This is a genomic window from Cupriavidus alkaliphilus (genome assembly GCF_900094595.1).
Lineage (GTDB): Bacteria > Pseudomonadota > Gammaproteobacteria > Burkholderiales > Burkholderiaceae > Cupriavidus > Cupriavidus alkaliphilus.
The window spans coordinates 1-56452 of record NZ_FMAD01000009.1 but is presented as its reverse complement, the minus strand read 5'-3'; the positions used below and the strand labels follow the sequence as shown (position 1 = coordinate 56452).

Annotated in this window: 48 protein-coding genes (1 of these 48 cut by a window edge); 22 read left to right on the top strand and 26 right to left on the bottom strand. The window is 69.2% G+C overall.

The genetic code is table 11. The features are described 5' to 3' along the window. The 3 genes from GA0116996_RS19015 to GA0116996_RS19005 form a co-directional block, all read left to right on the top strand. On the top strand, positions 1-67 hold the final stretch of the coding sequence (locus GA0116996_RS19015) for a bestrophin family protein (RefSeq protein WP_092314747.1). The gene continues 941 nt to the left of window position 1, outside the view; the window shows 67 of its 1008 coding nt (coding positions 942-1008); its start codon lies beyond the left edge, outside the window; the stop codon is at positions 65-67. 301 nt (positions 68-368) lie between these two features. Beyond that, positions 369-719: a hydroxyquinol 1,2-dioxygenase gene (locus GA0116996_RS19010; RefSeq protein ID WP_092314745.1), complete on the top strand. Its 351-nt coding sequence runs from the start codon at positions 369-371 to the stop codon at positions 717-719. A gap of 63 nt (positions 720-782) precedes the next feature. Then, positions 783-1202, top strand: a complete 420-nt coding sequence (locus tag GA0116996_RS19005; protein ID WP_092314743.1) for an organic hydroperoxide resistance protein — start codon at positions 783-785, stop codon at positions 1200-1202. Between the two features lie 90 nt (positions 1203-1292). Here the strand turns inward: GA0116996_RS19005 and GA0116996_RS19000 are convergent, their stop codons facing one another. Further along, the gene (locus GA0116996_RS19000; protein WP_092314741.1) at positions 1293-2003 is read right to left on the bottom strand and encodes an SDR family NAD(P)-dependent oxidoreductase; all 711 of its coding nucleotides are present in this window, start codon (positions 2001-2003) and stop codon (positions 1293-1295) included. A 230-nt stretch (positions 2004-2233) separates the two neighbouring features. On the opposite strand from GA0116996_RS19000, the gene GA0116996_RS18995 reads away from it, so the two are divergent. Next, positions 2234-3145, top strand: coding sequence for a LysR family transcriptional regulator (locus GA0116996_RS18995; RefSeq protein WP_092314739.1), 912 nt, complete (start codon positions 2234-2236; stop codon positions 3143-3145). Positions 3146-3154: 9 nt separating this feature from the next. Here GA0116996_RS18995 and GA0116996_RS18990 read toward each other — a convergent pair whose 3' ends face one another. The 3 genes from GA0116996_RS18990 to GA0116996_RS18980 all read right to left on the bottom strand — a co-directional run bounded on the left by GA0116996_RS18990 (position 3155) and on the right by GA0116996_RS18980 (position 5934). After that, positions 3155-3619 (bottom strand): RidA family protein, encoded by a 465-nt coding sequence (locus tag GA0116996_RS18990; protein WP_092314737.1) that lies wholly within the window; start codon positions 3617-3619, stop codon positions 3155-3157. A gap of 228 nt (positions 3620-3847) precedes the next feature. Beyond that, complete coding sequence (locus GA0116996_RS18985) at positions 3848-4597, bottom strand: creatininase family protein (protein WP_092314735.1); 750 nt, start codon at positions 4595-4597, stop codon at positions 3848-3850. 50 nt (positions 4598-4647) lie between these two features. Then, positions 4648-5934, bottom strand: a complete 1287-nt coding sequence (locus tag GA0116996_RS18980; RefSeq protein ID WP_092314733.1) for an MFS transporter — start codon at positions 5932-5934, stop codon at positions 4648-4650. Between the two features lie 235 nt (positions 5935-6169). Between GA0116996_RS18980 and GA0116996_RS18975 the strand changes: the two genes are divergently transcribed. Beyond that, on the top strand, positions 6170-7087 hold the full coding sequence (locus GA0116996_RS18975) for a LysR family transcriptional regulator (RefSeq protein WP_092314731.1): 918 nt from the start codon (positions 6170-6172) through the stop codon (positions 7085-7087). Between the two features lie 182 nt (positions 7088-7269). On the opposite strand, the gene GA0116996_RS18970 is transcribed toward GA0116996_RS18975, so the two are convergent. Beyond that, positions 7270-7968 carry a hydrolase gene (locus GA0116996_RS18970; protein WP_092314729.1) on the bottom strand — a complete coding sequence of 233 codons (699 nt, stop codon included), beginning with the start codon at positions 7966-7968 and terminating at the stop codon, positions 7270-7272. A gap of 340 nt (positions 7969-8308) precedes the next feature. Between GA0116996_RS18970 and GA0116996_RS18965 the strand changes: the two genes are divergently transcribed. From GA0116996_RS18965 to GA0116996_RS18955, 3 genes are read left to right on the top strand one after another with little or no spacing between them, the layout of a single operon-like run. Continuing rightward, entirely contained in the window at positions 8309-8605 is a 297-nt protein-coding gene (locus GA0116996_RS18965) for a DUF3649 domain-containing protein (protein ID WP_243419712.1), read from the top strand. Next, the gene (locus GA0116996_RS18960; protein ID WP_092314727.1) at positions 8605-10245 is read left to right on the top strand and encodes a PepSY-associated TM helix domain-containing protein; all 1641 of its coding nucleotides are present in this window, start codon (positions 8605-8607) and stop codon (positions 10243-10245) included. The genes GA0116996_RS18965 and GA0116996_RS18960 overlap by 1 nt, the downstream gene beginning before the upstream one ends. Beyond that, entirely contained in the window at positions 10242-10586 is a 345-nt protein-coding gene (locus GA0116996_RS18955; protein WP_092314725.1) for a DUF3325 domain-containing protein, read from the top strand. The genes GA0116996_RS18960 and GA0116996_RS18955 overlap by 4 nt, the downstream gene beginning before the upstream one ends. 49 nt (positions 10587-10635) lie before the next feature. Here GA0116996_RS18955 and GA0116996_RS18950 read toward each other — a convergent pair whose 3' ends face one another. The 4 genes from GA0116996_RS18950 to fusA form a co-directional block, all read right to left on the bottom strand. Further along, positions 10636-15039 (bottom strand): response regulator, encoded by a 4404-nt coding sequence (locus GA0116996_RS18950; protein WP_092314723.1) that lies wholly within the window; start codon positions 15037-15039, stop codon positions 10636-10638. Between the two features lie 163 nt (positions 15040-15202). Beyond that, entirely contained in the window at positions 15203-15628 is a 426-nt protein-coding gene (locus tag GA0116996_RS18945; RefSeq protein WP_062804057.1) for a PRC-barrel domain-containing protein, read from the bottom strand. 192 nt (positions 15629-15820) lie between these two features. Next, on the bottom strand, positions 15821-16954 hold the full coding sequence (locus GA0116996_RS18940) for a porin (RefSeq protein WP_092314721.1): 1134 nt from the start codon (positions 16952-16954) through the stop codon (positions 15821-15823). A gap of 564 nt (positions 16955-17518) precedes the next feature. After that, positions 17519-19627, bottom strand: a complete 2109-nt coding sequence (gene fusA / locus GA0116996_RS18935) for an elongation factor G (RefSeq protein ID WP_092314719.1) — start codon at positions 19625-19627, stop codon at positions 17519-17521. A gap of 293 nt (positions 19628-19920) precedes the next feature. Between fusA and GA0116996_RS18930 the strand changes: the two genes are divergently transcribed. Beyond that, positions 19921-20550 (top strand): response regulator transcription factor, encoded by a 630-nt coding sequence (locus GA0116996_RS18930; RefSeq protein WP_026164172.1) that lies wholly within the window; start codon positions 19921-19923, stop codon positions 20548-20550. A 76-nt stretch (positions 20551-20626) separates the two neighbouring features. Here GA0116996_RS18930 and GA0116996_RS18925 read toward each other — a convergent pair whose 3' ends face one another. Further along, complete coding sequence (locus tag GA0116996_RS18925) at positions 20627-21397, bottom strand: FadR/GntR family transcriptional regulator (RefSeq protein ID WP_092314717.1); 771 nt, start codon at positions 21395-21397, stop codon at positions 20627-20629. Positions 21398-21568: 171 nt separating this feature from the next. On the opposite strand from GA0116996_RS18925, the gene gudD reads away from it, so the two are divergent. From gudD to GA0116996_RS18910, 3 genes are all read left to right on the top strand, one after another. Beyond that, positions 21569-22924 (top strand): glucarate dehydratase, encoded by a 1356-nt coding sequence (gudD, locus tag GA0116996_RS18920; RefSeq protein ID WP_092314715.1) that lies wholly within the window; start codon positions 21569-21571, stop codon positions 22922-22924. 90 nt (positions 22925-23014) lie between these two features. After that, positions 23015-24037, top strand: a complete 1023-nt coding sequence (locus GA0116996_RS18915) for a Bug family tripartite tricarboxylate transporter substrate binding protein (protein WP_092314713.1) — start codon at positions 23015-23017, stop codon at positions 24035-24037. 99 nt (positions 24038-24136) lie between these two features. After that, on the top strand, positions 24137-25132 hold the full coding sequence (locus tag GA0116996_RS18910) for a Bug family tripartite tricarboxylate transporter substrate binding protein (protein WP_092314711.1): 996 nt from the start codon (positions 24137-24139) through the stop codon (positions 25130-25132). Between the two features lie 197 nt (positions 25133-25329). On the opposite strand, the gene GA0116996_RS18905 is transcribed toward GA0116996_RS18910, so the two are convergent. Then, positions 25330-26856, bottom strand: coding sequence for an aldehyde dehydrogenase (NADP(+)) (locus tag GA0116996_RS18905; protein WP_092314709.1), 1527 nt, complete (start codon positions 26854-26856; stop codon positions 25330-25332). A 114-nt stretch (positions 26857-26970) separates the two neighbouring features. Continuing rightward, positions 26971-27885: a 5-dehydro-4-deoxyglucarate dehydratase gene (gene kdgD / locus GA0116996_RS18900; protein WP_092314707.1), complete on the bottom strand. Its 915-nt coding sequence runs from the start codon at positions 27883-27885 to the stop codon at positions 26971-26973. A 391-nt stretch (positions 27886-28276) separates the two neighbouring features. Between kdgD and GA0116996_RS18895 the strand changes: the two genes are divergently transcribed. Beyond that, on the top strand, positions 28277-29257 hold the full coding sequence (locus tag GA0116996_RS18895) for a DedA family protein/thiosulfate sulfurtransferase GlpE (RefSeq protein WP_092315104.1): 981 nt from the start codon (positions 28277-28279) through the stop codon (positions 29255-29257). A 10-nt stretch (positions 29258-29267) separates the two neighbouring features. Here GA0116996_RS18895 and GA0116996_RS18890 read toward each other — a convergent pair whose 3' ends face one another. The 6 genes from GA0116996_RS18890 to GA0116996_RS18865 all read right to left on the bottom strand — a co-directional run bounded on the left by GA0116996_RS18890 (position 29268) and on the right by GA0116996_RS18865 (position 36130). Further along, complete coding sequence (locus GA0116996_RS18890) at positions 29268-30224, bottom strand: DUF1177 domain-containing protein (protein WP_092314705.1); 957 nt, start codon at positions 30222-30224, stop codon at positions 29268-29270. Positions 30225-30282: 58 nt separating this feature from the next. Continuing rightward, positions 30283-31443: a porin gene (locus GA0116996_RS18885; protein WP_092314703.1), complete on the bottom strand. Its 1161-nt coding sequence runs from the start codon at positions 31441-31443 to the stop codon at positions 30283-30285. Between the two features lie 276 nt (positions 31444-31719). Further along, the gene (pepE, locus tag GA0116996_RS18880) at positions 31720-32475 is read right to left on the bottom strand and encodes a dipeptidase PepE (protein WP_092314701.1); all 756 of its coding nucleotides are present in this window, start codon (positions 32473-32475) and stop codon (positions 31720-31722) included. A gap of 30 nt (positions 32476-32505) precedes the next feature. Beyond that, a complete protein-coding gene (locus GA0116996_RS18875; protein ID WP_092314699.1) occupies positions 32506-33690 on the bottom strand; it encodes an aminotransferase class V-fold PLP-dependent enzyme in 1185 nt (394 codons plus the stop codon). A 54-nt stretch (positions 33691-33744) separates the two neighbouring features. Then, complete coding sequence (locus GA0116996_RS18870) at positions 33745-35352, bottom strand: OPT/YSL family transporter (RefSeq protein ID WP_092314697.1); 1608 nt, start codon at positions 35350-35352, stop codon at positions 33745-33747. Between the two features lie 64 nt (positions 35353-35416). Further along, the gene (locus GA0116996_RS18865; protein WP_092314695.1) at positions 35417-36130 is read right to left on the bottom strand and encodes an IclR family transcriptional regulator; all 714 of its coding nucleotides are present in this window, start codon (positions 36128-36130) and stop codon (positions 35417-35419) included. Positions 36131-36320: 190 nt separating this feature from the next. On the opposite strand from GA0116996_RS18865, the gene GA0116996_RS18860 reads away from it, so the two are divergent. Then, a complete protein-coding gene (locus GA0116996_RS18860; protein WP_092314693.1) occupies positions 36321-39104 on the top strand; it encodes a hypothetical protein in 2784 nt (927 codons plus the stop codon). A gap of 18 nt (positions 39105-39122) precedes the next feature. Here the strand turns inward: GA0116996_RS18860 and GA0116996_RS18855 are convergent, their stop codons facing one another. Continuing rightward, positions 39123-39878, bottom strand: coding sequence for an IclR family transcriptional regulator (locus GA0116996_RS18855; RefSeq protein WP_092314691.1), 756 nt, complete (start codon positions 39876-39878; stop codon positions 39123-39125). Positions 39879-40097: 219 nt separating this feature from the next. On the opposite strand from GA0116996_RS18855, the gene GA0116996_RS18850 reads away from it, so the two are divergent. Both GA0116996_RS18850 and GA0116996_RS18845 read left to right on the top strand, forming a co-directional pair. Then, positions 40098-41138 carry an LLM class flavin-dependent oxidoreductase gene (locus tag GA0116996_RS18850; protein WP_092314689.1) on the top strand — a complete coding sequence of 347 codons (1041 nt, stop codon included), beginning with the start codon at positions 40098-40100 and terminating at the stop codon, positions 41136-41138. 224 nt (positions 41139-41362) lie between these two features. Then, entirely contained in the window at positions 41363-43375 is a 2013-nt protein-coding gene (locus GA0116996_RS18845; protein WP_092314687.1) for a sigma-54-dependent Fis family transcriptional regulator, read from the top strand. Here GA0116996_RS18845 and GA0116996_RS18840 read toward each other — a convergent pair. From GA0116996_RS18840 to GA0116996_RS18825, 4 genes are all read right to left on the bottom strand, one after another. Beyond that, on the bottom strand, positions 43344-44333 hold the full coding sequence (locus tag GA0116996_RS18840; RefSeq protein ID WP_092314685.1) for a LysR family transcriptional regulator: 990 nt from the start codon (positions 44331-44333) through the stop codon (positions 43344-43346). The genes GA0116996_RS18845 and GA0116996_RS18840 overlap by 32 nt on opposite strands. Positions 44334-44411: 78 nt before the next feature. Continuing rightward, complete coding sequence (locus tag GA0116996_RS18835; protein ID WP_092314683.1) at positions 44412-45383, bottom strand: amidohydrolase family protein; 972 nt, start codon at positions 45381-45383, stop codon at positions 44412-44414. Then, a complete protein-coding gene (locus GA0116996_RS18830) occupies positions 45380-46711 on the bottom strand; it encodes an MFS transporter (protein ID WP_092314681.1) in 1332 nt (443 codons plus the stop codon). Before GA0116996_RS18830 ends, GA0116996_RS18835 begins: the two co-directional genes overlap by 4 nt. Before the next feature lie 80 nt (positions 46712-46791). Continuing rightward, a complete protein-coding gene (locus tag GA0116996_RS18825; RefSeq protein WP_092314679.1) occupies positions 46792-47736 on the bottom strand; it encodes a YncE family protein in 945 nt (314 codons plus the stop codon). Positions 47737-48101: 365 nt separating this feature from the next. On the opposite strand from GA0116996_RS18825, the gene GA0116996_RS18820 reads away from it, so the two are divergent. From GA0116996_RS18820 to GA0116996_RS18795, 6 genes are all read left to right on the top strand, one after another. After that, complete coding sequence (locus GA0116996_RS18820) at positions 48102-49169, top strand: ATP-NAD kinase family protein (protein ID WP_092314677.1); 1068 nt, start codon at positions 48102-48104, stop codon at positions 49167-49169. A gap of 65 nt (positions 49170-49234) precedes the next feature. Next, positions 49235-50248 (top strand): thiamine pyrophosphate-dependent dehydrogenase E1 component subunit alpha, encoded by a 1014-nt coding sequence (locus GA0116996_RS18815; RefSeq protein ID WP_092314675.1) that lies wholly within the window; start codon positions 49235-49237, stop codon positions 50246-50248. Positions 50249-50283: 35 nt separating this feature from the next. Then, a complete protein-coding gene (locus GA0116996_RS18810) occupies positions 50284-51300 on the top strand; it encodes an alpha-ketoacid dehydrogenase subunit beta (RefSeq protein WP_092314673.1) in 1017 nt (338 codons plus the stop codon). Further along, positions 51300-52415 (top strand): acetoin dehydrogenase dihydrolipoyllysine-residue acetyltransferase subunit, encoded by a 1116-nt coding sequence (locus GA0116996_RS18805; protein WP_092314671.1) that lies wholly within the window; start codon positions 51300-51302, stop codon positions 52413-52415. Before GA0116996_RS18810 ends, GA0116996_RS18805 begins: the two co-directional genes overlap by 1 nt. Positions 52416-52495: 80 nt before the next feature. Then, positions 52496-52837: a carboxymuconolactone decarboxylase family protein gene (locus tag GA0116996_RS18800; protein WP_092314669.1), complete on the top strand. Its 342-nt coding sequence runs from the start codon at positions 52496-52498 to the stop codon at positions 52835-52837. Positions 52838-52884: 47 nt separating this feature from the next. Next, on the top strand, positions 52885-53652 hold the full coding sequence (locus GA0116996_RS18795; RefSeq protein ID WP_092314667.1) for a lipoyl protein ligase domain-containing protein: 768 nt from the start codon (positions 52885-52887) through the stop codon (positions 53650-53652). Here GA0116996_RS18795 and GA0116996_RS18790 read toward each other — a convergent pair. The 3 genes from GA0116996_RS18790 to GA0116996_RS18780 form a co-directional block, all read right to left on the bottom strand. Beyond that, the gene (locus GA0116996_RS18790; RefSeq protein WP_165835187.1) at positions 53649-54398 is read right to left on the bottom strand and encodes a DUF3047 domain-containing protein; all 750 of its coding nucleotides are present in this window, start codon (positions 54396-54398) and stop codon (positions 53649-53651) included. The genes GA0116996_RS18795 and GA0116996_RS18790 overlap by 4 nt on opposite strands. 227 nt (positions 54399-54625) lie before the next feature. After that, positions 54626-55447: a hypothetical protein gene (locus tag GA0116996_RS18785; protein ID WP_092314665.1), complete on the bottom strand. Its 822-nt coding sequence runs from the start codon at positions 55445-55447 to the stop codon at positions 54626-54628. A gap of 364 nt (positions 55448-55811) precedes the next feature. Beyond that, entirely contained in the window at positions 55812-56201 is a 390-nt protein-coding gene (locus GA0116996_RS18780; protein ID WP_092314663.1) for an OsmC family protein, read from the bottom strand. Positions 56202-56452 lie beyond the last annotated feature (251 nt).

Here is a 56452-nt window from a genome sequence, read left to right as displayed (position 1 = left end):
GATGGAGATGCTAGGCGAGACCGACCCCGTGCCGGAACCGGCGTCGGAACACGGCATTGTCCTTTAGCCCAGCGGGGCCGGCGAGGTCGTGCATGCCTTCGTGCGCAGCCTGCGCGAGGAGGCAGGACGCCTGGGCCTGGGCGAAGGGAACGGCGCAGCTACCGCATGGACGGTGCGCCACCCCCACCACTTTGTACCGCTTTGTATCTTGCCGCCGATACGACACGGCGGCTGACAAACGCGGCCCGCATCGGCTACATGGCCGATACACCGGTCGCCTTAAATACTTTCCGTGGCCGCGGCGTCGGATACCCCGAAAGCGAAAGCCGGCCCGCTCAATTCTCAACGTGAACTTAAGGAAACCGATCATGACTACCCAAATCGCCCGCCGCTTTGTCTTCGCCCTCGCCCTCGCTGCCGCCGCTGCCGGCGCCCAGGCCGCCAGCTTCTCCGCCGCAGGGGCACGCGACCCGTTCACCGATGGTGCCCGCAGCGCGGTGGACGCCCGCGACCCGTACAGTGAAGGCGCGCGCTCGGTCCAGGAGCCGCGCAGCCCGTACAGCGATGGCGCCCGCAGCGTCGATCCGTTCAGCGACGGTGCGCGCAGCGTCGACCCCTACACCGACGGCGCCCGTTCCGTGGCGGGGCTCGACCGCAGCGGCGTCTCGGCGGACCCGGCGCGCAGCATCGATCCGTATCTCGACGGCGCCTACGCCTAAGCCGTGCCGGCCGGTCCGCCGGCCCGCTTCATCACCACCAACTCCACCCAACAGGAACCAGACATGACCCGTATCGAGAAAGTGCTGTACACCGGCAAGGTCCATATCACCGCGGGCGGCCGCGACGGCGAGGCGCGCAGCGACGATGGCCGCCTCAACCTGCAGCTGTCTTCGCCCGGCTCGCGCGGCGCCGGCACCAACCCGGAGCAATTGCTGGCGGCAGGCTGGTCGGCGTGCTTTATCGGCGCGATCGGGCTGGCGGCCGGCAAGCGGCAGGTCAAGCTGCCGTCGGACCTGTCGGTCGATGCCGAGGTCGACCTGGGCATGGCCGGCGACGCCTATCTGCTGCAGGCCCGTCTCAATGTGAGCATTCCCGGCATCGAGCGCGAACTGGCGCAGGCACTGGTCGATACCGCGCACCAGACCTGCCCGTACTCCAAGGCGCTGCGCGGCAATATCCACGTCGAGACCAGGCTGGTCTGAAGCAAGGGGCTGCCTCATCGTGAGGCAGCCCCCATCCTGCAAGTCATGGCCGCGGCAGCCCAAGGGCTGCCGCGGTCGCATGCCGCGAGGTCAATGGCCGGCGCTCTGCCCGCCATCGACGTGCAGGATCTCGCCGGTCACGAACGGCGCGGAATCCAGATACAGCACGGCGTCGACGATATCGCGCATCTCGCCCATATGGCCCATCGGGTGCAGCGCGCCCAGGGCCGCGTGGGTCTCCGGCGCATGCATCGGCGACTTGATGATGCCGGGCGAGACCGCGTTGGCGCGGATGCCGGTGCGCGCGTATTCGATCGCCAGCGAGCGGGTGGCCGCGTTCAGGCCGCCCTTGGTCAGCGACGCCAGCACCGACGGCACCCCGCTGAGGGCATGGTCGACCAGGCTGGTGGTGATGCTGACCACGTGGCCACTGCGCTGTTTCTCCATCTGCGCGACCGCCAGCTGCGTGATATGGAAAAAGCCCGCCAGGTTGATGCCGGTGACCGCTGCGTAGTCTGCGTTGGTATAGCTGGTGAACGGCCTGGCGACGAAGATGCCGGCGTTGTTGACGAGCGTATCGATCCGCCCGAACCTGTCCACGCCCTCGGCGATGACGCGGCGCGCGGTGGCCGGGTCGGACAGGTCTCCGGCGACGGCCAGGAGGTCCTGGTCGTCGGACGGGCGGATGCTGCGCGCCGTGGCGACCACGCGATCGCCGCGTTCGCGGAAGGCCTTGACCAGTTCCGCGCCGATGCCCTGCGATGCGCCTGTGATGACGACGACTTTCTGTGCTGCACTCATGTTCTCACCTCGATGTAGGTTGGTCCGGCTAGCGTGCCGATCGGGCCCGCGGCGCCGATGGCTTCCAATCTAGGGGTTCGGGCCGGGCTTTCGAAGGCACCGGCCGGACAAACAGTTATGCGTGGCGCGTACTAATGCCCGGGCGCGTCAGTCGACTTCGGCGGGGCGCAAACCTATGATGGCGACTGCGCCGGATACCGGGCGAGGTCCGTTACCAGCAGGGGGAAGCAATGAAACGCCAATTCGATGACCTCCAGCTCGGCAGCATCGAACTGTTTTGCCTGGCCGCGGAACTGGGCAGCTTTACCGCGGCCGCGGTCGCCGCCGGCGTGACGCCGCCGGCGGTCAGCCGTACCGTGCAGAGGCTGGAAGAGCGGCTGGGCGTGCGGCTGTTCGTGCGCACCACGCGGCAGATCCGCCTGACCGACGAAGGCCGCCTGTATTTCGAGCAGAGCCGCGCCGCGCTGGCGCAGCTGGTCGATGCCGAGCGGCAGATCGGCGGCCAGCACGCGACGCCGGCCGGGCGGCTGCGCATCAGCCTGCCGACGCCGTATGCCCACTATCGCGTGTTGCCGGTGCTGCCGGCATTCCGGGCCCTGTACCCGGAGGTCCAGATCGATGTGCACATCAGCAATCGCAACGTGGATTTCGCCGATGACACCTATGACCTGTGCGTGCGCGGACGCGCGCCGGATGACTCGAACCTGATCGCGCGCAAGCTCGAGGACGCCGAGCTGGTGGTGGTGGCGTCGCCCGCGTACCTGCGGCAAGCCGGCACGCCGCAATCGCCGGAGGATCTGCTGCGGCATGAATGCATCCAGTTCGAGCGTCCCAGCAGCGGACGCAGGATTCCCTGGACCCTCCGGGTCGACGGTACGGAAACCGATATCGTGACGACCGGCTCGTACACGGCGTCGGAGGATATCCTTGGCGGCGCCACGCTGGTGCGCGCCGGCGCCGGCCTGTTCCAGACCTATCGCTTCGTGGTGGAACAGGACCTGCGCGACGGCACCCTGGTGGAGGTGCTGCGGGAATACGGCGGCAGCGCGCGCCCGTTCGTGCTGCTGTACCCGTCCGCGCGCCATGTCACGCGCCGGGTCCGGGTGTTCGTTGACTTCCTGCTCGAAAAATTCTCGGCGTAGCCGTTCGGCTCAGGCCGGCCGGACCTGGGCAATGACCACCAGGATCACGGCCGCGTTGCCCGGCTGCTGGAAGTGCGAAGAGATCGTGCGCGCGTGGCCGGCCTTGTCGCCCAGCACGTCGCGGAACAGGTCCGACGCCGCGTCGAGCACCGCCGGTTGTGCGAACCATCCGGGGGCGCTGGCAATGTGGCCGTCGACACGCACGAGGTGGTCGAGCCGCGCAAAGCCGCCCAGATGCGCGTCGATCTGCGCCAGCACGTTGAGCGCGGCCAGTTCGGCGGCTCGCCTGCCTTCGTCGACGCTCAGGTCCTTGCCGACCTGGCCCTCCCAGATCACCTTGCCGTCCTGCAGCGGCAGCTGCCCGGAAATGAACAGCAGGTCGCCGGCCTGGCTGACCGCGGTATAGCTGCCCAAGGGTTGAGGCGGTTGCGGCAGCGCCAGGCCGCGCGCCGCGAGTCGTTGCTGGACAGACATGGTGGCTCCCAATCGAAAGGTGGTGTCGCAAACGGCACGGCGAGTGTCGGACGTGAAGTCGGACGTGGCATCGGAGACGGCGGCAAGTGCATGTCGGCCCCGGCGGCCGTGCTCACGCTACAGACTCTATGGGCTCGCCTGCACGCGATAAAGCCATCGGCGGGAACAGGACTTGATACATGACGTAACCAGTCCCGGCCGCAGCCAGCCGTGCGCCTGGCCGCGACATCAGTCCGGCATGGGTTCGCGGCTGAACGCCTCCAGTTCCCGGACCAGGCTCTGCGCCGCCAGCCGGACCAGCGCAGCGCCCTTCTCGGGCGTTGCCAGTCCGGGATCCGAGCCGATGCGGCCGTCCGGATAGCGCGCGCGGAAGTCCAGCGCCTCGCGGATGGGACCGCTGGGGGCAATGCGCGGCGCATAGTCGGCATGTTTGCGCGCATCCGGAAAGGCCCACTGCGTGATCGCGATTTCCGAAGGCGTGGCGTGCGAGCCGTGGCCGGTCGGGAACTGGTCGCGCGCCAGTTCGCCCACGCCAGGCAAGTCCCACCAGTTGCACAGCTTCAGCGCAAAGCCGGCGCGGCGCCTGGCGAAGCTGGCTTCGGCGTAGAGCTCGGAGAAGGCCGCGTCGATCGAGGCGACGTTGCCGCCATGGCCGTTCAGGAACAGCAGTTTCTCGAAGCCGTGTCCCGCCAGCGAGCGTACCCAGTCCCCGATCGCGGCAATGAAGGTCGACGGGCGCAGCGAGATCGTGCCGGCGAATCCCAGGTGATGCTGCGCCATGCCGATATTGAAGGTCGGCGCCACCAGGATATCGGCCTGCTTCTCGGCCTCGCCGGCAATGATCTGCGGGCACAGCCAGTCGGTGCCGAGCAGACCGGTCGGCCCATGTTGTTCGTTCGAGCCGATGGGGATCACGATGGTACGGCTGCGGGCCAGGTATTGCTCGATCTCCGCCCAGGTTGAAAGATGAAGTTGCACGGGAGCTCCTTGGTGGGTGAGGGTTGGGATCACGGCGGCGCGATGCCGCATCAGCGGCGCGCGGGCAGCTTGTTGCACAGGATGATGATGGCCGCCAGCAGCGGCAGCGCGGCCATCATCAGCATGCCGAGATGGAGGTTGCCGGTCGCGGTCTTGGTCCAGCCGATGGTGGCCGGCCCCCAGAAGCCGCCCGACAGGCCGATGGTGTTGATCAGCGCAATGCCGCCCGCCGCCGCCGGGCCCTGGATGTATTCGGCCGGCATGGCCCAGAACACGGTGTAGGCCATCCACAGTCCCATGGTGGCGAGCGTCAGCAGCACCAGCGTCGCCACCAGGTTGCCGTCCGCCAGCACCGAGGCGGCCAGCAGCATGGCTGCGGCCAGTGCCGGCACCGCGCAGTGCAGGCGCCGCTCGCCCGAGCGGTCGGACTTGCGGCCCATGTAATACATGCCGAACGCCGCCGCCACATAGGGGATGGCCGCGTACCAGCCGAGCCGCACGGTATCGTCCACGCCCTGCGCCTTGATCATGGTCGGCAGCCAGAAACTGATGGCGTAGATGGCCGCGATGATGCAGAAGTAGGCCAGCGCCAGCACATAGACGCGCGGGTCGCGGGCCACGGCGCCGAAGCCATGCTTGTGCGCGGCAACCGGCGCCAGTTCGGCTTCCAGCAGGCGCCGTTCGGCGTCGCTGAGCCAGCCCGCCTGCGCCGGGCGGTCCGGCACCAGCGACAGCGCCAGCATGCCGAGAAGCACGCACGGCAGACCCTCGACAAGGAACATCCATTGCCAGCCCGCCAGTCCGCCATAGCCCGCCAGCGCGGTCATCAGCCACGCCGATGCCGGCCCGCCGACGATGCCGCCGATCGGTCCCGCCAGGAACACGATGGCGATGGCCCGCGCCATGCGTTGCGGCCCGTACCAGCACGAAAGGTAATAAATCATGCCGGGCGCGAAGCCGGCCTCGAAGACGCCGAGCAGGAAGCGCAGCGCGTAGAACGTCGGCACGTCCCGCACGAACACCATGCAGGCCGAGGTAAGCCCCCACAGCACCAGGATCCGGCTGAAAGTCTTGCGGGCCCCGACCCGCGGCAGCATCAGGTTGCTCGGCAGTTCGAACAGGACATAGCCCACGAAGAAGATGCCGGCGCCCACGCCGTAGGCCGCGTCGGAGAAGCCCAGGTCGCTTTGCATCTGCAGCTTGGCAAAGCCGACGTTGACCCGGTCCAGGTAGGCGAACAGGTAGCAGACCAGCAGGAAGGGCAACAGGCGCCAGTTGATCCGGCTGTAGAGGCTGGAAGCGCCCTCCATGGCGCCCGCGTCAGGAATGGCTAGCATGCTCGCTGTCTCCGGTGTGGTTGCGGCCCGGTGGGGCTCGGTGGGGCTTGATCGTGTCCCTCGTGGGCTGAATCCTGGCAGCCGCGGGCGGGCTCGCAAACAGCAACTCGGGCCACACTTCGTTCTGTTCCGGGCAACGCAGCGGTCCGGGTGGCCCACGCTGCCCGTGGCAAGCAAGGCGAGGCGCGTTCGGGTATCGTTACCGCTGCGGAAAACGGCGGAACAGGCGTTCGACATGCGAGAGATCAATCAGCAGCGGCTGCGATACTTCCGTGAAGTGCTGGCGCACGGCACCATCCGCGGCGCGGCGGACAGCCTGAACACCTCGCCCTCGGTGATCACGCGGCAGATCCGGTTGCTGGAGGAGGAACTCGGCGCGCTGCTGTTCGAGCGCGAGCCACGCGGGCTGCGGCCCACCGCCGCGGCGGCGCACCTGCTGGAATTCTGGCGCGGCTACCGCTCGCACCAGGAGAAGCTGGAGGACCAGCTGCACGCGCTGCAGGGGCTGCAGCAAGGCGAGGTCAGGCTGGTCCTGAGCGAGGGCTACGTGGACCTGCTCGTCAACGAGGTGCTGGCACGGTTTTGTGCGCGCTATCCGCGCCTGGATATCCGCATGGACATCCTGGCGGTCGATGGCGTGCTGGAGGAAGTGGCGGAAAGCCGCGCGCATATCGGCCTGGCCTACAACCCGCCGCCGCACCCGCGCATCGAGTACCGCGCGAGCGCGTCGCAGCCGGTGGTGCTGCTGGTCAGGCCCGACCACCCGCTGGCGCTGCGCGGCGGGGCGGCCAGCGTCGCCGACCTGCAGGCCTATCCGCTGGCCATGATGCCGGCATCGTTTGGCGTCGGCCATGCCTTGCGCATGGTCGAGTTCGCCGAGAACGTCTCGATCCGCGCGACCCTGGTCAGCAACTCACTGACCGCGCTGAAGCAGTTCGTCGCCTACGACCAGTACATGACGCTGATCGGGGAATTCGCCGCGTACCGCGAGATTGCGGCGGGCACGCTGGCGGTGGTGCCGCTGGAACATCCCTTGTTCCTGGGCACGCAGGCCCGGCTGCTGGTGAAGGCCGGGCGGCCCCTGCCCGCGGCAGCGCTCGAACTGCTCGACCATATCGGCCGGCATATGTCGATGTTCGCGCGCCAGCGCTAGCCGGGCCGCCGCGTCTTGCCGGCAGCCCGCACGCCGCTCAGGCAAGCGTCTGCGCGACCATGGCCGCGGCGGCCAGGCTCGAGGTGCCGATGGCCAGCCAGCATCCGAGCAGCAGTGCGCCATGGGCGAGGGGTCGGCTTGGGTTCATGGCGTGGTCTCCTGTCAGATGCTGGTGGCGTGGATCAGCGCTCGATTACCGGTGCGTGGACCGGGGCGATCGATTCGTGCGGCGTGGCGGTGCGTTGCGCGGCCTTGTGCACCATGGTGTAGGCGTAGTCGATGCCCATGCCGTAGGCGCCCGAGTGTTCCTTGGCGATGCCGGTGACGGCGTCATAGGTGTCGCGGTTCTTCCAGTCGCGCTGCCACTCCAGCAGGACCTGCTGCCACGTCACCGGCACCACGCCGGCCTGGATCATGCGCTGCATGGCGTAGTCGTGCGCTTCCTTGCTGGTCCCGCCCGAGGCGTCGGCGACCATGTAGATCTCGTAGTCGCCTTCCAGCATCGCGCTCAGCGCGAAGGTGGTGTTGCAGACTTCGGTCCACAGTCCGGCCACCACCACCTTCTTGCGGCCGGCGGCCTGCAGGGCATCGCGCACCTTCTGGTCGTCCCACGAATTCATCGACGTGCGCTCAAGGGTCTGCTTGCCCGGGAACACATCCAGCAACTCCGGGTAGGTATAGCCCGAGAACGAATCGCTCTCGACGGTGGTGATGGTGGTCGGCACGTCGAACACCCTGGCCGCCTTGGCCAGCCCGATCACGTTGTTCTTCATGGTCTGGCGGTCCATCGACTGGACCCCGAAGGCCATCTGCGGCTGGTGGTCGATGATGATCAGCTGGCTGTTGCGCGGGGTCAGGACTTCGAGCTTGGCGTTCGACATGATGTTCTCCTAAACGATTCAAAATTGTTGATTGTCTGTAGCGGCGCTGTTTGTTGTGTCGCGCTGCCATGTGCAGAACTATAGCGAAGGCCGTGATGCTATCGGTCGACATGCATTGTCAGTCTTGTTCAAAAAAATTGATAAAAGGATCGCCGCGCTTTCTGGTGGCCGGCCCGGGATTGCCTTGAGGTTGGAAATGCGAATTGTTATCATTTGTGGTCGTTCCCTGCCCGCCTCGCGCCATGCCCGCCGCCCTCGTTCCCGCCTGCCATCCTTGTTCTCTCAACCACGCCGATCGCGCTGGTAATGCCGCCGCGCGCGCGGTGCTGCGGGTGCCGGCGTGAGCAAGGCGCTGCAGGCGGGCGGGTGGCGCTATCGCGCGGGCGTGGGCGCGCGTGCGCTGGCGGCGATTGCCGGCGGCTATGCGCTGGCCGCGCTGGCCACCGCGGTGCTGGCGCTCTATCTGCCGATGGCGCGGCACGATGCCGTGACCACGGCGACGCTGCTGTCGTTCGCCATCTATGCCGGCGCGGCGGTCTGGGTGTTTGCGGTGCGTAGCGCCTGGCGCGCGTGGGCGGGCCTGGCGCTGCCGGCCGCGCTGCTGTCTGCCATGCTGGTGCTCGGGCGGGGGGCGTGATGCGCGCGGGATTCAGGCAGTCGATGGCGTGGCTCCACACCTGGAGCGGCCTGCTGGTGTGCTGGGTGTTGTTCCTGATGTTCTGCGGCGGCACCGCCAGTTACTACAAGGAAGAGATTTCGTTGTGGATGCGGCCGGAGCTGCATCGCACTGCGCCGGCTGATGCCGCGCAGGTACCGGCCGCGCAGATGGCACGGCAAGCGCTACGCTATCTCGAGCGCGAGGCGCCCGATGCCTCGCGCTGGATCATCACGCTGCCGGATGCGCGCCGCGACGCGGTCAATGTGCTGTGGACCTACAAGCCGGGGCAGGCGCCGCGCGATGCCGACGGCAAGCCGCGCCGCTTCGACACGCGCCTGCTCGACCCGGCCACCGGTGCGCCACTGCAGGCCGCGCGCGAGACCCGCGGCGGCGAATTCCTCTACCGCCTGCACTTCGACCTGCATTACATGCCGGCCAAGTGGGCGCGCTGGATCGCGGGCTTCTGCGCCATGTTCATGCTGGTGGCGATCGTCAGCGGCGTGATCACCCATCGCCGCATCTTTGCCGATTTCTTTACATTCCGGCGCGGCAAGGGCCAGCGTTCCTGGCTCGATGCGCACAACGCGCTGGCGGTGCTGCCGCTGCCGTTCCACCTGATGATCACCTACACCGGGCTGGTCACGCTGCTGTTCATGTACATGCCGTGGGGCGTCGAGGCGGCATACGGCGGCGACCAGCGCGCGTTCCAGGCGCAGACCAGGCTGCGCCCGCTGCCGCCCAAGGCCGCGGGCACGGCCGCGCCGCTCGCGAGCGTGCCGGACATGATGGCGCAGGCCGGGCGCGCGTGGCAGGGCGGGCAGGTGCGCCGCATCGTGGTGAACCTGCCGGGCGATGCCAACGCGAGCGTGACCCTCTCGCGCGCCGAGCCCGATACGCTGTCGCACGATCCGCTCGCGCTGGAATTCGCGGGTGCCAGCGGCGCCCTGCTGGGCGCGTATGCCGACAACAAATCCGGCGCCGAACTGACGCGCAGCGTCATGACCGGCCTGCATATCGCCAGCTTTGCGTCCCCCGGCCTGCGCGCGCTGTTCTTCCTGTGCGGGCTGGCCGGCACCGCCATGGTGGCCACCGGCGCCATCCTGTGGGCGGTGCGCACGCGCCAGCAGCAGGCCAAGGCGATCGCTGCGCGCGGACGGCCGGGATTCGGGCTGCGCCTGGTCGAGGCGCTCAACCTCGGGGCGATCGCAGGCCTGCCGGTGGCCTTTGCCAGCTACTTCTGGGCCAACCGGCTGTTGCCGGTGGCAATGGCGCAGCGGCCCGAGGCCGAGATCCGCTGGTTCTTCATGGCCTGGGCCGCGTGTGCGCTGCTGGCGCTGTGCCGGCCCACGCGCGGCATGTGGCGCGCGCAGCTGTGGGCGGGGGCGGCGCTGTTCGGCGCCATCCCGCTGCTCAATGCGCTGACCACCGCGTCGCATCTGGGCGTGACCCTGCTGCAGGGACGCGGGCCGGCCGCCGTGGCGGGCTTCGACCTGGTCTCGCTCGCGCTGGGCCTGGGGCTGGGCGCCGCCGCATGGATGACGGGCCGCCGCCAGGCCGCCGGCGCGCGCCTGGCACCGCGCCCCCGCAACGTTGCCGCCGGCACGCAGGAGGCCGCATGAACGCGCTGGCTGCATTTGCGCTGTCGCTGGCCGGCTTTGCCGCGCTGGCGCTGTCGCTCGAACGTCACCATGCCGATATCCATGGGCGCGGCAGCATGCCGTCGCGCGGCGCGGTGGCGCGTTTGCGCCTGGCCGGCGCGCTGGCGCTGGCGCTGGCGTGGGGGCTGCATATCGCCGCGCAGGGCGGGCCGCTGGGCACGGTGTCGTGGCTGGGCACGCTGACGGCCAGTGCCATCGCCGTGGCGCTGGGCTTGTCTTACGCGCCGCGTGCGGTGCAGCGCTGGCTGCCCGGCGTGGCGCTTATCGGGCTGGCCGGCGCCGGCTGGATGCTTGCCGGCTGAGCGGCTGAGCGGCTGAGCGGCTGGGGCGGCAAGGTGCGCCGCCGCGCGCTCAGCTCGCCGGTTGCGGCCGGCCCCGCGCTTCGGACTGCTGTGGGACATCGCCCCCGGCATCGCCGACGACATCGCGCAGCACCTCGAGCAGCCGCTGCGGCGGATACGGCTTGCGCAGCACTGCCACCGCGCCAAGCCCGGCGCGCTGTGCCGGGGTCAGGTCCAGCGCGTAGCCGGTGGCGAAGACTACGCCCAGCCGCGGATAGTGCGCGCATGCCGCCAGCGCCAGGTCCACGCCGGAAGCCCCGGCCAGCGCCACGTCTGTCACCAGCACGTCGACCGTGTTGACGGCCAGCACGGCCATTGCCTCGGTATCGCTGTCCGCTTCCAGCGCGTGCAGGCCATAGGCGCGCAGCACTTCCGCGGTGCCGGCGCGTACCAGCGCGTCGTCGTCGACGCACAGCACGCGCAGCGGCGCGGCTTCTGGCGCGTGGCCGGCTGGGGTTGCGTGCGCGGTCATGGCGGCGCGCTGGCCGCGGTTGGCCAGCACGTGGCGCACCTTGCGCGCCAGCGCCTCGTGGGTATAGGGCTTGCTGAGCAGTTCGATGCCGGCATCGAGCCGCCCGCCATGCACGATGGCGCTGTCGGCGTAGCCCGAGGTGAACAGCACGCCCACGTCCGGCAGCCGTTCGCGCAGCCTGCGCGCCAGTTCCGTGCTGCGCAGCGGGCCGGGCATCACCACGTCGCTGAACAGCAGGTCTACCGGCACGCCGCGCTCGACGATGGCCAGCGCGCTGTGCGCATCGCGCGCGCGCAGGACGTGATAACCCAGACTGGCCAGCATCTCGACCACCGTGGCGCGCACGTCCTCGTCGTCTTCCACCACCAGCACGGTCTCGCTGCCGCCGCGCACGGGGCCCGCGTCCAGTTCGATGTCCGGGTCTTCGTCCTGGCGCACGCGCGGCAGGAACAGCGTGACCGTGGTGCCGCGCCCGGGCTCGCTGCAGATCTTCACGTGGCCGTCGGACTGGCGGATAAAGCCATACACCATGCTCAGGCCCAGCCCGGTGCCCTGGCCCTCGGGCTTGGTCGTGAAGAAGGGCTCGAACACGCGCTCCTGCACCTCGGGCGGCATGCCCACGCCGGTGTCGGTGACGGACAGCAGCACGTACTGCGTCGACGCGGCCGCCGCGTCGTCGGTGGCTTCGCCAGGCAGGGCGTTGCGCGCGGCGATGGTGAGGCGCCCGTGCCCGTGCATGGCGTCGCGGGCGTTGATGGCCAGGTTCAGCAGCGCATTCTCGACCTGGAAGGGGTCGACCAGTGTATTGCCCTGGTCGGGCGCCACCACCGTTTCAATCTCGATGCCATCGCCCAGCGCCCGCCGCAGCATGTCGTCCAGCGTGCGCACCAGCCGGCCCAGGTTGACCACGCGGGGCGCCAGCGGCTGGCGCCGCCCGAAGGCCAGCAGCTGCGACGCCAGCTTGGCGCCGCGCGCGACGCCGGCCAGCGCGTTGCGCAGGCGCGGCTCGGCGCGGTCGTCGCCGGCCAGGTCGCGCGCCAGCAACTGCAGGTTGCCGCCGATCACCTGCAGCAGGTTGTTGAAGTCATGGGCGACGCCGCCGGTCAGGTTGCCGATCGCCTCCATCTTCTGCGCGGTGCGCAGGGCCGCATCCGCATGGCGCAGCGCGGCCTGCGCTTCGCGGTCGCCGGTGACGTCGCGGCCCACGCCGTGGATATGGCCGTTGGCCGGATCGACCGACAGCGTCCAGGCCAGCCAGCGCAGCGCGCCGTCGGCGCGCTGCTGGCGGCATTCGAAGCGCACCGGCACGCCTTCGTGGCGCAGTGCTTCCAGCTGCGCGCTCGCGCCGGCCAGGTCGTCGGGGTAGATGAACGACAAATACGCGCGTCCCAGCACCTGCTGCGGCGCGTGGCCGAGCGTGCGGGTCCACGCCGGGCTGACCCGCTGCAGGCAGCCATCGAAGCGCGCGACGATAAGCAGGTCTTCGCTCAGCTCCCACAGCCGGTCATGGTCGGCCACGGCCTGCGCGACGCGGCGCTCGAGCGTGGCGTTGAGTTCCTGCAGGCGGCGCTCGGTGGCCCGGCGCAGTGCCGACAGGCGCAGGTTGCTGGCCACGCGTGCCAGCAGCTCGCGCGCGGAAAAGGGCTTGACCAGGTAATCGTCGGCGCCGCTGCCCAGGCCGCTCACGCGCGCCTCCTCGCCGGCGCGGGCGGACAGCAGCAGCACCGGCGTGTCGCTCAGCGCGGCATCGGCGCGCAGCGCGCGCACCAGGCCAAAGCCGTCCAGGCGCGGCATCATCACGTCCGAGACCACCAGTGCCGGCGCGTGCGTGCGCGCCAGCGCCAGCGCCGCCTCGCCGTCGGCGGCCACGGCGACGCGATGGCCGGCAGCGCCCAGCAGGCGGCGCATGTAGTCGCGCAGGTCGTCGTTGTCGTCCACCACCAGCACCAGGGCGCCGCCGTCGGCCGCATCGCCGGCCGCGGCGTGCGCGGGTGGCATGCCAGCGTCTTGCGCTGCCAGCGCCGTCGCCGGCGGCGGCATCTGCGCCTGCGGCCAGCGCAGCGCGGTTTCGACATAGGCGCGGGCCTGCGCGCTGCTGCACGGGGGCGCGTCGTCAGCGTGGGTTGCCGCGTCGGTGACTGCGTCGCCGGCCGCCGCGGCACCGGCGGGCAAGCGCACGGTGAAGCAGGTGCCCTCGCCTGGCACGCTCTGCACGTCGATCGTGCCGCCGTGCAGCCGCACCAGCTCCTGCACCAGCGCCAGGCCGATGCCGCTGCCTTCGATGGTGCGGCCCTGGGCGCCTTCCACGCGATGGAAGCGCTCGAAGATGCGTGGCAGTTCCGCCGCCGGGATGCCGATGCCGGTGTCGCGCACAGTGAACGCCACGGTGTCGTCGCCCTGCGCGGCCACGGCCACGGTGATGGTGCCGGCGAAGGTGAACTTGAACGCGTTGGAGACCAGGTTCAGCACGATGGTCTCCCACATGTCGCGGTCCACCGCCACGGCGCGCGCCAGTGGCGGGCAAAGCGGCGGGCAGTCGACCTGCAGCGTGATGCCGGCCGCTTCCACGCTGGCGCGGAACAGCGCGGCCAGGTCCGCCGTCAGGGCGGCCACGTCGGTGGGCTGGCGGCGCATCGCGACGCGACCGGACTCGATCCGTGAGAAGTCCAGCAGCGCATTGACCAGCTTGAGCAGGCGCAGCCCGTTGCGATGCGTCATCTCCAGCATGGCGCGGTCTTCGCCCGCACCCGCGCGGCGCAACAGCTCTTCCAGCGGGCCCAGCATCAGCGTCAGCGGCGTGCGGAACTCATGGCTGATGTTGGAGAAAAACGCGGTCTTGGCACGGTCGATCTCGGCCAGCGCCTCGGCACGCTTGCGCTCTGCCTCATAGGCCAGCGCCGAGTGCATGGCGGCGCCGATCTGTCCCGCCGCCAGCGTCAGGAAGCTGCGGTAGCGTTCGTCGAACAGGCGGAACGGGTTCAGGCCCACCACCAGCACGCCGCGATGCGACGCGCTGCCCGATGGCGCAACCTCGATCACGGCCGCGCACGACGGCGGCACGCCCCACGCGCCGCCCGGCAGCGGCACGGCGAAGCGCGCAGCCAGGCCGCTGACCAGGCCGGGCTGCTGCTGCGCCAGCACTTCCGCCACGGGCCATGGCCACTGCGCGTCCAGCGCGATCTGGGCGGGGGCACCGGGATGGTCGGCGTCGATGCCGATGGCGCCGGCGCGCTGCAGCGTGCGCGCGCCGGGCTCGGCGATGTACAGCAGCGCGAACACGATGTCGCGCGGGTCCGACGACAGCGCCGCGATGGCGCGCGCGCACGCGTCGCGCCACGCGCGCGCCTCGCTGGCCGAGGCCGCCACGTCGCGCAGCACGTTCAGCTGGCGCTCGGCCAGCACGCGTTCGGTATCGTCGCTGTTGGCGCAGATGATGCCGCCGGTGCCGCCTTGATCATCCGGCACCGGGCTGTAGGAGAAGGTGTAGTAGGTCTCCTCCGGGTAGCCGTTGCGCTCCATGATCAGCAGCTTCTGCTCGACGAAGGTGCCTTCGCTGCCGGTCATCGCGGTGGCCAGCAGCGGGCTGATCTCGGGCCAGATCTCGCGCCAGACCACCGAGGTGGGCTGGCCGAGCGCGCCGGGGTGCTTGCCGCCGATGATCGATTTGTAGGCGTCGTTGTAGAAAAAATGCAGGGCCTCGCCCCAGCCGATCCAGATCGGCTGGCGCGAAGTCAGCATGATGCGGATCGCCGTCTTGAGGCTGTGTGGCCACGCCTGCGGCGGTCCGAGCGCAGTGGCGTCCCAGTCGAAGGCGCGCATCAGCGCGCCCATTTCGCCGCCGCCGGCGAGAAAGCCGGGCATGTCGGCGGGCGGCGTGGCCGCTGCGCTGCTGCCGGCGGCGGCGGATTCACCCAGTGGCGGCGGAGAGGGCAAGGGCGTCATGCTGGCGGCGGTGTCCTTTTGGTCTTCTCAGGGGGCACGCCGGTTCGGTGCCCGGCCCGCGTCTTGGCAGACTGTGCCTAGCCTTGCCGCGCAATGCAAGCAGGCCGCGAAGCGCCCGTTCCGGCGCCCTCGCGGCCCTTGCCCGCAGCGTGCTGCAGACGGATTACAGCGGCGGAGAGACCCAGTACGGGTCGCGCCCGTAGTATTCGTGCAGCGACTTGCCCCACTGCGGGTCGGCCATGCTCGGCCAGCTGTCCTTGTTGAAGCCCGGGGCGGACTTGATCCGGTCAGCCGTCACGGCGATCCGGAAGCACTTTTCGTCGGTATCCATGACCAGTGCGTTCCATGGGATGGCGTGCAGCGTGTCGCCCATGCCGAGGAAGCCGCCGGTGGTCAGCACCGCATAGGCAATGCGGCCGTGCGGTACGTCCAGCATGATCTCGGAGATCTTGCCGACATGCTCGCCGTCGGACGAATAGGCCTTGGTGCCATCCAGGCTGGAAGCCGCCATCACTTCCGGGCCCGGGCCTTCGCCCACGCCGGAACCGACGATGGCTGCGCCTTGACTGCTGGGAGGTTGGGTTTGCATGTTTTGCTCCTTGTCGCGAGACGGTGGAATGCTTGGCGTGCGCAATGACCATGCCTGCGCCGCTTTGGCGTGGTTTCGACGGGGATCGCCGCGCGGCAGCGCCCGCGGGCGCCCCTGCGGAGGTAATTCTTTCGCGTGGCTTGCAAAAACAACGCATCCTCACGGGCGCCGCGCGGGCATTCGGCGGCCGCTTCAGAAGTGGTGCCGCATGCCAAGCATCACGCCCACGCGCGTGCTGCGCGCCACGTCGGTGGCGGGCGTGCCGGCCCAGTACTCGGTCTCGCGGCCGACCGCGCCGTCGCGCGCGCGCACCACGTCGGCTTCCAGGTACAGGCTGGTGCGCCGCGACAGGGCGTAGTCGGCCACCACCGCGACGCTGTCGGCATTGCCGCTGCCCAGTGCCACCGGCACTCGCAGGAACTGCGTGGTCACGTTGCCCCGCTGCCAGTAGCGGTAATAGGCGCCGGACAGATGCAGCGCGGGCGTGAGCTGGTAGCCCAGCCCGGCGAAGGCGATGTTGAAGCGCGCGCCGCCCGCGGCCGGATCCCGCGCCGATTCGCGCCGGCCCATGTGGCCCACGTAGAAGGTGGCCTTGCCGGATGCGTATGAGCCGCCCACGGCGTAGTTGCGTACCGTGCTGCCGCCGTCGGCGCTGCGGCGCTGGTCATAGGCCGCGCCCAGCGCCAGCGCACCCTGCTGCAGCATCAGCCCGCCGCCCAGCGTGGCGCCGCGCGCCACGCTGCCGGCTTGCCCGCCGGCGCCGTAGTCCAGTTGCAGCGTCAGCGGCCCGGCGCTCTTCTTGTAGACCACGCTGTGGTCGATGCGGTAGTCCTGGAAGAAGATGTCGCCGCCGAGGTAGATCGGATCGGACCAGAAGTTGCCCCAGCCCTGGTCCAGCGGATTGAAGGCCCAGCCGATATTGTTCAGCGCGTTGTACTGGCGGCCGAAGGTCAGGCTGCCCCAGTCGCCGGCCAGGCCGGCATAGGCCTGGCGCCCGAACAGCGCCTGGTAGCTGGCGCGGCCGTCGTCGCTGCCGATGCCGGCCTCGAGCTGGAAGATGGCGCGCTGGCCGCCGCCCAGGTCTTCCTCGCCCTTCAGGCCGAAGCGGCTGCCGACCATGCCGCCGGAAACCAGCGCCGCCTGGTCGTGGTGATGGCCGTCCAGGTTCGAGGTATAGCGCACGGCCGTGCTGACGATGCCGTAGACGGTGATGCCGGGTTCGGCGTGGGCAGGCGCGGCCGTGAGCGCGGCGGTGAGCGCGGCGGTGAGGGCAGCGACGGGCAACAGCCCGGCCGCCAGCAGCCAGTGGCTGGCTGTCTTCTGCATGGAGGGTCCTCCGGGAGGTCGGATCCGGCCGGCGCGCGGGCGTGCCGCAGCGGATCCGTCAGGCCGATGGCCTGCGGGTTCCAGTCCCGCGCGGGGGCACGCGGGTCGTCATCGGGCCATGCGCAACGGAAGCGCGCGGCCCGGGCGAGGGTCGAAGCGGGCGGCGATGCCTGGAGGGTCGGCGAATGCCGGCAGTGTTGCCGGGCAAGCCTTGCGCAGCACCGGTTGCCGGTGCCACGGGAGCGGGCCCGAAGGCCAGTGAGCGGGTTCGCCGGCGCCCGCTTCGGCAAGCGCTTTTCGGCAGCGGCCGATCAGGCTTGGAAGGCACATGCCGGTCGTACCCGGCGCGGCGAACAGGGCGTAGTTTACCTGTAGTGGCTTGATACGCTCGAAAAGTGCGCCTTCCAGCGCAGTGAAGACACGAGATATCGAGCGGCCAGCCGTATGCACTGGTCGCTGATAACAAGGTGCGGGCTATGCCGCCGGTGTGCTCCCTCTCCCGCTAGCGGGAGAGGGCAGGGGAGAGGGTGGGCGCGTCGACGAAGTCCGCCGCGGCAAGGTTCGTCAGCCCGCCCGTTTCGCCGAGATCACCGCTTCCGCCACATTGGCCGGCGCCTCGGCGTAGTGCTTGAACTCCATGGTGAAGGTCGCACGCCCCTGCGTCAGCGAGCGCAGCGTGGTGGAGTAGCCGAACATGGTCGCCAGCGGCACTTCGGCGCGCACGATCTTGCCACCGCCGCCGGCGATGTCTTCCATGCCGTGCACCATGCCGCGGCGCGAGGACAGGTCGCCCATCACGTTGCCGGTGAATTCCTCCGGCGTCTCCACCTCGACCGCCATCATCGGCTCGAGCAGCGTGGGCCGGGCGCGGCGCATGCCTTCCTTGAACGCCATCGAGCCGGCCATGCGGAACGCGTTTTCATTCGAGTCCACGTCATGGTAAGAGCCGAACACCAGCGTGGCCTTGATGTCGACCACCGGGTAGCCGGCCAGCACGCCTGACTGCATGGTCTCGCGGATGCCCTTGTCCACCGCCGGGATAAACTCGCGCGGCACCACGCCGCCCTTGATCGCGTCGACGAACTCGTAGCCGCCGCCATGCGGCATCGGCTCCAGGTTCAGCACCACGTGGCCGTACTGGCCGCGCCCGCCCGACTGCTTGATGAACTTGCCCTCGACGTCGCGCGCCGGCTGGCGGATGGTCTCGCGGTACGCCACCTGCGGCTTGCCGACCGAGGCCTCGACGCCGAATTCGCGCCGCATCCGGTCGACCAGGATTTCCAGGTGCAACTCGCCCATGCCGGAGATGATGGTCTGCCCCGACTCCTCGTCCGTGGTTACGCGGAACGACGGGTCTTCCTGCGCCAGCCGGTTCAGCGCGATGCCCATCTTCTCCTGGTCGGCCTTGGTCTTCGGCTCCACCGCCTGCGAGATCACCGGCTCGGGGAAGCTCATGCGCTCCAGGATGATGACCTTGTCGGGGTCGCACAGCGTGTCGCCGGTGGTGGCCTCCTTCAGGCCCACCGCCGCGGCGATGTCGCCGGCGCGCACTTCCTTGATCTCGTGGCGCACGTTGGCGTGCATCTGCAGGATGCGGCCCAGGCGCTCGCGCTTGCCCTTGAGCGGGTTGTAGACGCTGTCGCCGGAGTTGACCACGCCGGAATACACGCGGAAGAAGATCAGCTGGCCGACAAAGGGGTCGGTCATGATCTTGAAGGCCAGCGCGGCGAAGGGTTCGTCGTCGCTGGGGTGGCGCTCGGCCTCGCGATCATCCTCGGTGTGGCCCAGGATGGCCGGCACGTCGGCGGGCGACGGCAGGTAGTCGATCACCGCGTCCAGCATGCTCTGCACGCCCTTGTTCTTGAAGGCGCTGCCGCACAGCATCGGCACGATCTCGTTGGCGATGGTGCGCTTGCGCAGGCCCTGCTTGATCTGGTCCTCGCTCAGCGGCTCGCCCGAGAGGTACTGGTTCAGCAGCGCCTCGTCGGCCTCGGCGGCGGCCTCGATCATCTTGTCGCGCCATTCCTGCGCGGTGGCGAGCAGGTCGGCGGGAATCTCCTGGTACTCGAAGCGCACGCCCTGGCTGGCCTCGTCCCAGACGATGGCCTTCATCTTGACCAGGTCGACCACGCCCTGGAAGTGGTCCTCGGCGCCCAGCGGAATCTGGATCGGCACGGCGCGGCCGCGCAGGCGGTCGGCGATCTGCGTCTGCACGCGGAAAAAGTCGGCGCCGACGCGGTCCATCTTGTTGACGAACGCGATGCGCGGCACCGCGTACTTGTTGGCCTGGCGCCAGACGGTCTCGGATTGCGGCTGCACGCCGCCGACGGCGTCGTAGACCATGCAGGCGCCGTCCAGCACGCGCATGGAACGCTCGACCTCGATGGTGAAGTCTACGTGTCCGGGCGTATCGATGATGTTGATGCGGTGCTCGGGGTAATTGCCGGCCATGCCTTTCCAGAAGGCGGTGGTGGCGGCCGAGGTGATGGTGATGCCGCGCTCCTGCTCCTGTTCCATCCAGTCCATGGTGGCCGCGCCGTCGTGCACTTCGCCCAGTTTGTGGTTGACGCCCGTGTAGAACAGGATGCGCTCGGTCGTGGTGGTCTTGCCGGCGTCGATATGCGCGCTGATGCCGATATTGCGGTAGCGCTCGATGGGGGTCTTGCGGGGCACAGTGTTCTCCATGGATGAAACACGCCCGAATAGAGTAGCACCACTGGCCGCTCGCCGTTGCCCCTGCCGTGGGCAGGGACACGCGCCCGGGGACGGCCCCGCGGGAAGCCCCGGGCGTCTGAGGCCGCCCTAGGATTTTCGCTGCAACCGATGCGGATTCCTCCCATCCTGTGCGCGCTTGCCGCTCCCTATACTGGCGTGGCATCGCGTCCCGGCGTGCGCTGTTCCTGCTTTCCCGTTCCTGCCGGGATGCTGCCCGGGCCCGATGCCTGCCTGAAACCTCGGACCCGCGCATGACAACCATCCTGATCGTTGACGACCATCCGGCGATGCGGCTGGTGCTCCGGCACCATCTGTCGCAGCTGCTCGGCGTCGACGAGGTGATCGAGGCGGACAACGGCCAATGCGCGATCGAAATGGTGCGCGCGCGCATGCCGGACCTGGTGCTGCTGGACCTCGACATCCCGCGCTCGAGCGGGCTCGACGTGGCGCCGCGCCTGCGCGCGATCCATCCGCAGGTGCGCATCCTGGTGGTGACGGCGCTGGACCCGGCCGTGTTCGTCAGCCGCTCCTGGCAGGCGGGCGCGCAGGGCTTCGTCAGCAAGACCCAGGACATCAAGGAAATCCTGCGCGCGGTCGAGGCGGTGCTGGCCGGCTATACCGTGTTTCCGGTGCTGGGCCGCGGCGGCGCGCCGCGCCAGTCGATGTCGGCAGACGACGAGATGCTGCGGCGGCTGTCCGACAAGGAACTGGTGGTGCTGCAGATGCTGGCGCGCGGCATGTCGTACAAGGCCATCAGCGAGAGCCTCTTTATCAGCAACAAGACCGTCAGCAGCTACAAGGCCCGCATCATGAACAAGCTGCAAGTGTCGTCGCTGGTCGAACTGGTCGACTTCGCACGCCGTTGCCGGCTGACACCTTAAAGTCCGGCGCCGGCGTCACTATTCATTAGACATCGTATGACTTGCCGGCGCATGCCGCCATCATGCGCGTCCCGCCTCAGCCTTGCGGGCTGGCCGAACCGGACGCCTTGCGCAGCCGCTCGCGGCTGTTGGTCAGGTGCATGCGCATGGCGGCCTTGGCGGCATCGGGGTCGCGGCGCTCGATGGCGTCGTAGATGTTCTCGTGCTCGATGCTGACGCGTTCCAGGTACTGCACACGCTCGGGGGTGCTGACCTGCAGACGGCTGCGGGGAATCACCATGGTGCCCAGGTGGCCCATGATGTCGGTGAAATAGCGGTTGCCGGTGGCGCGCGCAATGGCCAGGTGAAAGGCGAAGTCGCTTTCCACCGCGTCATTGCCGGCGCCGGCGCCGTGCTTGAGCTCGTCCAGCGCCTGGCGCATCGCCGCCAGTTGCGCATCGGTGCGGCGCGCGGCCGCCAGGCCGGCCGCTTCCGCTTCAACGCTGACGCGGAATTCCAGCATCGCCATCACATCCATGGCCGTTCCCAGCGCGTCCGGGCCGATCCGGAACGGCGATGGCGCCTCGGGCGCGCGTTCCAGCACGAAGGTGCCGATGCCGTGGCGCGTCTCCACCAGGCCGCTGGCCTGCAGCCGCGACAGCGCTTCGCGTACCACGGTGCGGCTCACGCCCATGGTCGCCATGATCTCGGATTCGGTGGGCAGCTTGTCGCCGGGCTTGAGCTGGCCCTGGCGGATTTCCTCGCCAAGGGCTTGTACGACTTCCTCGGCAAGCGTGCGGCCGCGGCGGCGCAACGGAGCGGGGCTGGAGGAGCCCGGAGTCGGGACGAGAGGCTGGGCGTTCGGCATGGTGCGGCTGGTCGCTGGCTAAGGCATACGGGCGGGCTTTCCCGGACTTGACCGGCCCGAGATTGCCTCATTATACTGGGTTATCAGTCATACGATGACAGATAACATACGCAACACAGTCGCCCGGGTGGAGGATCGTCCGCCCGCGGCAATGCCGGAGACAGTCCTGAGATGAGCCCTACCGCCACCCCCATGGCGTCCGCCCACACCCCGGTCGTGACCGAACTGACCGTGGTGCCCGTCGCCGGGCATGACAGCATGCTGATGAACCTGTCCGGCGCCCATGGCCCGTACTTCACGCGCAATATCGTGATCCTTCGCGACAGCGCCGGCCATACCGGCGTGGGCGAAGTGCCGGGCGGCGAAGGCATCCGCCAGACGCTGGAAGACGCGCGCCCGCTGCTGGTGGGCCAGCCCATCGGCCAGTACCAGGCGCTGCTGAACCGCGTGCGCGCGGCCTTTGCCAGCCGCGACGCCGGCGGCCGCGGGCTGCAGACCTTCGACCTGCGCATCACCATCCACGCCGTCACGGCGCTGGAGGCGGCGCTGCTCGACCTGCTCGGCCAGCACCTGGAGGTGCCGGTGGCCGCGCTGCTGGGCGAAGGCCAGCAGCGCGACGCGGTGGAGATGCTGGGCTACCTGTTCTATATCGGCGAGCGCCAGCGCACCACGCTCGACTACCGCACCGAGCCCGACGCGGACAACGCGTGGTTCCGCGTGCGCAATGAGGTGGCGATGACGCCCGAGGCCGTGGTGCGCCTGGCCGAAGCGGCGTATGAGCGCTACGGCTTCAACGATTTCAAGCTCAAGGGCGGCGTGCTGCGCGGCGACGAAGAGATGGAAGCGATCCTGGCGCTGGCCGAGCGCTTCCCGAAGGCGCGTATCACGCTGGACCCCAACGGCGCGTGGTCGCTGGCGGAAGCCGTGCGCCTGTGCCGCGACAAGCGCGGCGTGCTGGCCTATGCCGAAGATCCGTGCGGCGCCGAAGACGGCTACTCGGGCCGCGAGATCATGGCCGAATTCCGCACCGCCACCGGCCTGCCCACCGCCACCAACATGATCGCCACCGACTGGCGCCAGATGGGGCACGCGGTGCGGCTGCAGTCGGTCGACATCCCGCTGGCCGACCCGCACTTCTGGACCATGCAGGGCTCGGTGCGTGTGGCACAGATGTGTGCCGAATGGGGTTTGACCTGGGGCTCGCACTCGAACAACCACTTCGATATCTCGCTGGCGATGTTCACGCACGTGGCGGCGGCCGCGCCGGGCCGGGTCACCGCGATCGACACGCACTGGATCTGGCAGGACGGCGAACACCTGACCCGCAACCCGCTGAAGATCGAAGGCGGGCTGGTGCAGGTGCCCAAGACCCCGGGGCTGGGCGTCGAGCTCGACCTGGATGCCCTGGCGCGCGCGCACGAGCTGTACCAGCGCAAGGGCCTGGGCGCGCGTGACGATGCCGCGGCGATGCAGTTCCTGATCCCCGGCTGGAAGTTCAACAACAAGGCGCCGTGCATGGTGCGCTGACGCGGCACCGGCGACGACGCCAACGGCCATTGCCCGTCATCCATCTCGGCGCGGCAGGCCTCTCTCATCAAAACACTGCAGGAGACAACCATGTACAACTTTCAACGCCAGGGCGCGCCGCGCCTGCCTCACTGGCTGCGCGCCTGCGCGCTCGGCTCGGTCGCCGCGGTCGCGGCACTGACCTTCAGCGCCCCGGCCGGCGCCGCGGCGCAGGACTGGCCGCAACGTCCGGTATCGGTGGTGGTGCCGTTCCCGCCGGGCGGCTCCAGCGACGCCATCGCGCGCATGCTGACGGTGCCGCTCAACGAGAAGCTGGGCCAGCCGTTCGTGATCGACAACCGCCCCGGCGCGACCGGCGCCATCGGTGCCACCTACGTCAAGCGCGCGCCGGCCGACGGCTACACCATGATGGTGGCGTCGATCGGCGTCTATGCGGTCAATCCGTTCTTGCAGAAGAACCTGGCCTATGACCCGGCCAAGGACTTCGACCTGCTGACCGTGGCGGTGCGCGCGCCCAACGTGCTGGTGGCCAACCCGCAGTTCCCGGCCAACACGCTGGCGGAACTGGTGGCGTACATGAAGAAGAACCCGGGCAAGGTCAGCTTTGCCTCGTCCGGCGCCGGCTCGTCCGACCACCTGACCGCGGCGCTGTTCTGGCAGAAGAGCGCCACCGACGGCCTGCACGTGCCCTACAAGGGCGGCGGCCCGGCCATTTCCGACCTGCTGGCCGGACAGGTGGACGTGTCGTTCCAGAACGTCAACGCGGTGCTGCAGCATATCCGCACCGGCAAGCTCAAGGCGATGGCCGTGACTTCCGACAAGCGCTCGCCGGTGCTGCCCAATGTGCCCACCATGGCCGAGGCCGGCATCAAGGATGTCGAGGTCTACTCGTGGCAGGGCGTGGCCGCGCCGCGCGGCCTGCCGCCAGAGATCAAGAGCCGCCTGCACGGCGCGCTGGTGTCGTCGCTGAACGATCCGAAGATGCGCCAGAAGCTGTCCGAGAGCGGCTTCGAGGTGGTGGCCAACACCCCGGAGCAGTTCAACCAGTTCGAGGCGCAGGAGTTGCAGCGCTGGAAGACCGTGATCGAGAAGGGCAAGATCTCGCTGGACTGATCGCCGTCGCATAACACCCAATACCAAAGCACCCGACCGCGCCGGCCCCGCACGTGCATCGTGCCGCGCCGGCGCGCGCCCTCGACTGGAGACCACAGTATGACCTACGGACGCCGCAACTTCCTCAAGCAATCCTCCGCACTGGCCGCCGGCCTTGCCGCGGGGCCGCTCGCCGGCCTGTCGCCATCCGCGCACGGCGCGGACTGGCCCAATCGCCCGATCCGCCTGGTGGTGCCGTACACCGCCGGCGGCTCGTCCGACATCATCGCGCGCCTGATCAGCAAGCAGCTGGGCGAGGCGCTGGGCCAGTCGGTGGTGGTCGACAACCGCCCCGGCGCCAACGGCAACGTCGGCGCGGCGCTGGTCGCGCAGGCCACCGACAACCACACGCTGCTGCTGTGCGATATCGGCGCGCTGGCCATCAGCCCGTCGGTCTACACCAAGCTGACCTTCAACATCGCCAAGGACCTGAAGCCGGTGTCGATGCTGGCGTATTCGCCGCACCTGCTGGTGGTGCATCCGTCGGTGCAGGTGAGCAGCGTGAAGGAACTGGTGGCGCTGTCGCAGCGCAGCCAGCTCAACTTCGCCGTGACCGCCATCGGCAGCGCACCGCACCTGGCCGGCGTGGCGGTGGAGCAGGCCACCGGTGCCAAGTGGCAATACGTGCCGTACAAGGGCGGCTCGCAGGCTATCGCCGATACCGTCGGCGGCAGCGCCCAGGTGCTGATGAACGGCATGCTCGCCACGCTGCCTCATGTGCAGTCGGGCAAGCTCAAGCTGATCGCGCAATCCAAGCGCACGCGCATGCCGCTGCTGCAGAACGTGCCGACCATCGCCGAGCAAGGCGTGCCGAACTTCGAGTCGGGCACCTGGCAGGGCGTGATGGCCCCGGCCAGCATGCCCGACGCGATGGTGGCACGCATCAGCGCCGAGCTGATCCGCATCATCCGCGCGCCGGATCTGCGCGCCCAGCTGGTGGCGCAGGGCGCCGAAGTGGTGACGATGACGCCGGGAGAAACCGGCAAGTTCTTCGTCGCCGAGCAATCGCGCTGGGCGGGGGTGGTGAAGCAGGCGGGGATCAAGCTGGAAGCTTGACGAGGATGGTGGTGATGGAACGGCCCGCATGGTCAGTGCGGGCCGTTTTCTTTTGGGGGGCTGGAAGCGGCGATGGTTTTCTCCCTTCTCCCGCTTGCGGGAGAGGGAGTACGCAGCCGGAAATCGGAGAAGCCCTTGGGCGTTTCCAGAAAGCAAAAAGCCCCGCACCAGGCGGGGCCGCATCGCATCGTCTCTCGTTACTTCCGCAGCGCCGCCGGCAGCAGTCCCTGCGGCAGGTTCTGGTAGCAGACCGGGCGCAGGAAGCGATCGATCGCCGTCGCACCCACCGAAGTCGTACGCGCATCCGAAGTCGCCGGGAACGGCCCGCCATGCACCATCGCGTACGCCACCTCGACGCCGGTGGGATAGCCGTTGCACAGCACGCGCCCGGCCTTGCGTTCCAGCACCGGCAGCAGGCGCTGCGCGGCCGCGTGGTCGGCGTCGTCGAGCTGCATCGTTGCTGTCAGCTGGCCTTCGAGCTGGCGTGCCACGGTCAGCATCTCTTCCATATCGCGGCACACCACCAGCACTGTCGACGGGCCGAACACCTCGGCCTGCATGCGGTGGTCCGCCAGGAACTGCGCGGCAGTGGTTTCGAACATTTCCGGGCGGGCCTGGTTTGCGCCGCTGGCGTCCACGCCGTTGCCGATGCGCTGCAAGCCGTCGAGCGATGCCAGCTGGGCCACACCCTGCTGATACGCGGCATGGATGCCGGGGGTCAGCATCGTCGCCGCCGGCTTGCCTTGCAGCGCGCCGAGCGCCGCCGCGCGGAACTTGTCGAGGGCGGGACCTTCGATGCCGATCACCAGTCCGGGGTTGGTGCAGAACTGGCCGACCCCGAGCACCAGCGATTCGACCAGCTGGCGGCCGATCTCCTCGCCGCGCGCGTCGAGCGCGGCGGGCAGCAGGAACACCGGGTTGATGCTGCTCATCTCGGCGTACACCGGGATCGGTTGCGGGCGCGCGTTGGCGGCGCGCATCAGCGCCATGCCGCCGGCGCGCGAGCCGGTGAAGCCCACCGCCTGGATCGCCGGATGCGACACCAGCGCCGTGCCGATGGCATTGCCCGCGCCCACCAGCAGCGAGAACACGCCTTCGGGCAGGCCGGCGTCGCGCACCGCCTGCTGGATCACGCGCCCGACCAGCTCGGAGGTGCCCAGGTGCGCCGGGTGCGCCTTGACCACGACCGGGCAGCCCGCCGCCAGCGCTGCGGCGGTGTCGCCGCCCGCTACGGAGAAGGCCAGCGGGAAGTTGCTGGCGCCGAACACCGCAACCGGGCCGATGGCGATGCGCTGCATGCGCAGGTCCGGGCGCGGCGGGGTGCGCTCGGGCAGCGCGGGGTCGAAGGTGGCCTGCTGCCAGCGGCCTTCGCGCAGCACGGTGGCGAACAGGCGCAGCTGGCCGGCGGTGCGGCCGCGCTCGCCCTGCAGGCGCGCGATCGGCAGCGCGCTCTCCAGGTGGGCGCGTTCGACCAGCGTGTCGCCGAGCGCCTCGATGCCCGCGGCGATGGCCTCGAGGAAGGCCGCGCGCTGTTCGGGCGTGGTATTGCGGTAAGTGTCGAAGGCGGCTTCGGCCAGCGCGCAGGCGCGCTCGACCTCGGCTTCGCCGCCGCCGTGGAAGTCAGGGCCGATGGCGGCGCCCGTGGTGGGGTTGATCGCCTGCAGCGTCGCTTCGGTGCCGCGCACGGCTTGCGCGCCGATCAGCATGTCGCCGGTGATTTGCATGGAAGGATCCTTGTCAGCGTTTGGAACGGGGAAACCGGCCGGAGGGCATGCGCCCCGCGGCCGGCTGGTCGGAATGCAAGGCATGGGACGGCGCGCTCGCCATCCGCGTGCTGGTTACTGCGGACCGAGCTTGTTGATCAGCGCGCCCAGCATCTCCATTTCCTCGCCGGTCAGGTCGGTCAGCGGCGCGCGCACCGGACCGCCGTCGCGGCCCACCAGGCGCGCGCCCGCCTTGACGATGCTGACCGCATAGCCGGCCTTGCGGTTGCGGATGGCGAGGTAGGGCAGGAAGAAGTCGTCGATCAGGCGGCCCACGGTGTCGTGGTCGTCCGCGGCGATGGCGCGGTAGAAGTCCATCGCCGTCTTCGGGATGAAGTTGAACACCGCCGACGAATACACCGGCACGCCCAGCGCCTTGTAGGCGGCGGCATAAACCTCGGCGGTGGGCAGGCCGCCCAGGTAGGAGAAGCGGTCGCCCAGCTTGCGGCGGATGCTGACCATGGCCTCGATGTCGCCCACGCCGTCCTTGAAGCCGATCAGGTTGGGGCAGCGCGCGGCCAGGCCGGCCAGCTGGTCGGCGTTGAGCCTGGAATTGGCGCGGTTGTAGACGATCACGCCGATATCGACCGCCTTGCAGACTTCTTCCACGTGGGCGGCAATGCCGTCCTGGCTGGCTTCGGTCAGGTAGTGCGGCAGCAGCAGCACGCCGGCGGCGCCAAGGCGCTGGGCTTCCTGCGCGTAGGCGATGGCGGTGCGGGTCGGGCCGCCGGCACCGGCCAGGATCGGCACCTTGCCGGCGCAGGTGCGCACCGCGGTGTCGACTACGGCCGAGTAGTCCTGCGGCGTCAGCGAGAAGAATTCGCCCGTGCCGCCGGCCGCGAACAAGGCGGTGGCGCCGTAGGGGGCCAGCCACTCGAGGCGGGCGGCGTAGGACTTCGGCGCGAAGTCGCCCTGGGCGTCGAAGTCGGTGATGGGGAAGGACAGCAGGCCTTCGGAGACGATTTGCTTGAGTTCGTTGGGTGCGAGCATTGCGGCAATTCCAGGGCGGGCCGATGGCCCGGGTGGCAGAGGCGGCTGACTTGCTGCGCGGCAGGCCAGTCGAGTTATCAGTCATCGTACGACAACGAATGGGCGAAGGCAATAGGGTGCGGGCGTACCGCGGGTTAACCGGGAGTTGGGCCGTGTAGCGTCCTCGGGCGCGCCACGAATTGCGGATGAGGGTGGACTGCATCACATTGCGGGGCTCTGCCGGGCCCCAACTGCACCCTGTGCGCAAGCGCACAGCGACATGTTGTCGGACAACGTAAGTCGAGTGCTGAGTGGTCCACTCAGCGAATTTGAATCGACCATGCAAAGCTGCCGCGCCACGGGCCTGCGCCGGCTGGCACACTGGCGTCCTGAACAAAAAGGGGAGAGCGCGGTGGGAGAGTTACAGGCCTTGCTGGAAAACCACGGGCTGTTGCTGGTGTTCCTGAACGTACTGGTCGAGCAGGCCGGCCTGCCGGTGCCAGCCTATCCGATGCTGTTCGTCGCCGGCGCGCTGGGCGTGCAGGAGACCGGACCGTCGATCGGCGCGGTGCTGGCGGCGGTCATCGTGGCTTGCCTGATTGCCGACACCGGCTGGTACTTCGCCGGGCGCCGGCTGGGCCAGCCGATGCTGCGCACCATCTGCAAGGTTTCGATCTCGCCCGATTCCTGCATCCGCCAGACCCAATCGCTGTACCTGCGCGTGGGGCCGCGCTCGCTGGTGGTCGCCAAGCTGCTGCCGGGCGCCGGCGCGCTGTCGACCGCGATGGCCGGCATGACCGGCACGCCGCTGCCGGTATTCCTGTTCTACGACGCGCTCGGCGCGCTGGTGTGGGCCGGCAGCGGCCTGCTGATCGGCGTGGTGTTCAGCGACTTTATCGATGCCATTCTGGAGGGCTTCAGCACCTACGGCCATATGGCGCTGGCGGCGGTGGTGGGGGCCTTCCTGGTGTTCCTGGCATGGCGTTCGTGGCGCCGCCTGCGGCTGCTGCGTATTACGAAACGCGTGCCGCGCATGAGCGTGGATGAGCTCGAATCGCGCCGGCTGGCTGGCGCGCTGCCGGTCGTGATCGATGTGCGCGCCCACGGCGACGTGCCGATGGAGCGCATCCCCGGCTCGATGGTGCTCGACATGCAGGGCGCGCTCGACAGCCTCGACGCGCTCGGCGTGGCGCCCGCCGAGGCGGACATCGTGGTGTATTGCGCCTGTCCGAACGAGATGTCGGCGGCGCTGCTGGCCGAACGCTTGCGCGTGGCCGGCTATCCCAGGACCTGGGCGCTGGCCGGCGGCTTCGACGAATGGAAGCGGCGGCACGGCGAAACCGTGCCGCCCGCCGTCACCCATCCCGGGCCGGGCCAGGCGAGGGCAGGCTGAGCCGCAAGCTTCAGCGCTTGCCCGCGGTCTGGAACACCGACAGGTCAGGGTAGATCGCGCGCATCTTCTCCCACTCGGCGGCGTTGAAGAACTGGCACTTGCCGGCGCCAAAGCGCTTGGACACTTCGACGCAGAAGCGCGCTGCCTCGGCGATGTCGACCTCATGGTTGGCCGAGGTCGCGCTGCCCGACACCACCGATTGCGCCGTCACCGCCACGCCCACCACCGGCGCCTGCGTGGCCACGTGCGGCTGCATGATGCTGTTGAAGTGGTACAGGCCGTTGTGGTACGGCGTGATGTCCTGCAGCGAGATCGGGAAGGTCACCGCCGGGCAGCCGGTGGTCGATTCCATGGTTGCCACCAGATCCGGTGCCACGCGCAGGATATAGCCTTGCATCGCCGTCGGCGAGATCGCAAAGCCACGGTGCTTGACGATGCTGTTGCCCTTGGACGCATCGATCGACAGGATCGCATCCATTTCGGGCAGCACCTGGTAATCGTTCATGGTGTCGGACGACACCGGCATGCCCATGAACGGCACCGGGTCGTGCGGCACCATCGAGACATTGGTCGACAGGTGCGTGGTCACGATCACGTCGCCCGGCACGTGGTCGCCGCGCGCCTTCATCTGCGCCAGCTTGAGCGCCACCGCGAGGCAGCCGATCGGGCCATCGGCATCGGACACCAGCCCCACCAGTTCCGGACGCGCGCCGATGGCGCCGTTGCGGCCGATCACGCCCAGCGTCGGCGCCTTGCCGCCGCCGCGCTTGCCGGCGCTGCCCCGGATCACGATGGTGATGAAGTCGGTGGTATTGGCCGTGTTCTCGGGCGGCGCGTTGTTGACCGTGGTGACTTGCACCGACACGCCGGCCTCGGCGTACGGCGCGAACAGTTCGCTGACGACCGCGCCGTTGGCGTGCGGGCTGTCCAGGGCTTCGTGAATGACCAGCGTCTGCTGCAGGGCCATGGCTTTCTCCAAAGTTTGCCCTGCCCGCGCGGCGCGGGCAAAGCGTTCTACAAATCGATCAGAACTGGTGGCGCAGGCCGACCATCACCGTGGTCTGGGTGTCGCGCCCGTCCAGCGGCGTGCCGCTGCCGCCGGTCCAGCTGGTGGTGTTGTTGCCGAACAGGCCCGACCAGTCGCCGTGGACGCGGTCATAGGCCAGCGCCAGGTAGGCGTCGGTGCGCTTGCTGAAGGCGTAGCCGGCGACCGCGTACGCGGTGGTGCGGTTGCCGCTGAAGTTGTCGGCCCGGGTGCGGTTGTGCATCACGCTGCCGGTCAGGGTGACGTTGCCGGTCACGGCGTAGCTTGCCCCCAGCGTGAAGAAGTCGTCGTGGCGGCTGCCGCCGAACACCGAGCTGATCGCCGCCCGGTTGGTCGGCGTGGCCGCGGTCGACATGCTGGTGATGGTGGCCGTATCGGTGCCGCCCTTCGACGCGTCGAAGCCCGCGTCGCGGTCGCTGTGGATGTAGTTGGCGAACAGGCTGGCGCGGCCAACCGCGGCCTTCAGGCCGGCCAGGTAGATGTTGGCGTTGCGGCTCTGGCTGTCGCGGGTCTGCTGGAAGTCGCCGACGGCGGTGACCGGCCCGGCCGCGTACTTGACCCCGAACGACATCGATGACATCGCGCGGGTGTTGCCCGCGGTCTCGCCCAGCGCGTATTCGGCGATCACCGACACCGGGCCGAAATTGCCGGTATAGCTGACGGCGTTGTCGTAGCGCTGGCCGGTCAGGTAGACCATCCACGCATTCGACGGGGCCGCGCCCACGCCGAGCGGATCGACGTAATACAGCATGGTGTTGGCGGTGGTGTACTGCCGGCCCAGCGCCAGCTCGCCCCACTGGTTGCCGATCTTCACGTACGCCTGGCGCCCGAACAGCTGGCCCTGCTGGTCGAGCCGGCCGGTATCGGCCAGCAGCCCGTTCTCCAGCACAAAGCCGGCCTTCACGCCGCCGCCTAGGTCCTCGACGCCCTTCAGGCCGAAGCGGCTGCCGGACAGGAAGCCTTCACCACCCTGCTGCAGGCCGACCTGCGCATCGCCGGCGGGGTTGGAATGGGTCTGGTAGGTCAGCGCGGTGTCGATGACGCCGTACAGCGTGACGCCGGATTGCGCCATGGCGGCGGGGGGCAGGGCCAGCATCATCGGCAAGACCAGGCGCACGGCGTGGCGAAGGGTTGGGCTCATTGTGTTTTCTCCTCCCAAGGGCAAAAAAGGGGCCGCGCGGGCGGCGCAGGGCGGCTCGCGGGCGAGGTTTTGTTTGTTTGTCGTGGCCTTGACCGGCCCGGGATGGCTAGCTGCTGATCGAGCGCCCGTGTCGCTGTTTTGCTCCCCTCTCCCGCTTGCGGGAGAGGGGCCGGGGGTGAGGGCCGGCGCTTGCCAAGCATCGCCGGGTCTCACTTCGTGGAGACTCCCGCCCTCACCCCCGCCCCTCTCCCATAAATTGGAGAGGGGAGAAAACAATCAGGCTGCGAAGCCCGGCCAGTCCTGCATCCCGGCAGGCCCGGTGATCTGCGACAGCGGGAACGGCTCGCCTTCGCGCAGGGTTTCCACCTTGCCTTCGGCCGGGAACCACAGCGCATTGCGTTCGCCCAGCACGGTGCCGGTGGTGCCATCCGCATACAGCGCCGAGCCTTCGGGCAGCGCAAACACCTGTTCCGGCGCGTTGATGTGCAGGAACTCCGCCAGCCGCTCTTCGCGGCTTTCGCCGTTGTGCCCGGCGGGCTTGCCGCTGATGAAGTGCGGGTTGATCTGGAACGGCACCAGGCCCAGCGCGCGCAGCGATGGCGGCTGCACGATCGGCATGTCGTTGGTGGTGCGGATGGTCGGGCAGGCGACGTTGCTGCCGGCGCTCCAGCCCACATATGGCGTGCCGGCGCGCACCTTCGCGCGGATCGCGTCGACGATGCCGGCGTCGTACAGGCGCTTGAGCAGCGCGAAGGTGTTGCCGCCGCCGACCGCGATGGCGTCGGCCTGCTGCACGGCGCGCAGCGGGTCGGCGCTGTGATGAATCGACTCGAGCGCATAGCCCAGCTTCTCGAACACCGGCTTGACCATGCCCTCGTAGGTATCGAAGTTGAAGGTCACGCCGGCGAACGGCACGAACAGCACCTTGCGCGGCTCATGCTTCAGCAGCGTGTGGATCTGCTCGCCGGCGTGCTCGAGGTAGCCGAGGTTGTCCTTGCGCGAGCTGCTCATCAGGAGGATGCGTTGGGTCATGTCTTGCTTTCCGTCGGTTCAGGTGTGGGGTCAGGCGATCGCCGCGCGCACCAGCGCGGCGACGCGGTCGATCTCGTCATGCGTGTTGAAGTAGTGCAGCGACACGCGTGCCATGGTCGACACGCCGTAGCGCGCCAGGATGGCGTCGGCCATGAAGTTGCCGGCTTCGATGATGCATTGCTGCGCTTCCAGCGCGGCGACGATGCGGGCCGGGTCGACGCCGCGCACGTTGAAGGGCACGATGCCGATGCGGTGGGCCACGTCGGCGGGGCCGTACAGCTCGAAGCCGGGGATCGACGAAAACTTCGCCACCGCGTACCCGGTCAGGTCGCGCACGCGCGCTTCGATGGCGTCGATGCCGATCGCGGCGGCGTAGTCGATGGCGGTGCCCAGGCCCAGGATCGCCGGCACGATGGGGCAGCCCGCTTCAAAGCGCTTCGCGCCCGGCACCAGCGACAGCGCGCCGGTGGCGCGGTCATAGGCGCCGTTCCACCAGCCCACCAGCATCGGTTCGACCTGAGCGATCAATTCGCGGCGCACGTACAGGAAGCCGGAGCCTTCCGTCGCGCGCAGCGCCTTGCGGCCGCAGCCGGCGAGGAAATCGCAGCCGAGCTCGGCCACGTCCGAGCGCAGCATGCCCACGCTCTGCGCGCCGTTGACCAGCGACAGCACGCCGTGCTGGCGCGCTACCGCGCAGATCTGCGCCGCGGGCTGCACCGCGCCGGTGGAATTGGGCAGGTGCGAGAAGGTCAGCAGGCGCGTGCGCGGGGTGATCGCGGCGGCGAAGGCCTCGGGCGCCAGCAGCCCTTCGGCATTGGCCGCCACCATCTTCACCACGATGCCGTGCGATTGCTCCAGGCGGCGCCACGGCAGCAGGTTGCTCAGCATCTCGGTGTCGGCCACCAGCACTTCATCGCCGGCCTGCCAGGCGATGCCGCGCGCGGCGATCGAGATGCTTTCGGTGGCGTTCTTGGTGAAGGCGAGCTCGTCGGCCGCGCAGTTCAGCCAGGCGGCCAGCGTGGCGCGCACGGCTTCCACGCGCGCATAGGTTTGCTTGCGGAACGCCGGCAGGTAGATGCCGACATGGCCGGTGTCGAGCAGGTAGCTGCGCACGGTGTCGAGCACGGCGTCGGGCGGAATCGAGGCCGCGGCGGTGTCGAGATAGATGGTGGAAGCCGTCAGCGGGGTGTCGGCGCGGATTGCCTGGATATCCATGGAACGTCTCGGGAAATGACAGAGGGGCGCAGCGCGTGCGCCCGCAGGTAGGGCTTACTTCTTGAGCTTGGTGACTGAACCGAAGAAGCTGAACAGGGCGTCGCCAGCGATCACGCCGCCGGCAAACGCGCTCATCTCGGCGACGTGCCTGTCGCCGCGCAGGCGCTGCAGCACGAAGCGAATCGCGAGGCCGGCCAGCACCGCCCAGCCGGCCAGCGGCGAGGCGATCAGCATGCCGGTCGACAGCAGGATGCCGAGCTGGCGCTTCGAGCCGCCGAGCCACTGCAGCAGCGCGCCGGGAACGGCCCAGATCATCAGGTTGCGGGCGATCTCGGCCGACGAGCCGGCCTTGATCGAGGCCGCGTAGACGCGGTCCACCGGCGGGATCAGGCCCTGTGCGAAGAAGCTGCCGTGGAACACCAGCACCACCACCGCCGCCACCGCGAAGCCGATCATCGCAGCGAGGAACTGCTGCTTGCGCCCGGCCAGCTCGGCCTCCATGTCGCGGCCTTCGCCGCGCAGCAGGTAGCCGGTCTTGAGGTCGTAGCCCATGTCGGCGAAGGCCGGACCGGTGGCTGCCGAGAAGCCCACCAGCACCGCCAGCGCCGTCGGCGGGAAGCCGATCAGGATGCCGATGGTCAGCGTGATCAGCGCCACCGCGAAGGCCGGGAACCAGCCCGAATGCATCGCCGCGATGCCGACGATCAGCTCGTGCACGTAGGCGGCAAAGGCGGCGTACAGCACGAACAGCACCAGCATGCCCAGCGACATGTCCGAGATATGGCCGGCCAGCACCGAGATCAGCAGCGCGATCGCCAGGTAGATCAGGAAGCCGCCCGACAGGATGCGGCTGGCGCGCGCGGCCGGGACTTCGATGGTGCGCGCATCGGCCGCGGGGGCGTGGCGCGCGCGGCGGATTTCATGCGCGACCTGGAACAGCGCGACGATGCCCGCGCCGATCATCAGCCCGTGCGGGATATACGCCTTGGCGATATCGATGCCGGTCAGCGCCACTGAATAGCCGCGCACCAGCAGGCCGATGCCGAACATGGTCAGCGCCGCCAGGTTGCCAAGGAAGGCCGCGCCGAACGCGGACATCGGCACGCCCAGCCACGCTCCGCCCACGCCCACGGCGATGCCCAGGCCCAGGAAGGCCGCCTTGCGCCCGCCGCGGTCGCCGGCCCAGATGGCCTCGGCGGTGGCGATGCCGGCCGGCCAGGTGCCGGTGGCCGGGAAGATCTTGCTGCCGAACAGGAAGTACAGCATCGCGCCGTCGACGAACATGGCGATCACCGCGCCGATCAGCATCGGCGTGGCCAGCTCGGGCATGCCCATCGCGTACGGCACGCCGATCGGGATCATCAGCGAGTTGGCGGCGCCGAAGGTGGCCGAAGAGATCGCGGTCTGCACCAGGTTCTGCCGCTCCAGCACGCGGAAGCGCCGCGTGACCTCGAGCGGGATGCGCGAGAACACGATCGCGATCAGCGCGCCGATGATCGAGGTATTGGCCGAGATCCCCAGCGACACGATCAGCTGCATGCCGATCATGGCGCCGAAGACGGACAGCCCCACGGAGACCAGCAGCAGCAAGGGCTCCATGAAGCGCGTCCGTGTCGCGGGCTGCGCCGCCATCGGCGCGTTCAGTTGTGTTGGCATGGTCATGTCTTCCACCGCTCCCCGTAGTGTTGTCTGGTTTTGTCTGTTGTGTGTGATGCCTGGCGCGCGCTCAGCGCATGAAACCGGCCACCGGGCCGATGGTGCTGCGCGCCGTGCGCAGCGCCTGCAGCCAGCGCGGCGCCGCCTCGGGCGTCAGCCGCTGCAGCGGACCGGCGATGGCCAGCGACCCCACCACCGCCTGGCTGTCGCGGTGGAACAGCGGCAGCGCCAGCCCCGCCACCGTGGCGGCGGATTCTTCGCAGGTGTAGGCCCAGCCGTCGGCGCGGACCTGCGCCAGCCGCGCTTCCAGCCCGGGCGCCTCGCCGCAGAGCCGGCGCCGGAACGCCTCCGGCTGGAACGCCAGCATGGCCTTGGCATGCGCGCCCGCGTCGAGGCTGAAGCGTTGGCCCACCTCGATCGAAAAGCGCAACTGGTGCTGGCTGTGCGCGATGTCCGTGCACAGACCGTGGTCACCGTCCAGCCACGACAGGAACACGGTTTCACCGCATTCCCGCGCCAGCGCCTCGAGCGCGGGCTGCACCACCTCGGCCGGTGAAAAGGTCTTGCGCGTGACCTGTCCCAGTTCGATCCAGCGCAGCCCGAGCGCATAGCGTCCCTGCGCGTCCTGCACCAGGAAGCCGTTGGCGGCAAAGGTCGCCAGCACGCGGTGCACCACCGCATGGTGCACGCCGCTGTGGCGCGCCAGGTCGCGCACGCCCCAGCTGGGCTGGCGCACGGTGAAGTGGGTCAACAGCGCCAGTGCGCCGTCCAGGGTCTTGAGCATTGCCGAGCGGAACTTCGAATTGCTTGTGTCTCTATATAAGAGACTACGTCTCTGATACAGAGAAATGCTAGGCCTCGCTGTCATCCGGAACAATCAGGGTTAACGCGCGGTCGACCTCGTGCTCCGGGCGAATATCGACCATGCGCCCTTGCCTATACTTGGCGCAGGCCGACTGCTACGGGAGGCGCCCATGGCTGAGGAAGACCACGGTTACGGCGACGAAGCGGCCCGCATCGCGCACCGCCGCCGCCTGCTCGCCATCGCGCCGCGTACGCATGAGGGCCAGCGCAACTGGGCGCTGGCGCTGTCCGGCGGCGGCATCCGCAGTGCCACCTTCTGCCTGGGCGTGATGCAGGCGCTGGCCGGCACCGACATGCCGGCAGACACGACCGCGCCCACCCCGCCCGGCGGCGCGCCCCAGACGCCTGCGGCGAACACCGCCGCCGCGGCGCAGACCGTGCCCGGGCTGGCCTCGCTGCTGGCCCAGTTCGATTACCTGTCGACCGTCAGCGGCGGCGGCTACCTCGGCGCCTTCTTCGTCAGCCTGTTCGTGCCCGGGCGCCTGCGCCGCGGCACCGGGCCGGTCCAGGCCGCGGCCGACGCCTACCACACGCTGCAATGCGAGCCGCCGGGCCGCATCCACACCTCGGTCTCCTATGCCGCCGATCCCGGCCGCGGCGCGGTCGCGTGGCTGCGCGAGAATGGCCGCTACCTGTCGCCCACGGGTGCGGGCGACAACCTCTATGCCGCCGCGCTGGTGGCGCGCAACTGGCTGGCGATGCACTACGTGATCGGCAGCGCGCTGCTGGTGTTGCTGTCGCTGCTGACGCTGCTGCTGCACGGCGCGGCGGGCGCCTGGTATGGCTTCGGACGCTATGAGATGGATCTGCTCCACGATGCGCGGCAGGCCTTCAACCAGGGCGAATGCGCGATCTGGTGGAGTCCGTTGCTGTGGCTGCCGCTGGCCACGGCGGTGATCGGCGCGGTGCCGCCCGGCCTGGCGTACTGGCTGGTCTATCCGCGCGCCACCGAGCCGCAGGCACCGGGCCGCTTCTTCAGCCCCGCGCCGATGGTGGCCACGCTGCTGGGACTGCTGTTGCTCGCTGCTGCGTACTGGTCGGAATGGATCGGTGCGCGGCCGGTGCCGGCGCAGCTGTTTGCCGCGCTGGGCGTGCTGACCTGGCTTGGCGTGCTGGCCTGCCTGGTGATGCTGCAGGGTGAGCCGCGCACCGTGTCCGGCTATCGCGTGCGCGCCACGCGTGCGCTGCGCACCGCGGTCACGCTGACACTGTGGCTGGCGGCGTTGGGCGTGGCCGATACCGTCGCGCGCACCACCTACCTGTATGCCCACGCCGCCGGCCATCCGTGGGGCGTGGCGCTGCCTGCGAGCGCGCTGGGCGTGCTGGTCTGGCTGGTGCGCTACGGCGCGCGCTGGTTCGATGAAGGCCGCAAGGGCAGCGCCGGGACCGCCTGGCGCGCACTGTGGGCACGCCTGCCGGTCTCGCTGCTGGCCGGGGCGGCCGCGGCGGTGCTGGCGCTGCTGCTGTACGTGCTGTGGTCGTGGCTGGTGCTGTGGGTACGCTGGAATGGCCGCGAGCCGGTCGACTGGCTGGTGTACGGCACGGCCTACACCGGGCCGGCGCTGGCCGCGCTTACGGTCGTGGCGCTGGTGCTGGCGCTGGTCGCCGGCCGCTTTACCGGCTTCCTGAACTTGTCCACGCTGCAGCCCTTCTACGCGGCGCGCCTCACGCGCGCCTACCTCGGCGCTTCCAACGGCGAGCGCTTTGCCGCGCCCGATCCCGATCCGGCGGCGGACCGGCGCCGGCGCGCGCGCTTCAGCGTGGCCGAGCCCGTGCCCGGCGACCAGCTCAGCCTCAACGCCTACTACGATCCGCACGTGCTGGCGCCGCTGCACCTGATCAACGTGACGCTGAACCTGACCGTCGATCCGGCCGAGCAGCTGGTCCAGCGCGACCGCAAGGGCAAGCCGCTGTGCCTGGCACCCGGTGCCGGCCTGCCGCAGCCGGGCGCGGCAAGCGCGATCGCGCCGGACGCCTATGCGCGCTTTACCGTCGATGGCTGGCAGTGCTGCCCGGATCTGTCATGGCCGTCGTCGGGCAAGCTGGCGCAATCGCTGACGGTGGGCGACTGGATCGCGATCTCGGGCGCGGCGGTGTCCACCGGGCTGGGCCGGGCCACCACGCTCGGCACATCGCTGCTGCTGGGGCTGGCCAACCTGCGGCTGGGTACATGGTGGCCGTCGTTCCCGGCCCGCTACGCGCGCCGCGGCGGGCGCGAGGGCGAGCGCTGGCGCCATCCCGAACGGGCCACGCATCCCTGGCTGGCCGCCGGCATCTTCCGCACGCAGTATTACCTGGGATGCGAGCTGAGCGCGCGCTTCCATGGCACGCGGCGCGGCTGGCAGTACCTGTCGGACGGCGGCCATTTCGACAACACCGGCGTCTACGAGCTGCTGCGTCCGGGCCGGGACGTCGCGCTGATCGTGCTGTGCGACTGCGGGGCCGATCCCGACTATCGCTTCGGCGACCTTGCCAACCTGATCCGCCTCGCGCGCATCGACCATGGCCTCGAGATCGTCGTCGATACCGAGGCAGCCACCACGCATCCGGTGCTGAGCCGGGTCTTCGGCGTGCCGGACGATTTCGCGCCAGGTCAGCCGGCCAGCGCCGGCGCCGCCGACAAATGCGCGGTGCTGCTCGACGTATACCGCACCGACCCGGCCTGCGCGGCGCCGCGCGCGCGCGTCTGCCGCATCGTGCTGGTCAAGCCGCGGCTGGTGTCATGGGCGCCGGCCGACGTGCGGCACTATGGCGCCACGCACCCGGGCTTCCCGCAGGAAGGCACCGGCGACCAGTTCTTCGACGAGGCGCAATGGGAAAGCTATCGGGCCCTGGGGCACGCGCTTGGCAAGCGCGTGCTGGGCGGTGAAGTGGGCAAGGCGCTGCTGGCGTGATCGCGCGCTGAGCCGGCCTCAGCGCACGAAGCCGATCACATCTTCCAGCCTGCCGCTGGCGTCGCGCAACGCCTCCAGCAGGCGCGGCACGGCGGCATCGTCCAGCCGCTGCTGCGGACCGGCGATGGCGACCGAGCCCACCACCGCGCTGCGGTCGCGCGACCATAGGGGCAGGGCCAGGCCGGCGACGCTGGCCGCGGCTTCCTCGCGCGTATGCGCCCAGCCGCGCTCGCGCACTTCGGCCAGCTGCTGCTCGATGCGTTCGCGTTCCAGCGTGGTATGCGGCGCCATGCGCGCCACACCCTGGCGGTAGACCTCGTCGCGGAAGGCTTCATCCTGGAAGGCCAGCATGGCCTTGGCATGCGCGCCGGCATACAGTGGAAAGCGCTCGCCCAGCTCGATCGAAAAGCGCAGCTGGTGCTGGCTGTGCACCAGCGCCACGCACAAGCCTTCATGGCCATCGAGCCACGACAGGAACACGGTCTCGCCGCTCTGCGCGGCCAGCTTCTCCAGCACCGGGCGCACGATCTCGTCGGGCGAGAAGCTCTTGCGCACCACCTGCCCCAGCTCGAACAGCCGCAGCCCCAGCGAATACTTGCCGGTGGCCGCGTCCTGCACCAGGAAGCCGTTGGCGGCGAACGTGGCCAGCACGCGGTGCACCACGGCGTAATGCACGCCGCTGTGCTTGGCCAGCTCGCGCACGCCCCAGGTGGGCTGGCGCACGGTGAAGTGGGTCAGCAGGGCCAGCGCGCCGTCCAGTGTCTTGAGAGTCATCGATCGTTCCTTCGCATCGGGCTGAATGGTAAGGGCAAGCGGCGCGCGGCTCAATCCTCGCGCCCGGCCGCGGCGCCGCTGCGCCCGGCGATACCCACGCCGCCCGCAGGGCCGCAAAGCCGCCGCCAGCACGATCCGCGCAGGCTCACTACCATAGCGAACCATCCGCATTGCAGCGGGCGGCGCACGTGTGGCGTACGCCGCCCGCCCGACCACGACATGAATCGCGACTCTCTCCCCGCCGGCAACGGCATCGCCTATTCGGTGCTCGACCTGGCTCCGATCCCGCAAGGCAGCGATGCCGGCCAGGCCATGCGCAACTCGCTCGACCTGGCGCGCCATGCCGAGCAGCTGGGCTACCACCGCTACTGGCTGGCCGAGCACCACAACATGCCCGGCATCGCCAGCGCCGCCACCGCGGTGCTGATCGGCTATGTCGCCAACGGCACGCAGCGCATCCGCGTGGGCTCGGGCGGCGTGATGCTGCCCAACCATTCGCCGCTGGTGATCGCCGAGCAGTTCGGCACGCTGGCCTCGCTCTATCCGGGCCGCATCGACCTGGGCCTGGGCCGTGCGCCCGGCACCGACCAGGCCACGGCGCGCGCGCTGCGCCGCCACCTGGCCAGCGACAGTGCCGATACCTTCCCGCAGGACGTGGAAGAGCTGCAGGCCTATTTCGATGACGCGCGTCCCGGCCAGCGCCTGCGCGCGGTGCCGGGAGCGGGCCTGAAGGTGCCGATCTGGCTGCTGGGCTCGAGCCTGTTCAGCGCGCAGCTGGCCGCGGCAATGGGGCTGCCGTTCGCCTTTGCTTCGCACTTTGCGCCGGGCTTCATGCGCCAGGCGCTGGACCTGTACCGGCGCACCTTCCGCCCGTCGGAAACGCTGGACCGGCCCTACGTGATGCTCGGCCTCAATGTGTTCGCGGCCGATACCGGGGACGAGGCGCGCCGGCTGTTCAGCTCGCTGCAGCAACAATTCCTGGCGCTGGTGCGCGGCACGCCGGGGCAGCTTCGTCCGCCGGTCGACGATATCGAAGCGCTCTGGAACGAGAGCGAGGCCGACCATATCCGGCGCTCGCTGGCCTGCTCGGTGGTGGGCGACCCGGAGGCCGTGCGTGCCGGCATGCAGCGCTTTGCCGATGACCTGCAGCCGGACGAGCTGATGATCACCGGCCAGATCTACGATCATCAGGCCCGGCTGCGATCGTTCGAGATCGCAGCCGCCGCAGCGCGCAGCCTCAAGGCCAACGCCGCGCTCTGAAGCTGTTGCCGGTATGACGCACGCCGCACTTGCGGCGTGCGCCGGCCGCTGTCTTTCATTTCCTGCCGGTTCTGGTTTGCATAGCGCCGAGGCGCTCGGATACATTAGAAGGCCGACACCAGACAGAGGCGTGGCCACCCGGGCACGCGCCCGCATAGTCCGCCCGATCCGCCGCCCCCAATGCAATGTCCCGGGGCCGGGGGCAGCGACGACAGGAGACAGCGATGGACCTGCGGCAACGCGAGCACATCGAGACGGTGGTCCAGGCCACCGCTTACCTATCCCCGCCAGCCCCGCTCGCGGAGCGCATCGCGCATGACGCGATCATCCAGAATTCATGGCGGCGCTGCGTGCACCAGTACGGGCTCGACCCCTCGCGCATGCAGGAGGCCCGCATCCTGCCGCAGACGCGCCTGCGCGAACACCAGGAACGCATCGACGACTTCGCCCGCATCGCCCGCCACGGCTTGCAGAGCCTGCACGCGCAGGTGGCGGCGCTGGGCTACGTGGTGCTGCTGACTGATGCGCAGGGCGTCACGGTCGACTATATCGGCGACCCCCACACCGATGCCGCGCTGCGCCACGCCGGCCTCTACCTCGGCGCGGAATGGAGCGAGAGCGGCGCCGGGACCTGCGCGGTCGGCACCGCGCTGGTCACCGGGCAGGCTCTGACCGTGCACCAGGCCGACCATTTCGACGCCACCCATATCCCGCTGACCTGCACCGCGGCGCCGCTGTTCGACACGCACGGCAGGCTGCACGCCATCCTCGACATCTCGGCGCTGGTCTCGCCGCAGGCCAAGGACAGCCAGGGCCTGGCGCTGCAGATGGTGCGCATCTACGCCGCGCATATCGAGAACGCAAATTTCCTGCGCGCGCACCGGCGCGACTGGATCCTGAAGTTGAACGTCGCGCCCGAGTTCGTCGACGTCAACCCGGAATACCTGCTGGCGCTGGACGATGCCGGGCGCATCGTCGGCCACAACCATCGCGCCCGCCTGATGCTGGAAACCGAACTGGCCGGCATGCCGGGCGCCACCGTGCTCGGGCTGCCGTTCGAAACCTTGTTCGACGCCCGGCTGGAAGACCTGGGCCGCTATGTCTACTCGCGACCCAGCGAGCAGCGCCTGGTCGCGCTCAACCGCAGCGGCGGCCTGCTGTACCTGAGCGTGATGCCGCCCGCGCTGGGCTGGCAGGCGCCCGCGGCACCGGCGCAGGTGGCGATGCCCGCGCCGCTGGCCGCGCTCAGCGGCGGCGATGCCGCGCTGGCGCAGCAGCTGGAGCGCGCCGCGCGTTTGGTCGATTCACCGATCCACCTGCTGATCCAGGGCGAAACCGGCAGCGGCAAGGAGTTCTTCGCCAAGGCGCTGCACCAGGCCAGCGCGCGCCGCGCTGGGCCCTTTGTCGCGGTGAACTGCGCGGCGATTCCGGAGACCCTGATCGAAAGCGAGCTGTTCGGCCACCTGCCGAACAGCTTCTCCGGCGCCGGCTCGCGCGGCAAGCGCGGGCTGATCCAGGAGGCCGATGGCGGCACGCTGTTCCTGGACGAGATCGGCGACATGCCGCGTGAACTGCAGTCGCGTCTGCTGCGAGTGCTGGCCGAGGGCGAGGTGCTGCCGGTGGGCGCCGCGCGCCCGGTGCCGGTGCGGCTGCGCGTGATTTCGGCCACGCACCATCGCCTGGAGCAACTGGTCGCCGAAGGCCGCTTCCGCGAGGACCTTTACTACCGCCTCAACGGCGCTCGCTTCGAACTGCCGCCGTTGCGCGCCCGCACCGACCTGGACTGGCTGGTGCGCAAGCTGCTGCAGGAGGGCGCGGGCGAACCGGTAACGCTGTCACCGGCGGCGAGCGAGCGGCTGCGCCGCCACCGCTGGCCGGGCAACCTGCGTGAGCTGCGCAACGTGCTGGAGTACGCGCGCGCGGTCTGCAGCGGCGGCTACATCGACGTGCATGACCTGCCCGAAGCGGTGGCCGGCGCCGCCATTCCGGCCGCCGTGGTTGCCGGGCCGGCGCCCGCACCGGCTGCATCCGATCCCGGCCACGACGCCCCCGCGCCATCCGACCCGCACCAGCTGCCCCCCGAGGGCATGCTGCTGATGCAGTACCTGCGCGCATCGGGCTGGAACCTGAGCGCGGTCGCGCGCCAGATCGGCATCAGCCGCATGACGCTGTACCGGCGCATGGAGCGCTACGGCATCCAGTCGCCTAACCGGCGCGACGGCGGCGCGCAGTCTTAGTGCCGGGCTGGCTGCACGCGCAGGCCGCGCGCAGCGCATCGGCAAGCAGCCGCATGCCTGGCGTGGAGGCCCTGCGCTTGCGCGTGACCAGCCCATAGGGCACCAGCCGGCCCCGCACCGGCACCGGCAGGATCGCCAGCGCGCCCAGCGCGGCAAAGTAGCGCGCAATCGCCTCGGGCACGACCGCCACACGCTCGCTGCCGGCCAGCAAGGGCAGCGTTGCCATGATCGATGAGGTTTCGATGACGTCGTCCGGCGGCGGCACGCGCGCGTCACGGAACGCCTGGTCGATGATCTGCCGCATCGGGCTGGCAGCGGGCTGGATGATCCAGGGAAAGCGCGCCAGCGCCGCCAGCCGAACGGCACGCTTGCCGGCCTGCGGGTGCGCCGTGCCGGCCACGATCGCCAAGGGCTCCTCGCACAGCGGCTCGAACGCCAGGTCTTGCGCCAGCGCGTCCGCCGGGATGCGGCCCAACACCACGTCGACGCCATCCTGGCGCAGCGCCTGCACCAGCACGTCACTGGTATCCACCTGCAGCGAGATATGCAGGTGCGGATAGCGCGCCTTCAGCCCGTTGATGGCGCTGGCCAGCAGGTCGGGCACGGGGGCCAGGATGGCGCCGATCCGCACCCTGCCGATCTCGCCCGCGGCGACCGCGGCAAACTCGTCGCGCAGCGCATCGAGGTCGGACAGCACCACGCGCGCGTAGCGGATCAGCGCTTCGCCGAACAGCGTCGGCGCAATGCCGCGGGCGTGGCGTGTAAACAGCAGCGCGCCCACCGTGTCTTCCAGTTCCTGCAGCGCCTTGGTGGCCGCCGGCTGGGTCAGCGCCATCTCGGCGGCGGCCCCGCGCAGCGTGCCATGCCCGGCCAGTGCCAGCACCAGGCGCAGATGCCGCATCTGCAGGCGCTTGCGCAGCGTGGCGGCGCTGGACAACTGGTTCAGTGGGTCGGACATGGCGGTGTGCGAGGCGTCACGCCCTTATAGCACGCGTGCGGCCGGCGCGGCCGCAAGCTCGGCCGGATCGGAATCGGCCTATCGGCAAACAGGAAGTTGCGCCATGTCTGCACGCGCAATGCGGTAGAAGCGCACGGCATTTTCCGACAGCACAAGGGCCCGAGTCGCGGAATCCGGCAAGGCTTTGCACACGGTGCCCAGCACCGTGCCGAAGCTGGCGCTCAGCGACGCGACCGGGAGATTGCTGCCAAACATCGCGCGCTCGTGCCCGAAGATGGCCAGCGTCTCGCGCGCGATGCGCAGATTGCCCGCCGCGTCCCAGCGGCCGCCGGGCAGCCCGAACTCGGAAAGCTTCACCATCACGTTGGGGCAGGCGGCGAGCGCCTCCATGCCGCGGCGCCAATGCGCCAGGCCGGCATCGGAGCGGTCCAGCGGCAGGCCGGCGTGGTTCAGTGCAATCCGCAGATCCGGCAGGGCGGCGGCCACCTGCGCCGCCTCGCCAAGGTGCCAGAACGGTACGCGCAAATCCCACGACAGCCCGTGCCGCGGCAGGCGCGCCAGGTCATCCAGCCAGGCCTGGTCCTGCATCGAGCCAGCCTTGCCGGCCACCGACGCGCCCGGCTGCTCCGCGACCAGCGGCTTGCAGCGGATGCCGCGCACCCGCGCGAAACTCGCCTGGCGCGCCAGCAGAGCGGCACAGCCGGGCGTGCCGAACGGCGCGTAGGCCACCACGGCGGCAGCCATGCCCGGCGGCAAGCCCGGCTCGTGCAGCCACGCGGTTTCGGCGACTGCCTCGCCGCGGTCGCGCTCGGCTTCGACATGGACGGTGGCAAGCACCGTGACGCGGCCCGCGCCATGGTCTTGCGTATCACGCCGGTATTGCGTCGAGAGGTAATCCTGCCGCAGCGCCTGATAGCTGCCAAGGAAAAACCCGGCCGGCTGGTAGGCGTCCTGCAGCCAGGGGTAGTGTCCGCGATCGAGCCGCCACAGGTGGTGATGGGCGTCGACGATGCCCAGCGGCGCATCGCTAGACGGTGCGTCGCGCCTCATCGGCAGCGCTCCGGCAGCGTTGCGGCCAGGGTCGCGGCCAGCACCAGGGCGCCTGCCAGCAGGTAGACGCCGGCACCGGCATCGACATGCTGGATCAGCAGCCCCATCGCGTACGGCCCGCAGAACCCGCCGAGATTGCCGAGCGCATTGATCAGGCCGCGCGCCACGCCTGCCTCGTCCGCCGCCAGCAGCCGTGGCGGCAAGGTCCAGAACACGCCTGCAGCCGCTTGCAGGCAGACCCCGCAGCCAACCAGCAGCGCATAGGCCAGCCAGGTGTTGGCATGGAACCAGACCGAGCCTGCCAGGCATGCGGCGAAGGCCAGCAGCGGCCACATCACAAAGGCGCGGCGGCGCCCGCTGCGATCCGACCATGCCGACACCAGCAGAATGCCCGCCATGGTGCCCACATAGGGCACCATGGCCAGCAGGCCGACCTGTCCCATGCCGCCATGGGTGAGGTTCTTGAGGATGGTAGGCAGCCACAGGGTATAGCCGTAGATGCCCATCTGGTAGAGGAAATTCAGGCCGATCAGGCGCCAGATCACGGTATCGGCCAGCAGCCGCGCCAGCACCGCGCGCGTGGGCGCCTCGCATGCCGGCGCGCTTGCCGGCATGCTGGCGGGCGTGGTGGTGCGCTGCTGTTCCGCATGCAGCCGGGCCAGCACGTAGTTGCGTTCGGCCGCGCTGATCCAGCCCGCCTCTTGCGGGCGGTCGCACGCCAGCAGCCACCAGAGGCCCAGGCACAGCGCCGAGATCAGGCCTTCGATGATAAACAGCCAGCGCCAGTCCAGCGCGGCGATCACCAGCCCCGACAGCGGCGCGGTAATCATGCCCGCGATCGGCACGAACAGAATCACCAGCGCATTGGCGCGGCCGCGCTCGTGATCGGGGAACCAGTTGCCGACCATGGTCAGCACCACCGGCAGCATGCCGCCCTCGGCCACGCCCAGCGCAAAGCGCAGGATCAGCAGTTCGGTCGGGTTGCGCACCAGCCCGGTCAGCACCGACAGCACCGCCCATGCCAGCATCGACCATGCAATGAAGCGGCGGCCGCTGCCGTGCACGGCCAGCCTGCCGCCCGGGACCTGCAGGAACAGATAGCCGGCAAAGAAGATGCCGCCGGCCAGGCCCGCCATGCCGGCACCGATGCCGAGCGCGTCGCTCATGCCGCCGGGCATGGCGAAGGCGATATTGACGCGGTCCATATAGGACACGATGCATACCATCAGGATGGGCGGAATCACCCGCCACCAGCGCTGGGCCGGGATGTCGGCGGGCGGAGCGAGGGCGGGCGCGCGGGCGCCGCCCGCTTGCTGGGAAATGGTCATGGGGTCATGGTCTCCTCCGACGTCGCCGCCAGCCAGTGCGCCGGGGCGGCGCCGACGTGTCTTGTACCGGGGTGCCGGCGTTATGGTTGCGGCAGCGCCAGGATGGCCAGCCCGTCCGGCTCCCTGCCCGTGGCAAAGGCATGGCGCAAGGCCAGCGTGCGCAGGTCCAGCACGCTGACGCTGTCGTCGTTCAGTGCCAGCCAGGCGCCCTCGGGGTCGGCCGGATGGAAGGCCAGTGCGATGGGCTTCGCGCCGGTATCGACCCGCGCCAGTTCCACCAGCGTGTACGGGTCGAACAGGCGCAGGCTGCGCTCGCCATAGTTCAGTGCAATCAGCCGGTTGCAGGGCGACCAGTAGAGCCGGGTCGGGTCCTCGCCGGTATCGGCCGTACCCAATTCTGCGAGGGAGTGGGCGTCCAGCCGCGTGATCCGGTGCTCATCGCGGCTGGCGACATAGAGCATCGATTCGTCGGGGCTCAGGCAGCAGCCTTCCGGCCGCCGGCCGGCGTGCGCGGCCAGCGGCGCGCGCGTGCCGTCGTGCGGATGGACCAGCGTCACGGTGTGCGACAGCAGGCTGGTGACATAGGCGCGCTGGCCGTCGCGCGACAGCACGAACAAGTGGCTCTTGACGCCGCCTGACGGCACCGCGCGATCTGGAGTCTGCCGCGCCGATGGTGCCGCGAACACCATCAGCATGTTGTCGCGCTCGCTCAGCGCATAGACGCGGCCCTGCGCGTCGGTCTGCACACCGTGGATGCGGTGCCAGGGCGCGCAGTCCAGGATGCCCTGGTGCTCGCCGCGGGCCAGGTCGACGGCGATCACCGCAGCGCCGCCATCGCCCGGATGGGCAAAGGTCTGTACGCCGTAGTGGCCGACATAGCCAAGCAGCCTGGCGCGGTCGACGGCGAATTCGTGGGGGTATGCCGGCAGCGGCACGCTGAAGCGGCGGGTGCCGCTCTCCAGTTCATAGCCACTGAAGCTGTGGCTGAATTTTTCTACCAGTACCGCGATCCAGCGGGTATCCATTTCGTCTCCTCGTCGTTCTCGCCGGGGGCCGGCGAACTCGTCATGGCGAGGACGGAAGTCTGGCGCAGGCAGTGGCCTTGCACCATTGAATATTGGCGATCGAGGTATTCCCGCAAGTCATCGGCGCGGGCGGCCCGGCACAGGCACGATACGGTTGTCCAGTCCGTACACCTGTACTGTGACACCTGTCTCGCCGCGGCGGCGGCTCGGTCCGCTTCCCAAGCCGAAGTTCACCGGATTTTGCGGGTTATCCCTGAAGCCGGCGCATCGCAACGCGCGTTTTCCGCCATCGCGGCGCCCTTCTGCCACTGGCACAGCCATTGCAAATACGCCTGTCACCACAACGACAACACAGGAGACAGGCAATGGGGCAGCCAAGGTTCGCCGATGCGCCGCTGGTCGGCATCATCGCCAATCCGGTCTCGGCGCGCGACATCCGCCGCGTGATCGCCAACGCCAACAGCCTGCAGCTGGCGGACCGCGTCAATATCGTGCTGCGCCTGCTGGCAGCGCTGTCGTCCTGCGGCGTGCGGCGCGTGCTGATGATGCCCGACCGCGAGGGGCTGCGCGTCATGCTGGCGCGGCACCTGGCGCACCGCCAGGGCCCGGACTCGAGCCTGCCCGAGGTTGCGTATCTCGACATGCCGGTGGCATCGCGCGTCGATGACACGCTGCATGCCGCGCGCTGCATGGCCGATGCCGGCGTCGCCGCCATCATCGTGCTGGGCGGCGACGGCACCCATCGCGCCGTGGTGCGCGAGTGCGGCGCGGTGCCGATCGCGGGCCTGTCGACCGGCACCAACAACGCCTACCCCGAGATGCGCGAACCCACCGTCACGGGGCTCGCCACCGGCCTCTATGCCACCGGCCGCATTCCCGCCAGCCAGGCGCTGGCGTCGAACAAGCGCCTGGACATCGTTATCCGCGACGGAAATGGCAACTTCCGCCGTGACATTGCGCTGGTCGATGCGGTGATCTCGCACGAACACTTTATCGGCGCGCGCGCGCTGTGGAAGACCGACACGCTGGCCGCGGTCTACGTCTCGTTTGCCGATCCCGAGGCGATCGGGCTGTCCTCCATCGCCGGCTTGCTCGAGCCGGTGGGGCGGCGCGAAGCCGGCGGCCTTGCAATCGAACTGGCCGCGCCGGGCGCGGGCGAATTCAACCTGTGCGCGCCGATTGCGCCCGGCCTGATGTGCACCGTGCCCATTGCTGGCTGGCAGCGGCTCGCGCACGGGCGCCCCCATCGCGTGCGCCAGCGCAGCGGCGTCGTCGCGCTGGACGGCGAGCGCGAGCTGACCTTCGGCCCGGACGACGAAGTCACCGTCACGCTGCACGACCACGCCTTCCGCAGCATCGACGTCGCCGCTTGCATGCGCCACGCGGCCCGTCACCACCTGATGCGCAGCGTGCCCCAGCACGCCCTGGCCTGAGCACGCCCGGCCGCGCATGCCCCGCTTTTCTTGAAGTGCAACACCTGAAAACGAAGGAGACAGACATGACAGCCAGAGCTTCGCAAGATCCGGCGCAACCGCGCGGCACCCTGCCGCTCGACAAGGAGACGCTGCTGACGGTGTACCGCAAGATGCGCACCATCCGCGATTTCGAGGAGCGCCTGCACGTGGACTTCGCGCGTGGCGACATCCCGGGCTTCGTCCACCTGTACGCGGGCGAGGAAGCCGCTGGCGTCGGCATCCTGCACCACCTGCACGACGGCGACCGCATCGCCAGCACGCACCGCGGCCATGGCCACTGCATTGCCAAGGGCGTCGACCCGGTGGCGATGATGAAGGAGATCTACGGCAAGAAGGGCGGCTCGTGCAACGGCAAGGGCGGCTCGATGCATATCGCCGACCTGTCCAAGGGCATGATGGGCGCCAACGGCATCCTCGGCGCGGGCGCGCCGCTGATCTGCGGCGCCGCGCTGGCGGCCAAGTTCCGCGGCAAGGGCGAGGTCGGCATTACCTTCTGCGGCGACGGCGCCTCCAACCAGGGCACCTTCCTGGAAAGCCTGAACCTGGCTGCGGTGTGGAACCTGCCGGTGATCTTCGTGATCGAGAACAACGGCTACGCCGAATCGACCTCGCGCGACTACGGCACCGCGGTCGACAGCTACGTCGACCGCGCCGCGGGCTTCGGCATCCCGGGTGTGACCGTGGACGGCACCGATTTCTTCGCGGTCCACGAAGCCGCCGGCGAAGTCATCCGCCGCGCGCGCGAAGGCGGCGGGCCGTCGCTGCTCGAATGCAAGATGGTCCGCTTCTACGGCCACTTCGAAGGCGATGCGCAGACCTACCGCGCCGCCGGCGAACTCGACGACATCCGCGCCAACAAGGATTGCCTGAAGCTGTTCGGGCGCACCGTGACGCAGGCTGGCGTGGTTGCACGTGAAGAACTCGACGCGATCGACCGCGAAGTCGCGGCGCTGATCGAGCACGCCGTGCAGGAAGCCAAGGCGGCACCGCAGCCGGGGCCCGAAGACCTGCTGACCGACGTCTACGTCAGCTACTGATCCGCCACGCGCAAACCAATTATCAGGAGACAGACATGGCTCGCAAACTGAGCATCAAGCTGGCGATCAACGAGGCGATCGACCAGGAAATGACCCGTGACCCCAGCGTCATCATGCTGGGCGAGGATATCGTCGGTGGCGCCGGCGCGGACGGCGAGAAGGACGCGTGGGGCGGCGTGCTGGGTGTGACCAAGGGCCTGTATGCCAAGCACGGCGACCGGCTGCTGGATACGCCGCTGTCCGAATCGGCCTACGTGGGCGCCGCGATCGGCGCCGCCGCGTGCGGCATGCGCCCGATCGCGGAGCTGATGTTCATCGACTTCATGGGCGTTTGCTTCGACCAGATCTTCAACCAGGCTGCCAAGTTCCGCTACATGTTCGGCGGCAAGGCCGAGACCCCCGTGGTGATCCGCGCCATGGTCGGCGCGGGCTTCCGCGCCGCCGCGCAGCACAGCCAGATGCTGACGCCGCTGTTCACGCATATCCCCGGCCTGAAGGTGGTGTGCCCGTCCACGCCGTACGACACCAAGGGGCTGCTGATCCAGGCGATCCGCGACAACGATCCGGTGATCTTCTGCGAGCACAAGAACCTCTATGGCCTGGAAGGCGATGTCCCGGAAGGCGCCTATGCCATCCCGTTCGGCGAGGCCAATATCGTGCGCGACGGCAAGGACGTGACGATCGTCACCTACGGGCTGATGGTGCATCGCGCGCTGGAGGCGGCGGCGATGCTGGCCAAGGAAGGGATCGAGGCCGAGATCGTCGACCTGCGCACGCTCTCGCCGCTGGACATGGACACGGTGCTGGAGTCAGTCGAGAACACCGGCCGCCTGGTGGTGGTGGACGAGGCCAGCCCGCGCTGCAATATCGCTACCGATATCTCCGCGCAGGTCGCGCAGCAGGCCTTCGGTGCGCTCAAGGCCGGCATCGAGATGGTATGCCCGCCGCATACGCCGGTGCCGTTCTCGCCCACGCTGGAAGACCTGTATATCCCCAGTGCGGCGCAGATCGTCAATGCTGCGCGCAAGACTGTGAAGGGAGGCAAGCACTGATGGCTACGCCTGCAATTACCCCGATCGTGATGCCTAAATGGGGCCTGTCGATGAAGGAGGGCACCGTCAATGCCTGGCTGGTCGACGAAGGCACCGAAATCACCGTGGGCATGCCGATTCTCGACGTGGAAACCGACAAGATCGCCAATGCGGTGGAGGCGCCCGACGCGGGCACGCTGCGCCGCAAGGTGGCGCAGGCCGGCGACGTGCTGCCGGTCAAAGCGCTGCTGGGCGTGCTGGCCCCTGCGGAGGTGAGCGATGCGCAGATCGATGAATACGTGGCGGCTTATGAAACGCCGGCGGACGACGGCGGCGACGAGGACGCCGCCGCCGCGTACCAGTTCGCCGAGGTCGACGGCATCCGGGTCCGCTATGCCCGCAAGGGCGATGGCGCCCAGACCGTGCTCTTCATCCACGGCTTTGGCGGTGACCTGGACAACTGGCTGTTCAACCTCGACCCCCTGGCCGACGCGTACACCGTGGTGGCGCTCGACCTGCCCGGCCACGGACAGTCGTCGCCGCGGCTCGCGGGCACGACGCTGGCGCAGATGGCCGGCTTTGTAGCGCGCTTCATGGATGAAGCCGGGATCGATGCGGCGCATGTGGTCGGCCATTCGATGGGCGGCGGCGTGGCCGCGCAACTGGCGGTGGATGCGCCGCAGCGGGTGCTGTCGGTGGCGCTGGTGTCGCCGGTGGGCTTCGGCGAGGCCGTCAACAGCGACTATACCGATGGCTTCGTCAAGGCGCAGTCCCGGCGCGAGCTCAAGCCCGTGGTCGAGCTGCTGTTCGCCGACCCCGGGCTGGTGAGCCGGCAGATGCTGGACGACCTGTTGCGCTACAAGCGGCTCGATGGCGTCGACGAGGCGCTGACCGCGCTGGGGCAGGGCCTGTTCGGCGGCGGTCGGCAGAGCGAGCAACCGGGCCAGCGCCTGGCCGACAGCGGCAAGCGCGTGCTGGTGGTGTGGGGCGGCCAGGACCGCATCATTCCCGCCGAACATGCCGAAGCGGCGCCGCCGGGTGCCAGCGTCAAGGTCTTCGCCGACGCTGGCCACATGAGCCAGATGGAGAAAGCCAACGACTTCAACGCGCTGCTGAAGACCCACCTGGCCGGCTGATGCCGCCCGCGGACGGCGCCACCATGCGCCGTCCGCGCGGCTGATGCCAGCTTGGGCGATCCACTAACGGACACTTCCCTATGACCACAGACCTGAAGACCCGCCTGGCCGAGATCAACAAGCAATTCGGCGCGCTCGGCCAGGCTCAGCCCGCCACCATGAGCGCCTTCCACGGCGTGATGAAGGCGGCCACGCAACAGGGCAGCCTGCCTGCCGAACTCAAGGAACTGGTGGCGGTCGCGCTCGCCGTGCAGAAAGGCTGCGACGATTGCGTGCTGTTCCACACCAGCCAGGCACTGCGCCATCGCGCGAGCCGCGAGCAACTGGCCGAAGTGCTGGCCGTCAATATCGAAATGGGAGGCGGCCCCGGCGCGATGTACGCCGCCAAGGCGCTGGCATATTTCGATGCGCTCAACGCCTAGGGTTGCTAGACTCGGCGCATTGCCATTCCCGGGCAGTTCCCCGACCGATGCCGTTTGAGTTTGAACTTGTCGATCCCGTCGACCCGGCCCACGCGGGCAGTGACCCGCTGCAGGAAGAACTGGCGCTGCTCGAACTCGCGGCGCAGGGCCGGCAGGTGGCACGGTTGTGGGAGGCGCCGCAGTCGCTGGTGGTGCCGCGCACCTACCTGCGCCACGCGGCGCTGGAGACTGCGCGCGCCGATTTCGCGCAGCAAGGCTGCCCCGTGTTCCTGCGCATGTCCGGCGGCGGCCTGGTGCCGCAGGGGCCCGGCATCCTCAACCTGAGCTTGGCTTACCCTGTCGGGCAGCCGCCGGGCGCGCTCAGCGATGCGGTCTACCTGCACCTGTGCGCGGTGATCGGCGGCGCGTTGCGGACGCTCGGCATCGATACCCACTGGCAGGCGGTGGCCGGCTCCTTTTGCGATGGCCGCTACAACCTCGCCTGGGGTCCGCCCGAAGCCGCCCGCAAGATCGCCGGCACGGCCCAGTACTGGCGGCGTGCGCCAGCGGCGATGCAGGCGCCCGACGGCCAGCGCCACCTGGTGCTGGCCCATGCGGTGCTGCTGGTCAGCGCCGACCCGGAGCAGATCAATGCGCGCGCCAATGCCTTCGAGGCAGCCATCGGCAGCGAACGGCGGTATGACGCGGACAAGGTGGTCAGCGTGCGTGAGGCGTTGCTGCCCGCTGGACACGCCGTGAAGGACGATGCCGCACTGATGGCCGAGGTCGCGGCTGCGCTGCGATGGAGCCTCGCGCAGCATCCCGCCCCGGTCTAGTCCTTCGCCGCGTTACCTGGCAGGAAGCGGATATCGCCATACCAGGCGCGGCTGGCGGCATGGGTATTGTCGGTGTCCGTCATGATGCCGTAGGCCTTGAGCGGTCCGGGCGGCTCGTGGAAGACGCGTTCATAGTCCCGCGCCAGATTGCGCCGCAGGTTCTGCCATTTGCCGGCATCATCGGCGCCGGATACCACGATCATCTGCACGCGGCCGGTATGCGGGTTGGGGATGACGCTGCCGGGCGCGGCGCTGGTCGACCAGACATACATCAGCGTGGCGTAGGGCAGTTCCTCGCCCGCCACGGTCTTGGCCAGCTGCATCGCGGCGCGTTCGCCCAGCGAAAGCTTGCCAGTGTCGCCGTCGAAGAAGAACACCAGCCGCGCCGGCGCGTCCTCGCGCGCGCCGTCGCGGTTGTCGGCGCCGGGTATCGCGCCGTCTGCCTTCCAGCGCCAGGCCACCACGGGCGTCCGCGACAGGTCCACGTTGCCCGCATGCATCAGCGCGGACGCCGAGCTATTGGCTTGTGCCCGCAACACCGTAGTGCCGCCATCGGCCACCAGCTGGTACTCGGTCCTTGCCTTGCCTTCGGCGACCGGTAAATTTTTCCAATCCGCCGGCAGCGCACCGCCGGGCTTGCGTTCTGACACGACAAGTCCAGGCTTGCCGCTTTGCGCCGGCGCTGAAAGCGGGGCAAGCAGCAAGGTGGCACACAAGGCAAGGGACAACGCATGGGTGATCGTCATGGCGGATCAGCGGAATACGAGACGTGGGACCGAATGCAAACCGTGTGCCTGAGTGCGGCGCGCTGCCCAATCTGGCCAGCACAAAAAAATCGCGGCCCGCGAGGGGCCGCAAATCGGGAATGCGAGGAGTGTCAAATTCCTCAGGAGACGTTATCGACGCAAACTGGCGTCGCAAGACCCCACTTCCGTGGGGTCTATGGATCACAAGTGTGAATGCGAGCGTCCGCTTACGCGATCAGGTAGGCGGGAGGCGGTTCCGGACGGACCGAGGCGCGCAGTTTGCGGACATTCGATTCCAGTTCGGCGTGGGCCGCATCGAGCCAGTCCACGCGATGCCGAACCGGATCCTTGGCCGACAGGGCGCTGGCGGCGATCTCTCGCAAGAAGTAACGCACCATGCTGCCAGCGCGCGCCGGCACCGGCATCATTCCCAGCAGCTGGCGGCGCGCCAGCAACCGGCGCGTGACCGCGTGCTGGAGCGCGGCCCAGGCGGTGCGGCCCAATGCGATGTACAGCGCGTCCGTTCGCATCTGCCGCACGGCGCCCAGGAACTGCGTCTCGAAGACATCGCGCAGCATCGGTGCGTCCAGCAGTTCTTCCAGCGGGCCGTCGAATGCCAGGCCGCGCCGCGTGGTGGCATGCGGCAACAGGGTGAGCGGCTGCAGGCGTTCGAAGCCATCGTTCCACAAGGCGGCGGCGTGTGGCAGCCCCACCAGTTCCGGCACGCGGAAGTGGTCGAGCATGCGGATCAGGTTGGGCCGCACCAGCTTGCCGCCCAGTTCCACGCGCCGCTTGTTCTCACGCTGGACTACGCGGCCCGGCGCATGGGTGTGCAGCAGTTCCTCGGTCACCGCGGCGGCGAGCCGCACGTGAGCATGGCCTGGCGTGGTGCTGACCAGGACCAGCGCTGCCTGCGGATTCAGGTATTCGCACGGCACGTAGTGCATGGCGTAGGTGCTGTCCCGCGCCACCACGACGGGCTTCGCGATCACGCTGCCGGCGCCCGCCAGCCGTATCTGCGCGCAATAGGCTTCAATGAAGTTGGTCAAGGCATCCCCCCGCTCGCTTCGTTATTTAAGCGCTTTTATTGTTTTGCTTTTCGCCATGGTAAGCCGGCGGTGCGGCGCAGAGTGTGTCGGGACCGCCGTTTTGACCCTTTCCCGGACGCAATTTGGTGGGCCAGCCAACACAGCACATGGTGGTGTTGCGTCGAACGGGGCGGATCGCACCGTAGCGTATTGCGGCTGGCGGTCAGGACCGTGACATGGCCCGCCCAAAAGAAAAAAGCCGGGCACGATTCACGTGCCCGGCTAACCCATTTGCTGACTCAGGTGGTGTCAGAACCCGAGAAGTCAAATGCTAACGATTCTCATTTGCTGTGGCAACCCCATCGGGGGAGCGAGGTGTGCGACGTCATGCCATGGAGGTCTGGATCGAGAACTGTCCCGACAAGGTCTTGTGTACCGGGCACCGATTGGCCACCCGCAGCAGGTCTTCGAGGATCTGGGGCGACAGGTCGCCGCTGACCTTGACCTCCCGCTGCATGGTATAGGTGCCGTTGGCTTCTTCATGACCGACCGAAACATGGACGTCAGTGACCGCGTAGCCCTTGCGTTTCGCATACAGCTGCAGGGTCAGGGTGGTGCAGGCAGCCAGTGCCGAATCCAGCAAGTCATGCGGGTTCGGGTAGCGGGTGTCGCCGCCGGCGGAAGCGTCCAGATCGGCTTGCCACTCGGCGGTGCCGTTGGTCAGCTGGCAGATGCTGTTGCCCTGGCTTGGCTTCCATGTCGCTTGGATAGTCATCGAACGTCCCCATCTCATTAAAGAGCGGCCCCGCGGGCCGGAACGGTCATTCTATAAGTACCTGCCGCGGCGGGCGGGAGCGTCGAAAGAGGCGCATCCGTGTCGATTTCAGGGATTTCCTAGAAAGCCCTTGCCAACCCCGCCGCGCTCGCTTACTATTCGCCCCCTCGCAACACAACGCGGCCCCTGCAAGGCAGGCGCAGCAAGGGTTGCGGGGTCGGCCGGGAGGTTGGCGCAGCGAAGTTTGCAGC

Coding starts and splice junctions, on each gene's coding strand:
- GA0116996_RS18970 (WP_092314729.1), bottom strand. CDS start 7,968: ATGTCGAACGCCAAGCTCGAAGTCCTGACCCCGCGCAACAGCCAGCTG.
- GA0116996_RS18980 (WP_092314733.1), bottom strand. CDS start 5,934: ATGCTAGCCATTCCTGACGCGGGCGCCATGGAGGGCGCTTCCAGCCTC.
- GA0116996_RS18945 (WP_062804057.1), bottom strand. CDS start 15,628: ATGCAAACCCAACCTCCCAGCAGTCAAGGCGCAGCCATCGTCGGTTCC.
- GA0116996_RS18960 (WP_092314727.1), top strand. CDS start 8,605: ATGCGCGCGGGATTCAGGCAGTCGATGGCGTGGCTCCACACCTGGAGC.
- GA0116996_RS18940 (WP_092314721.1), bottom strand. CDS start 16,954: ATGCAGAAGACAGCCAGCCACTGGCTGCTGGCGGCCGGGCTGTTGCCC.
- GA0116996_RS18865 (WP_092314695.1), bottom strand. CDS start 36,130: ATGCTCAAGACCCTGGACGGCGCACTGGCGCTGTTGACCCACTTCACC.
- GA0116996_RS18850 (WP_092314689.1), top strand. CDS start 40,098: ATGAATCGCGACTCTCTCCCCGCCGGCAACGGCATCGCCTATTCGGTG.
- GA0116996_RS18990 (WP_092314737.1), bottom strand. CDS start 3,619: ATGTCTGTCCAGCAACGACTCGCGGCGCGCGGCCTGGCGCTGCCGCAA.
- GA0116996_RS18800 (WP_092314669.1), top strand. CDS start 52,496: ATGACCACAGACCTGAAGACCCGCCTGGCCGAGATCAACAAGCAATTC.
- GA0116996_RS18830 (WP_092314681.1), bottom strand. CDS start 46,711: ATGACCATTTCCCAGCAAGCGGGCGGCGCCCGCGCGCCCGCCCTCGCT.
- GA0116996_RS18875 (WP_092314699.1), bottom strand. CDS start 33,690: ATGGATATCCAGGCAATCCGCGCCGACACCCCGCTGACGGCTTCCACC.
- GA0116996_RS18975 (WP_092314731.1), top strand. CDS start 6,170: ATGCGAGAGATCAATCAGCAGCGGCTGCGATACTTCCGTGAAGTGCTG.
- GA0116996_RS18955 (WP_092314725.1), top strand. CDS start 10,242: ATGAACGCGCTGGCTGCATTTGCGCTGTCGCTGGCCGGCTTTGCCGCG.
- GA0116996_RS18835 (WP_092314683.1), bottom strand. CDS start 45,383: ATGAGGCGCGACGCACCGTCTAGCGATGCGCCGCTGGGCATCGTCGAC.
- GA0116996_RS18855 (WP_092314691.1), bottom strand. CDS start 39,878: ATGACTCTCAAGACACTGGACGGCGCGCTGGCCCTGCTGACCCACTTC.
- GA0116996_RS18905 (WP_092314709.1), bottom strand. CDS start 26,856: ATGCAAATCACCGGCGACATGCTGATCGGCGCGCAAGCCGTGCGCGGC.
- GA0116996_RS18995 (WP_092314739.1), top strand. CDS start 2,234: ATGAAACGCCAATTCGATGACCTCCAGCTCGGCAGCATCGAACTGTTT.
- GA0116996_RS18910 (WP_092314711.1), top strand. CDS start 24,137: ATGACCTACGGACGCCGCAACTTCCTCAAGCAATCCTCCGCACTGGCC.
- gudD (WP_092314715.1), top strand. CDS start 21,569: ATGAGCCCTACCGCCACCCCCATGGCGTCCGCCCACACCCCGGTCGTG.
- GA0116996_RS18860 (WP_092314693.1), top strand. CDS start 36,321: ATGGCTGAGGAAGACCACGGTTACGGCGACGAAGCGGCCCGCATCGCG.
- GA0116996_RS18780 (WP_092314663.1), bottom strand. CDS start 56,201: ATGACTATCCAAGCGACATGGAAGCCAAGCCAGGGCAACAGCATCTGC.
- GA0116996_RS18795 (WP_092314667.1), top strand. CDS start 52,885: ATGCCGTTTGAGTTTGAACTTGTCGATCCCGTCGACCCGGCCCACGCG.
- GA0116996_RS19000 (WP_092314741.1), bottom strand. CDS start 2,003: ATGAGTGCAGCACAGAAAGTCGTCGTCATCACAGGCGCATCGCAGGGC.
- GA0116996_RS18825 (WP_092314679.1), bottom strand. CDS start 47,736: ATGGATACCCGCTGGATCGCGGTACTGGTAGAAAAATTCAGCCACAGC.
- GA0116996_RS18790 (WP_165835187.1), bottom strand. CDS start 54,398: ATGACGATCACCCATGCGTTGTCCCTTGCCTTGTGTGCCACCTTGCTG.
- GA0116996_RS18820 (WP_092314677.1), top strand. CDS start 48,102: ATGGGGCAGCCAAGGTTCGCCGATGCGCCGCTGGTCGGCATCATCGCC.
- GA0116996_RS18845 (WP_092314687.1), top strand. CDS start 41,363: ATGGACCTGCGGCAACGCGAGCACATCGAGACGGTGGTCCAGGCCACC.
- pepE (WP_092314701.1), bottom strand. CDS start 32,475: ATGACCCAACGCATCCTCCTGATGAGCAGCTCGCGCAAGGACAACCTC.
- GA0116996_RS18805 (WP_092314671.1), top strand. CDS start 51,300: ATGGCTACGCCTGCAATTACCCCGATCGTGATGCCTAAATGGGGCCTG.
- GA0116996_RS18810 (WP_092314673.1), top strand. CDS start 50,284: ATGGCTCGCAAACTGAGCATCAAGCTGGCGATCAACGAGGCGATCGAC.
- kdgD (WP_092314707.1), bottom strand. CDS start 27,885: ATGCTCGCACCCAACGAACTCAAGCAAATCGTCTCCGAAGGCCTGCTG.
- GA0116996_RS18815 (WP_092314675.1), top strand. CDS start 49,235: ATGACAGCCAGAGCTTCGCAAGATCCGGCGCAACCGCGCGGCACCCTG.
- GA0116996_RS18840 (WP_092314685.1), bottom strand. CDS start 44,333: ATGTCCGACCCACTGAACCAGTTGTCCAGCGCCGCCACGCTGCGCAAG.
- GA0116996_RS18870 (WP_092314697.1), bottom strand. CDS start 35,352: ATGACCATGCCAACACAACTGAACGCGCCGATGGCGGCGCAGCCCGCG.
- GA0116996_RS18890 (WP_092314705.1), bottom strand. CDS start 30,224: ATGGCCCTGCAGCAGACGCTGGTCATTCACGAAGCCCTGGACAGCCCG.
- GA0116996_RS18930 (WP_026164172.1), top strand. CDS start 19,921: ATGACAACCATCCTGATCGTTGACGACCATCCGGCGATGCGGCTGGTG.
- GA0116996_RS19005 (WP_092314743.1), top strand. CDS start 783: ATGACCCGTATCGAGAAAGTGCTGTACACCGGCAAGGTCCATATCACC.
- GA0116996_RS18915 (WP_092314713.1), top strand. CDS start 23,015: ATGTACAACTTTCAACGCCAGGGCGCGCCGCGCCTGCCTCACTGGCTG.
- GA0116996_RS18885 (WP_092314703.1), bottom strand. CDS start 31,443: ATGAGCCCAACCCTTCGCCACGCCGTGCGCCTGGTCTTGCCGATGATG.
- GA0116996_RS19010 (WP_092314745.1), top strand. CDS start 369: ATGACTACCCAAATCGCCCGCCGCTTTGTCTTCGCCCTCGCCCTCGCT.
- GA0116996_RS18950 (WP_092314723.1), bottom strand. CDS start 15,039: ATGACGCCCTTGCCCTCTCCGCCGCCACTGGGTGAATCCGCCGCCGCC.
- GA0116996_RS18925 (WP_092314717.1), bottom strand. CDS start 21,397: ATGCCGAACGCCCAGCCTCTCGTCCCGACTCCGGGCTCCTCCAGCCCC.